Origin of the sequence: Terasakiella pusilla DSM 6293 (assembly GCF_000688235.1) — a bacterium.
GTDB lineage: Bacteria > Pseudomonadota > Alphaproteobacteria > Rhodospirillales > Terasakiellaceae > Terasakiella > Terasakiella pusilla.
Genome location: NZ_JHYO01000012.1, coordinates 55398 through 110940, shown reverse-complemented (window position 1 = coordinate 110940; position 55543 = coordinate 55398). Strand labels below are relative to the sequence as shown.

Sequence of the window (55543 nt, the reverse complement as noted above, 5' to 3'; positions counted from 1 at the left end):
TCCACCGCTGGAATGATGACGCGCAGATTGATGGGTAGGTTGGCAGCCATGATGGCTTTGGCAAGACCCAAGACGTGGGCTGCGCCCCCCATGTCCTTTTTCATTAACTTCATAAAGGCAGCGGGTTTGATATCCAGCCCCCCTGTGTCGAAACAAACGCCTTTGCCGACCAGTGTCACTTTTGGGGCTTTTTCCTCGCCCCAGACCATATCGATCAGGCACGGGCGTCGGCCTTCCGCAGCGCCCTTACCCACCGCATAGACGGCAGGGAAGTTGTGTTCCAGCAGGTCTTGATCTTCGATTACACAACATTGCCCGCCAAACTCAGCCGCAAGGTCACGCGCGGCTTGGGCCAGTTCAACCGGCCCCATGTCAGCAGCGGGGATGTTGATCAGGTCACGGGTCAGTTCAATCCCGCCAGCAAGGGCATCCAAGCGTGTCTCATCAACATTTTTGGGGAGAACAAGAGTGGCGAATTCTTTCGTGCTTTCTTTGTACCAATCAAAGCTATAGGTGCCCAATGACCAGCCGAGGCAGGCGGCGTCAGCCTCTTCATCTTTCAGGCGGCCTTTGATCTTATAAGTTCCTTCGGGCAAAGTTGCGGGCAGGGCTGCGTAATCCCACATGGTTCGGTCTTTAGAGATGCCAACCAGCACTTGGTCGATCTCGCCTTTCTTGGAGGGGAGTAAGAGGAAGCTGCCTGCGCGCGCGCTAAAAGCATTTGCACCCACCCAGTTTTGGATGTCTTTGTTTTGCTTTTTCAACCATTTATCGAATTCCTCTGGTGCAATAGGCACAAGGGGAATAGGGTCTAAATCACTCTTTTTAATGAGATATTCTGTTGCGGCCATAGACTTTACCCTTTTTTAAAGATATGTTTTTTACACAATAACGGAGGAAATCATGTCACGCTACACTCTCGTCATGGGGAATAAAAATTATTCGTCCTGGAGCCTGCGTCCTTGGTTGGTGATGAAGCATCTTGGGCTGGAGTTTGATGAAATTGTCATTGCGTTGATGCAGGACGGTTTTAAGGATAAAATCCTTACCCATTCACCGGCGGGCAAGGTTCCTGTCTTGAAAGTGGATGATTTTTGTATCTGGGATTCGTTGGCGATTTGTGAGTATCTCAACGACAGCAATCCCGGTGCGGGGCTGTGGCCTGTTGATGTTCAGGAACGTGCACTTGCCCGTTCTGTTGCCGCGGAAATGCATTCCGGCTTTTTTACCATCCGCAATGAAATGCCGATGAATATTCGTCGCGTTGTGGACGATTTCTCCGTCACGCCGGAATGTCAGCTTGAGATCGAACGGGTCAAAGACAGTTGGCAAAACTGTCTGGCACGCAAGACGCAAGCAGGCCCGTTCCTGTTTGGTGGCTTTACCATTGCGGATGCTATGTACGCCCCGATTGTTTGGCGCTTTAACAGCTATGGCGTTGCGCTTGAAGGACCGTTGCAAGAGTATAGCGAGGCGATCCGGGATTTTGCGCCCATGCAACAGTGGGTCGAGGCTGCACAGGACGAAGCATGGGTCATTGACGAAGCGGAAGTCTAGTGCGGCTCAAAATCTCCCCCCTCTTGCTGGAACGCAAAATCCGTCAAATGTTGCTGGCGAACTTTTGTGCGTCTGCCGCGGTCGGGATCGCGTCCATCCTGATCCCGTGGCTATTTATTAAAGAATCCAGCAGCAATACCTTTACCATTCTTGCGACGATCACGATCTTTTTGATTATGTATATCATGCCGATGATCGGGCGGATTATTGATCGCGGGCAACGCACGACCGTGTTGATGACCACCTCGACCTGTGGCTGTCTTCTTTTCTGCGCCTTGGCCTTTTTGCCCATTGGCGGGATGATCTATCTGACGTCCTTGTTGGTCGCTTATGTCTTGATGCAGGTCTATTTTAATTTTTATTACACCGCACGCGGGGCCTTGGCCCAATCCCTTACGGTGCGGGAAAATTATGGCAAGCTAAACGGTTGGCTGGAAGTGGAAAACCAGATTGCGGCCTTTAGTGCGGGGACAATCGCGGTGTTGTTGCTGGATATCCTGCCGATGGAAGCGATTTTTATTGTCTGCGCCTTAAGTCTTGCCCTATCGGCCTTTTTGTTTGGGCGGATTGACGAGCCGGTGCGCCCGCTGCAGGCCAAGAAGATCACGGCCGCAAGCGATGATCTGAATTTTAACAAAGCTTTGATCTATCTGGTGACGGCGGGGAATATTCCGTTCATCTGTGTGATGCTGTTGAATATAATCAAGCCGGTTTTTGTCGCCGACGTGTTAAAGAGTGACGCGCAGTCGTTAGCGTTGGTCACCTTGTCCTACACGGTGGGCGCGATTTTAACGGGGGCTTTTTCCGGCATGTTGCTGACACGGATTGACCCTTATGTCAGCCTTGTCACCGCCGTATGTGGATTTGTGTTGGTGACAGCCTTTTTGATTTTTGAGGATGGGATCGTCAGCCTTTGTGTTGTCTCTGTCGGGTGGGGGGTATTTAACAGCCTATCACGGATTTCGCGCCAGACCATTGCGATGGAGTTGGTGTCAAACGACGTCATCGGGCGGTTTATAGCGTACACGCAACGGATCAATCTGTTTATCCGTGGAGTCGTGATTATCAGCTATACGACACTGTTCTTGTATGTAGACTATGCCTATTCTTTCTGGTTCCTGACGGTGTTTGCCGCCTTTGGTCCGATGCTTTTGCTCTATCAACAGCAAAAGCATCCGTTGGATAGAACCCCTGAGGGGCAGGCCTAGAAGTTCTTTCGCGCGTCCTGATCTGCACCGGATGGCAGGTCTTTTGCGGGGGTGTTGATCCAGCTGACGACATCTTTCCAAATGGTCGGGCCGTTGTGATCGCGTGAGAGCCAATGCCAGCCGTCGGGGTAATACGCGACCTTGACGTTGGCAGGTAGTTTTTTGACAAACTGTGCGGTGGGTTTATGGGGGATCACTTCGTCATTGGCCCCATACAGCATCAAGGTCGGGACGTCCAAATCAGGCGCGGCGTTGAGCGCATCTTCCATCAACCAGCTGACGCCCCACATGGCATCTACGCGGGTGTTGCGGATGACGAGGGGATCAAGGCTCCAGTTTTTCCAATTTTCCAGATGGTCTGTCGGCTGGACAATGCCACCACCCGACAGGGTCAGCCAAGGCATGGTGTAGCTCATGGCGTAGAGGGTGGCTTTTTGATACCACGGCCAAGAACTTGGCCCCCAGACCGCAGGGGCCGACAGGATCGCGCCTTCAATGGGCAAGGGTTTCACCTGCGTCAGGGTATTGACGACAACCGCCCCGCCCATACTTTCCCCCATCACATAAAGGGGGAGGTGTTCATAGCGGCTGTGAACCAGATGAATGATATTTGCCAGATCATTGACCAAGGCTTCTTTACCGGGCCAGAAACCACGTGTGGCAGACTTACCAAACCCGCGTTGATCATAGGTGATCAGCTTGATGGCATTGTCCTGCAGAAAGGTTTCCATCCCCGGCGTGAGAAAGTTGCCATAATCGTTAAAGCCATGGACCCCGATAAGGACGGCTTTTGCAGGTTCTTTTGGTTCCCAAATGCGCAAGGGCAGACGAACCCCGTCTTGGGCGACATAAAACGTGTCGCCGTCAAGATCAGGGACCTGTGTGCGTTTGCCCAATCCCTCAATATGAGGGGTGCAGGCCGTCAGGGTGAGGAGAACGAGTAAGGCTTTAAGCGTGTTCAGCATTATCTTGGCGTGTGAGCCTGAGGAAGAGGTCCTCAAGATCGCTTTCTTCGGTTGTGAGATCCGTAATGGTGAGCTTTGCTTCATGCACCAGTTCGAAAATCTTTGCAATCTCTACTTTACTTGGACTGTACTGGAACGACAAACGGTTGCCCGGTTGCAAAGTGACGTTATAGCCAAAGCCACGTAAAGAGGCGGGCACGTCCGTTAGTTCCTCGCTAATGGAGACGATCAGTTCTTTCGCATCCATTTTGGACAGGAGCGTGCTTGTTTCGTCGCACGCAACCAAGCGACCATGGTTGATGATGGCAACTTTGTCGCACAGTTCCTCGGCTTCTTCCAGATAGTGGGTGGTCAGAAGGACGGTTGTGCCCATGCGGTTAAGCTCGCGTACATAATCCCAAAGCTGGATGCGCAGTTCGATATCCACCCCGGCGGTTGGCTCATCCAGCACCAGAATGTGCGGGGAATGGACCATGGCCTTGGCGACCAGCAAGCGCCGGCGCATCCCGCCGGATAGGGTGCGGGCATAGGATTTGGCTTTATCACTCAGGCCCACCGCTTCTAAAATTTCGTCGGTGCGGCGCAGATGTTGTGGCACACCATAAAGACCGGCTTGGACTTCCAGCAATTCACGTGGGGTGAAAAACGGGTCGAGGTTAAGTTCCTGCGGGACAATCCCGATGGAGCGACGCGCGGCACGCATTTGATCTTCGATGTCGTAGCCCCAGATTTGGGCGTCCCCGGATGTTTTTGTCACAAGGCCCGCCAAGATGTTGATGAAGGTTGACTTGCCAGCCCCGTTTGGCCCCAACAGTGCAAAAAACGATCCGCGCGGGATTGTAAGTGAGACATCCTTCAACGCATGCTTTTCGGGCTGTCCATAAGACCCCTTGTAAATCTTGGAGAGATTTTTCACCTCAATCGCTGCATCAGGTTGAGGATTTGGGGTGCCATCGGTGTTTTTTTGCGCTATAGAAGCTGTCACGAAATTTGCTCCGGTTGTAAATTTAGTCGGCAATCGGTATCATTCAGTTAAATTTATTACAATGTTTTTAGGGGGCAATAATGAAGCCTGAAGAAATCATCGAGGTTGAAACTGCATCCGTTGCATGTGATGGGGAAGGCGGCGCAGCTGGCCACCCGCGGGTATTCCTAAGCCTGAAGCCGGAAGACGGATATAAAGTCGTCTGTCCTTATTGCTCCAAGACTTATAAATTGAAAGAAGGCGCGACCTTGCACGGGCATTAGGTCACAGCTTTCTAACAGGATTTAGTTTACGAAGGTTTCCGCGTCAAGTCATGCGGGAACCTTCTTTTTTTAAGCCTTCTACTTTCTTTCTTGTGCTTGATTAAAGCTTCGCTATAGTCAGCTTTATGACTGATACATCAAACACACCGACCAAGCCGGAACACGTTTATCTGATTGACGGGTCCAGCTTTATTTTCCGTGCGTATTTTGCCAATATGCGCAATCGTATGACCCGTAAAGACGGCACACCTGTGGGCGCGCTTTATGGATTCTGCTCCATGCTGATGAAGTTGTTGAGCGACACGGACGCGGATCATATTGCCGTGGTGTTTGATACGGCGCGAAAGACGTTCCGTAATGATATCTATCCAGAATATAAAGCCCATCGTCCGCCACCGCCGGAAGACCTGATCCCGCAGTTTGATCTGGTGCGCCAAGCCGTGGAGGCGTTTAACGTCGCGCGCGTTGAAATGGCGGGCTATGAGGCAGACGACCTGATTGCGACCTATGCCAAGCAAGCCTCCCGCATGGGGGCGCAGGTCACGATTGTGTCGATTGATAAAGACTTGATGCAGCTGGTGGATGAAAATATCTCCATGCTGGATACCATGAAAAATAAAGTCATCACCTATGACGAGGTGGTGGAAAAGTTTGGCGTGGGACCGGACCGAGTTATCGATGTGCAGGCGCTCAGCGGGGATAAATCTGATAACGTGCCGGGCGTTGAAGGTATTGGCCCGAAAACAGCCGCACAATTGATCACAGAATATGGCGATCTGGAAACGCTGCTCGAACGCGCTGGCGAGATTAAGCAGACAAAACGCCGCGAACGTTTGATCGAACAGGCAGAACAGGCACGTGTGTCTAAAGAGTTGGTGACCCTGTGTCAGGATGTGCCGGTAGAGGTGCCGCTGGAGTCTTTTGCCAATCAGCAGTTTGACGCGGAAAAACTGATTAATTTCTTTGAAGAACAATCCTTTAAATCCCTCATTCCGCGCATCGCCGCAAAATTTGGGGTGGAAGTTGAATGCAAAGAACAACATCAGGCCCGCAGTGACGGCGATGTGGCAATCCCATCGGTGGCGCAGCTGTGCCCGAGTGAGAAAAAATATGAGCTGGTCCAGACAGCGGCTGACCTGCAACGCTGGGTGGATGCGGCAATGGTTGCGGGCGTGGTTGCCGTGGATACGGAAACGGATAGCCTAAACGCCACGCGTGCGCGCTTGGTCGGTGTGTCTTTATCCTATGCAGTGGGGTCGGCCTGTTATATTCCGTTGCGCCATGTGTCGGGACAGCCGGAACAGTCATCTTTGTTTGGCGATGGGGAAGCAGAAGTCAGCGCCCCGGAACAAGTACCCTTTGATCAGGCGATCGAGATTCTAAAACCTTTGTTGGAAGCTCAGACGGTTTTGAAAGTGGGACAGAACATCAAGTATGATCTGTTGGTGCTGGCAAACCCGGATAATGGTGGCATTAAGGTCAGCCCGATTGATGACACCATGGTGCTGTCTTACATCAATGATGGCGCCATGCATAAGCATGGGATGGACGAGCTGTCGGAGCTGCATTTTGATATTACACCGATCCCGTTTAAGGATGTGTGTGGCACAGGTAAAAAACAGATTACCTTTGATCAGGTAGAACTGGATAAGGCGCTGGAGTATGCCGCGGAAGATGCGGACATCACGCTTCGCCTACATAAACTGTTAAAACCCACATTGGCGGCAGAAAAGAACGTGACGCTCTATGAAACCATGGAACGTCCGTTGATCCCGATTTTGGCTTTGATGGAAACCAATGGCATTAAGGTGGATGTGCAGGAGCTGCGCGCCATCAGTGAAGAATTTGCCACCCGCTTGGCAGAGCTGGAAGGCGAAATTCACACGCTTGCGGGTAAAGAATTTAACATCGGATCGCCCAAGCAGTTGGGGGAAGTCCTGTTTGATGATCTGGGCCTGCCCGGTGGTAAAAAGGGCAAGACAGGGGCGTATCAAACCAGTGTCACGATCCTTGAAAAATTGGCAGCTGAGGGGCACGAAATCCCGACCAAGATGATTGAATGGCGTCAGCTGTCCAAGCTGAAGAGCACCTATGCCGATGCCTTGATCGCGCAAGTCAACCCCAAGACAGGGCGGGTGCATACGTCGTTCCAGCAGGCGGTGACCTCGACCGGGCGCTTAAGTTCCAGTGATCCAAACTTGCAGAATATTCCGATCCGCAGCGAAGCAGGGCGTCGGATCCGCCATGCCTTTATTGCGGAAGAAGGCAAGATTTTGATGGCGGCTGACTATTCGCAGATTGAATTACGTCTGCTTGCCCATGTGGCGGAAATTGGCGCCTTGAAACAGGCCTTTACCGATGGGGTGGATATCCACGCCATGACCGCGTCTCAAGTGTTTGGGGTGCCGGTGGAAGGGATGGACCCGATGGTGCGCCGTAATGCCAAGGCGATCAACTTCGGGATTATTTACGGGCAATCGCAATATGGTCTGGCAAAACAGTTGGGGATCACCAATGACGAAGCCAAAGATTATATCACGGCTTACTTTGAAAAATATCCCGGTATCCGCGACTTTATGGACAATGCCAAGGAAGAGGCCAAGGAATTTGGCTATGTAAAAACCTTGTTTGGTCGCAAATGCTTTATCCCCGGTATTGATGATAAAAACGGCGCCATCCGCGCGATGGCGGAACGCGCGGCGATCAACGCCCCCATTCAGGGCGGGGCTGCTGATATTATTAAGCGCGCGATGGTGCGTCTGCCGGATGCGTTGATAGCAGCTGGTCTGTCGACAAAACTGTTGTTGCAGGTGCATGATGAATTGGTTCTGGAAGTTCTGCCTGAAGAAGAACAAAAGACCCGCGAGATTCTGAAAGACGTCATGGAAAGTGCTGCGCAGTTGAGTGTGCCGCTGGTTGTTGATATCGGCACAGGCAAAAATTGGCAGGAGGCCCATTAGGAGTCGTGGGACAGGAGGGACAGGAAAGATGGCGCAGGAAATAAGAAAGCTGGAATTTAGTCTGCCTGAAGTGGAAAACGCCTTACGGGTATTTTGTGCCAAGACAGGGCAGGGGATTCCGCAAAGCGTCCTGATCCGTATGGTGAGTGATCCGAACTCTTCCAGCCGGTTCAGTGCTTTCTTTCAAGGGGATCAGGAAATTCAATATCCTTTGCGTGATAAAGATATTCTGACAGCTTTACTGGTTTTTTGTCAGCAAAGCGAAATTCCGGTTCCCAAGAGTGGGCAAAAAATCGTAAAGGCGGAAGGTGAAAAGGTTATCCTCTATATCCGTCATGGTTAGGGTGCCTCTTAACTTTAAGTTTTAAAAGTTATATAGAGAGTAATTTCTATTTGAAATTGCTCTCTTTTTTTGTCTTTTTCTCCTCTAAATAGGGGAGGATACTTATTATCGATTTAGGGCATAACTATATCTAGATCTCCTTTATGAGAGGCATGTTATGCCAAAAGAAGTTAGACGAATAGAATATTCAGAAATTGAGCTGCGTCATGCCTTGTCGCTCTATCACTCCCGAACCACTGGGGGGGAGGCGACGGACAGTCGTGTCAGCGGCATACGGGTTATGGGCGGTGAGGATTTTAGTGTGGTTGCCAAAGTCTCCTGTCCCATGAAGGACGAGATTACCCGCCTGGTCTTTGATCATGCAACAACTGTCGCCATTATGGTTCTGTTTTCAAAACAGATCGGTATCCCGTTACCTAAAGCAGGACACAAGATGCTGTCTCCGACCAAATTCGGCGGGTTGGCAATGACGGTTAAATACCATCATAATGTCTTGAAGGGTAAAATGCCGGGCGTGACCATGGCGTTAACCGATACGGCTACGGCTGGGACGGGCGTGGTCGAGCGTACATAAACCCATAGGCGGCAAGGAAAAGCCAGCCCAGGATAAAGGACGTTCCCCCCAAGGGGGCTGAATTGCCAAACAGGCGTGTTTCAGCAAATCCAAGACTATATAAGCTTCCGCAGAAGAGCAAAATGCCAAGAGTGAACAAAGCTTGCGCCACCAACAGCAACTTGGACTTTTCTACACCGAAAGCAGCGGTCGCGACGATCGCGAGTGTATGGATAAACTGATAGAGAACGCCTTTGTCAACGAGGGTGCGCCCATACTCAGACAGGTCGGCATGGGCAGATACAGCCCCGATGGCAACGGCGCTGGCGCCAAAAAGGCCTGCAAGGATCAGGGAAAGTCTCATGCGTTTTGCATCCCCGGGCAACCGGTATTGCCGCACATGGGGGCGGAGGCACAGGCTGGTGCGCTTTGGCTGGCAGCGGCGGCGACATTGGGGGCCATGATGGTTTTTGCGACATCGTGAGATCCGCATTCAGGGCAGGTAAGTTCCCCAGCATCGCGCATGGTATCAAACGTGCCGGAGCTTTGAAACCAGTCTGTGAAAACGTGACCTTCGCCGCAGCGTAAGCTATATTTGATCATTCCCTCGTCCTTTCACTAATAATGAGGCGGCAGGTAGGGCGCATCGTCGATCTCAGCCTGAGTAAAGGTTCTGAGCCGTTGTTTCAAAGCTTCGATTTCCTTGCCTTGACGTTCGATGGTTTGCCACTGTTCAAACACGGTTTTATTGAGATCGTCAATGGTGTCCTCCTGATGGGTCAGGCGGATTTCCAGATCGGTGATCCTCTCTTCAATACTCATGTCTGCTCACGAAAAAGTTATCAAATGTTGGGGGCGCGAGATTGTTTACCATATTACAGTAGGAAGCAGCTAACCTTTTTAAAAGTGAGAGAACCTATGTTGATTAGAAATAGCATCGCCAGTGACCCGAAGTCGTTTGAGATCACCTCAAAATCAACGTACCTGAACCGACGTTCCTTCTTGCAAGGTGGTGCGGCCTTGGCGGGGGCGGCCTTGTTTCCATGGTCCGTGTCGGCGGCGATGCCCAAGAAGTTTAAAAATTTAATCAAAAGCCCGTTCAGCACCGATGAGCCTGTTAACAAATATGACGAAGTGACGGGCTATAATAATTTTTATGAATTCGGGACCGGAAAAACGGATCCGATGGATAATTCCGCGACTTTCGAGTCCCGGCCTTGGTCGGTGACTGTGGATGGGTTGTGCGACAAGCCCGGTCAGTTGGATATTGAAGACCTGCTGAGTAAGTTCCAGCAGGAAGAGCGCATCTATCGCCTGCGCTGTGTGGAAGCATGGTCCATGGTGGTGCCGTGGGTGGGGGTGCAGCTTTCCAGTATCCTTGAGAAGTTTGAGCCAAATTCAAAGGCGAAATATGTCGAATTCACGACGTTAGTGGATAAAAAACGTTTTCCGGGGCAGAACTATCCCATTGTTCCGTGGCCTTATACAGAAGGTCTGCGTATGGATGAAGCCATGCACCCGCTGACGCTGATGGCAACGGGCGTTTTTGGGGAGGAATTGCCGCCGCAGAACGGTGCGCCGTTGCGTTTGGTCGTGCCGTGGAAATATGGCTTTAAAAGCATCAAATCTATTGTCCGTATTCGTTTTACCGACCAGCAACCGACCTCCACATGGATGCAGCAAGCCCCCAATGAATATGGCTTTTACGCCAACGTGAACCCGGCGGTGGATCATCCGCGTTGGAGTCAGGCAAAAGAACGCCGCATCGGTCAATTCTTCCGTCAGCCGACCCTGCCGTTCAACGGATATGCGGATGAGGTGGCGTCCCTGTATAAAGGGATGGATTTGAAGGCGAACTTTTAATGGCCCGTCAAAAGAAGTTCCCGATTAAACCGTTCGTGTTTCTCGCCTGTCTGGGGCCAGCCTTATGGTTGGTCTATGGCACGCTGAACGGTTTGTTGGGGGCGAACCCGATTGAAACGATTTTACGCGATCTGGGAGATTGGGCCTTGCGGTTTTTACTGCTTGGCCTCGCCATCAGTCCGGCGCGTCGTGTGTTTGGCTGGGCGTGGGGGATGCGCTATCGCCGGATGATCGGTCTGTTTGCGTTCTTCTACGCGTTTCTCCATCTGTCCATCTATGTGGGGGTGGATCACTTCTTTGACTGGAATACCATCTGGAAAGATATCGTCAAACGACCCTATATCACCATTGGCATGGGGGCCTTGCTGACCTTGATTCCGCTGGCTGTCACATCCCCCAAAATTATGGTGCGCAAGCTGGGCGGGGCGCGGTGGAAAAAGCTTCATAAACTGGTTTACCCCATTGCGATTGCGGCGGTGGTTCATTTCTTCTTGTTGGTGAAGGCGGATGTGCGCGAACCACTCATTTATGCGGTGATTTTAGGAATTCTGCTCGCAGAACGGGCCTATCGCGCTTTACCACAGGCTATGTTGCGGGGCAGCGGTTCCTCCTCTTCCGGCTAGGGGGATAATATTTATTGCAAGTAGTTATTAATTGCGTTATTTAATCTTCAACCTAACAGGAGAGAATGATGCAGTTTGGAGCGCAACAGCCTTATATTGACCTTGATGAGACACTAGCACTGAGGATTTTACGATCTTGCCCGAAAGCCTTGAAGGGCAGTGGTTTGGACGATATCCATATCGCCAAACTGATGCGCCTGAAGAAAATGCTGTCCCATTGTGCCCGCAAGGCGGTGGCGCTTCATTCTCTCAATTATCCGACGATGACGCAGGATGAACGGTGTTTATTAAATATGCTGGCGGCGGCACAATTGGGCCAGTATCAGCTAATGACGCAGTTTTTGCAGTGGTTGATGCCCGCATGGGCCGCCAAGATGCTGCAGGAAGATGTGATTGAAATTGCAAATATCCTGATGCTGTCTGATATCACACTGTATGTCAGTTATGCCAAACCGCCCATCCGACGCGAACAGGCGGGGCTCTACGCGGTCATCGGGTTTGAAAAGCAGATGCTGTCAGCCGGATAAAAAAAGGGGGAACCAGATGGCTCCCCTTTTTTTTGACTTGGTCAGTGACTTAACCGTTACGAACCTGCTGGAGGAATTCGTCAACTTGCGTGCGCAGATTGCCCGCTTGGGACGATAGCGCCTCTGCCGCATGCAACACATCATTCGCCGCTTGCCCATTTTGTTCGGCACTTTGGACAACTTCAGACATGTCGCTTGACGCATCACGGGTGCTGTGTGCAGCCGATTCAACGTTGGTCGCAATCTCTTGTGTTGCGGCACCTTGTTGTTCAACCGCTGCGGCGATCGCAGAGGATACCTCGTTCATATGGTTGATCATGTTGGACACTTCATCAATGGCATCCACGGCATTGTTTGTGGTGGATTGAATGGTGTTGATCTGTGAAGAGATTTCATCGGTGGCTTTGGCCGTTTGGTTGGCAAGGTTTTTCACTTCACTTGCGACAACCGCAAAGCCTTTACCTGCTTCACCGGCACGTGCGGCCTCGATGGTGGCGTTAAGCGCCAGCAGGTTGGTCTGTTCTGCAATATCGGTAATCAGATTGATGACCTGACCGATCTTGTTGGCGGCTTCTGCCAGTTCGCGCATGGTGACATTGGTGTTTGTCGCCTGTTCCACGGCTTGGGCTGCCATGCTGGACGATTCCGCCACTTGACGAGAAATCTCGTTGATGGAATTGCTCAGCTCTTCCGCTGCGGAGGCAACGGTGTTGACGTTGGTGGTTGCCTGTGTTGCAGCTTCTGTTGCGTTGCTCGCGCGTTGTTGGTTGGTTGCTGCAATGTCGTTCATGCCTTTTGCGGTGGACTGCAATTGGTTTGAGGCACTGGCTACGGTGTTGACGATTTCCCCAACCTTGCTTTCAAAACCATCGGCCAGTTCGTTGCGCTGGGCTTGTTGTTCAGCGGCGAGCCGTTCACGTTCCTGTGCACGTTCTTCACTCACGCGGCGGGTTTCAATCAGGTTGCCTTTAAAGACTTCAAGGGCTTTTGCCATGGACCCGATTTCATCTTTCTGTTTTTGCGGAATATCCACATCCACATCCCCTTCACTCAAACGACCCATGGCATTGACCATGTTGATGAGTGGATTGGAGATTTTACGGTTGGCAAAAACGACACTGATCAGGACCAGAACCACGCAGACCGTACCTAGAATGATAAAATTCAGGGTAGAGGTTTCATTCAACTCGCCCAGGACTTTGTCTTTAAAGCTGGTACGTTTGTCGTTTGCGCTAAGGCGGATATCGTTAAGCAGGTTATCCAGAACGGAGGCCGTATGGTCCAGTGTATCCTGAATGACTTTTTGACGGCTGGCTTCTTCATAGATGAAGTTGTTTGCCGCACTATCTGCACGTCGTTTGCCTAAAAATTCAAGGCTACGTTCGTTAGATTCCAGATAGAGTTGAAACATGTTGGGCAGGGTCTTTGCGGTACGTTCCAGATATCTTAATCGCTTTTCGATCATTTTCTGGGTTTCGCTGCCGCCTTGCATCATCTCTGTTTGGTTGATGGTTTGTTTTAAGTATTCAATGGAAAAGGCGAGATCATTAAATGTATTTTCTGTCGCATCGCGTAAAGCGCGGGTTTCTTTGACCGCACGGTTATCACGTTGCAGGATGCTTTTTTGATGGAAATTGTTGAGCGTTGAAAAATGGTCGCGCACCACAACCAGTCTTTTACTGACGTCGTTGCTGGCACCAAGCAGTCGGTCGGTGTTATCCGCATTATTGTTCAACGTCATCAGGGTAGTGTCAAACAGGGTATCTGTTTTATAGCTGACCCCAAGGTTTAACACCGCCATCAACAGGACGGGGACGACGACGAGCAAGATGATCTTTGTACCCAGACCGCCTTTACTTTTGTTTTGTTGTTCTGACATGACTGGCCTCCCTTACCACTGCATTGACTGGATTTGACGATTGACCAGCCCCAAGGTGTCAAACACGGTGGAAGGGGTCTGTCCGGCGGTGGGCGGTGGGAGAACTAACGGGTCTTTTGCCCCCGCAGCCACCTTCATGGAGGAAAGTTCGGCAAGGCAATAGAGCAGGACCTGTTGGACGTCACGCGATGAAATGTCTTTTTTCAAACGTTCTGGCAGGATGACTTCGCCCGGAATTTGATATTCCGGCTTTTTGGTCAGCCCTTTGATACCTTTAAGCGCATAAAACGCCATGGAATAGGAATCTGCGGGTTGTTTGCCGATGGAAGGTGAAGGCGGATCCACGGGTTCTGTCTTGCCGCGGACTTTGCGTAAAATTTCAATTTCCTGGGTGACGGCAAGGGCGGTGTTAAACACATCGTTGGGCACCACTTCGGGAATGCCAAGCTGAATGATCATGCTTTCGGCACGCAGCAGGTTTTTATAAACGTCTGTCGGCGTTTTACCTTCTTTCAGTCTTGCCCCCGCTTTGAACGGTTCCAACCCGTAGGCGGCGTCCAGTGAGACAAGATCAGCCAGAATGTCTTTTACAACGCTGATCACATCGGCAGGCGTCACTTCACGCACCGGTGGGACAGGCAGTGTTTTTGTTTCTATGCCGTTGATCCGTTTCAGAACCTGAATTTTACCCCTTAAGTTCAGGGCTTGTTGAATCACATGCCGGGGCAGACGTTCAGGAATATCAAGTCGTGTGTTGGAAAAATCGGCAAAGGACAGGTTCGCGTCGTGCAGGCGATCCAGTTGCCATAAAATATCTTCAGTCACTTGAAACACCTGACTGGGGGTGATGGTTTCTTCTGCTCGGCTCGTATGTGTCGTGGTCAGGCTAAAACCTAGAATACCTGTAACCAGAACGAGCGATTTCACAAGAGTGCTTTTCCGCATTCTAATTCTCCGCTGTGTCATGCTCTCCCATGGCTTCTTTTGTCATTTTGACTTTTAGTTTCTAGAAGCCGGGTGAATAGACTACGCAGAATTCCGTAGTAAGGAAAGTTTCAAAGTCAGAAAATATCCTATTTTTTGCAATAAAAATAAAAATATTGCGTTCAATGCACTCTAGCAGTTGAATGTATAATGATTTTAAGAAGTATTTGGATGAAAAGGACCCGACGCGAAAATCAGGCTGTTGGCTATGTCTGGTTTGCTTCCAGAACTTCCCGGCGAATCTTGCGGGTACGGCTAAACAGTTCTTCCAGTTTGTCGCCTTCGCCCCAGCGGATGGCGCGTTGCAGGAAGGTCAGGTCTTCGCTGAAACGTTGCAGGATTTCCAGAACGGCTTCTTTGTTATTGAGGAAAACATCGCGCCACATGATCGGATCGGACGCGGCAATCCGGGTGAAATCGCGAAAACCAGAAGCTGAAAATTTGATGACTTCACGTTTCATATGTTCGCCAAGATCATCGGCGGTGCCGACGATTGTATAGGCGATGAGGTGCGGCAGGTGAGACGTGATCGCAAGCACCATATCATGATGTTTCGCGTCCATAATCTCGATTTTGGAACCGGCGCGTTCCCACATTTCCTGTACTTTGGCGATGGCGGTCTCATCGGTGCCTGCGGGCGGGGTAATGATTAACCAGCGACCGTCAAACAGTTCCGCAAAACCGGCTTCGGGGCCGGAATGTTCGGTGCCTGCAATCGGGTGGGCGGGGACAAAATGCACCCCGTTGGGTAAATGTTGGGTGACATCATGAATGATGGTCTGTTTGACAGATCCCACATCAGACACTATCGCGCCTTCTTTTAAGCCGGGGGCAAAAGCCGCAGCGGCATCTCCACATGATCCCGGTGGGGTGCAGATGATTACCAGATCTGCGTCTTTAACCGCCTCGATGTAATCCCCTGTTGCTGCATCGGCGAGGCCGAGTTCCAGAGCCTTGTCACGATGGGCTTTATTAATGTCGCATACGGTGATGTGGCGCGCCGAGTTGGTTTGGCGCACCGAACGGGCTAAAGACGAGCCGATAAGCCCGATCCCGATAAAGGTGATACGATCAAAAATAAAGCCATCGTTGGACATGATTATTGTTCCATAAATTCTTTGAGGGCAGCCATTAGGGTGGTCATTTCTTCTTCCGTGCCAATGGAAATGCGCAGGCAATCCCCCAGACCATAAGAAGCCATGGCGCGTACGATAATGCCCTTGTTGCGCAAAAAGGCATCTGCATTGGTCGAAGAATGTTTGGTGTCGTGCGGGAAACGCACAAGCGCAAAGTTTGCGTGACTGGTCGTTGTCTCCAGCCCCAGTTTGCGGCATTCTTCTTCTGTCCAACGCAGCCATTTTGTGTTGTGCGCGCGGGTCATGGCGACAAACGCGTCATCATCCAGTGCCGCTTCGCCTGCCGCTAACGCCAAGGAGGTGACGTTAAACGGGTTACGCGCCCGGTTGAGCACGTCTGCAATTTCCGCACAGCTATAGGACCAGCCCAAACGGACACCGCCCAGACCATACATTTTGGAGAAGGTGCGGGTCATGACCGTGTTGTTGGTGCTGCCTGCCAGCTCAAAGCCAGCGTCATAGTCGTCTTGGGTCATGAATTCAGCATAAGCCGCATCAATGACCAGCAGGATATCGTCGCGCAACCCATCGCGCAGACGCTTCATTTCCGTGCGCGAAATATAGGTGCCTGTCGGGTTGTTCGGGTTTGCAACGAAGACGATTTTTGTTTTATCCGTCGTGGCGGCAAGCAGGGCATCCACGTCTGTGGTCAGGTCTTTTTCCATCGCCGTAACGGGGGTTGCGCCAACGGATTTGGCGGCGATCGGATACATCAAAAAGCCGTGATCAGAATAAAGTACTTCATCGCCCGGACCGGCATAGGCGCGACATAACAAGCCCAAAAGCTCGTCAGAGCCTGCGCCACAAACGATCTGGTCGGCATCGACATTGTGTTTTTCCGCCAGTTTTTTGCGCAAGCGTGTCGCCCCCCCATCAGGGTAGCGATGCTGGATTTCGGATGTTTTCTTCATCACCTCAACAGCACGCGGGCTGGGGCCGAACGGACCTTCGTTCGAGGAAAGTTTGATAATACGATCAACGCCTTTAAGGGCAGATTCACCGCCTTTGTACGGGGTGATATCCATAATGCCGGGGCGGGGTGTCAATTGTCCCATTTTATATATTCCTGTGTAGGGGGCCGGATCAGGCCAATTCTTCAACCGTGAAGGGCAGGGCGTATGCGCCGAGTTTTTTCATCCCTTTGACGGAAACATCATTTCGTTCCAGAAGCTTTTTCATATCTGGCAGGTCGATATGCAAAACATCGTCCGCCTCTGCTAAAAAGAGCCACTGATCGCGCAGGCTTTCATCATAATACGCCCCCTGAATGGTGATGTTCAGGGCGGAGTCTTTAAAGCTTTCCGCAAGGATGCGGGTGCTGATTTCGCGATCAAATTCCAAAACGGTGTAATAGCGTTCTTCATCCGTATGGTCATCTGAAGGCAAACCGATGATCAGGGCTTCTTCAAAGCTGCCACGGACCTTTTCTGTTTGGGCCACGGGCAGACGCGAGAGAATTTGCGGTGTGTTTTCTGCGTTGGAGTATAGATGTCGCCACCAAGGGTCCGATTCGGACGGCATGGGGATCGGCAATACACCAATGGCGGCTTCCCCGCTTTGAACGGCACCAATGACGCCGCGAACGGAGGCATGAGCTGTCATCGGGGTTTGTGAGCCATATTGATCACGCGCCAAATCCCAGTAGGCCGCGCCCGGTTCCGGCATATAAACTGCCATGGCAAGGTGGCCTTGCAGTTTTAGATACGCGGACATGACTTCACGCCAAATACGCACCAAAGCGCCTTTCGGGAAAGGGCCTGAATGTCGGGCGATTAATCTGCGCAGAACTTCGGCTTCGCGCCCCGGGCGCAGCTTAATACCTTCGGCGCCTTTGGCGGCGCGTACATGTTCAACAACTTCGGCGCGCTCCATCAGCAGGTCGTGAATGGCGTTATCGATCCGGTCGATATCGTTGCGAAGTGTAGCGAGATCTTTTTTGGACATGATGATTATCTGTTTTAAAAGGTTATATCGGCCCTTAGGAATAATCCGAAAGTGCATTAAAGGCAAAGAAAACATTGACTCAATATGCCATGAAAGCATAGCTAACAGTCTTTATAGTAACGATATGCTAAAAATGCCGCCATGAGCACAGATCAGACAGTACATATAAATCCTTATTCAGACGACTTTCCCACCAAGCGCGCGATCCTTGGGAAAGACATGCCCATGCGTCTGGATTGCGGGGTGGAATTGTCGAGTTTTCCGATCGCGTATCAGACCTATGGCACGTTAAATGAAGATAAATCCAACGCGATTTTGATCACCCATGCCTTAACAGGGGATCAGTTTGCCGCCGATACCAACCCGGTGACGGGCAAGCCCGGCTGGTGGACGACCATGATCGGCCCCGGTAAGCCGATTGATACGGATCGCTATTTCATCATCGCCTCCAATGTGTTGGGCGGCTGTATGGGCTCTGCGGGTCCGGCGGCGATCAACCCTGAAACCGGCAAGGTCTGGGGACTGGATTTCCCCGTGATCACGATTTCGGACATGGTGCGCGCCCAAGCCTTATTGATGGACGAGCTGGGGATCGAGAAACTGTTTAGCGTCATCGGTGGCTCCATGGGTGGGATGCAGGCTCTGGAATGGGCGGCAGCTTATCCGGAACGCGTCTTTTCCTGTTGTCCGATTGCGTCTTCATCTTATCACCGCGCACAGAACATCGCCTTCTATGAAGTGGGGCGCCAAGCGATTATGGCAGACCCCGACTGGTGCATGGGGCGCTATCACGAAGAAGGCAAGCGCCCGCGTTCCGGCCTTGGGGTGGCACGGATGGCGGCGCATATTACTTATATGTCCGAAGCGGCTTTGACCCAAAAGTTCGGGCGGCGTTTGCAGGATCGCGAGGCGGTGACCTTTGGTTTTGAAGCTGATTTCCAGATCGAAAGCTATTTGCGCTATCAAGGTAGCACGTTTGTGGAACGGTTTGACGCGAACTCATATTTGTATGTCACCCGCGCGATGGATTACTTTGATTTGGCGAAGACCCACGGTAACGGCAAACTTGCAAAAGCCTTTCAGGGTACAGATATCCGCTTTTGCGTGGTGTCTTTTTCATCCGATTGGCACTATTTACCGGAAGACAGCCGCGAGATCGTGCGCGGCTTGACCGGGGCGGCGGCCGATGTGTCCTATGTGGATGTGGTGTCGGATAAAGGCCATGACGCCTTTTTGTTGGAAGAGCCGGAATTTACCAATGTTCTGGGCGGCTTTTTAGAAGGTAGTGCGCGTAGAAGAGGGTTGATCAGCCAATGAATACGAATAAATCCATCCGCGTAGACTTACAGGTCATTGCCGATTTGATCGAACCGGGCAGCCGTGTTTTGGACGTTGGTTGTGGCGATGGACAACTGCTGGAATATCTGGTGGAAGAAAAAAATGTGCATGGTCGCGGCCTTGAGATCAGTCAGGAAGGGGTGAACCAATGTGTCGCCAAAGGACTGTCTGTGGTGCAGGGCGATGCGGAAGAAGATTTGGGCTATTACCCCGATGATGCGTTTGACTTTGTAATCCTGAGCCAGACTTTGCAAGCGACCCATCACCCGAACCAGATCGTACAAGACCTGTTGCGCTTGGGTAAACGCGCGATTGTGTCGTTTCCCAACTTTGGGCATTGGCGGGTGCGCAGTTATCTGTTTTTCAACGGTCGTATGCCGGTAAACAAAACGTTGCCGTATCAGTGGTACAATTCACCCAACATGCATTTTTGTACCATTAAGGACTTCATCCATATGTGTGATGAGATGAATGTGACCATTGAACGTTCCATCGCGCTGGATGCGTCAGGGCAGGCTCATCGTGTGCGCACCAACCTGTTTTTTGCCAACCTGTTGGGCGAGCAGGCGGTCTTTTTGATCCATAAAAACTAGGTGCTATTGGGTGAAACCACCCATCTCGCCTTTGGCGAAATAGGCATCGTTGATAAGGCCGTGATGAAAAAGCACATCGCGCTTAATGCTTTCATAGGTGCCGTCTTGCTTGAGCTCTCTAATGGATTGGGCAAGGCGATCAACCAGATGGGCTTTGGAGTGATGCAGGTACATATACATCGGTTTGATCGCAAAAACCGGTTTGACCGGATAGACATGGATGTCGTTTTTCGCTGCGATATAGGTTCCCTTGTCCAGCGTGTGCATGGCAATATCGATGCGCCCATGTTCCACCATTTTAAACAAGGGCACCCCTGAGTTCCCCATATGGTGGGAATTATCTTCCCCAAACGCTTGGGCGTAGAGTGTCCATCCCCGCGGGTAGGAAATTTGCAAATCCCCCGTCTGGCGCCAGTCTTTGATCACCATGTCAGGGGTGGCGGCAAAGCCGACAAATTGGTCGATTACTACAGGTTCGGGGACGCGGATCAAGTTGGGATAGAGCTTCTCCAGTCCTTCAACGCGATGGAGTTCGCCTTGCGTTGTCCCTGAATCGGACGCTACAAGGCTGCGCACGGCAGGCATATGACGAAAGGAAATTTTGACGTCGATCCGCTTACCCGCTTCAACGATAATATTTTTCAGATATCCCGGTTCTGGATAGGTGCCGGACACCGGCGGGATAGCGGGGCTGGAGATTACGAGTGTTTCTATCTTATCAGCCGTTGCAGGATGAATAAAGCCGATCAGGCCGATGATGATGGTGAAAAAAGCGTGTTTCATCCTGGATTTTCCCTCCCCCAAAAGAAAAACAGGGGGCAGCATAGCCGGAAAAAACCCAAAGGTCATCTTTTTGATGATTTTTGGCGATGATTAGTGGTCCAACTCTGTCGTTGAGGCAGCGCAACCAGATTTCGGTGTTTGGATTTTACCGTCGCTTCGGGGTTGGCGGCATAAATCTGTTTGGTTGCTTCAACCAGCCACACACCCGCAAAACCGGGGAAGAAACGATGGCCGATCTTTTCCCATGCAGGGGCAGATCCCATGATCATACGTGATTTTGAGGGCGGCACAAACAGTGCCTGATCGACGTGCAAGGGGGTAAACATATTGTCTCGCAGCAGGGAATTAAGCTGGCGTGGGGAATAGGGGCGCCCCATGCCAAAGGGCGTGCGTTCCATGCGTGCCCACACGCCGCTGCGGTTGGGAACAACAATCAAGACACGCCCACTACCACTGAGAACACGCCAGACCTCGCGCAGCATATTGCGCAACTGTTCGGCACATTCCACCGCATGGACAATTAAAACACGATCGACCGATAAATCAGGTAACGGCAGGTCTGTTTCATCAACCAAGGTGGTGAGGGACCGGCTTTCATTGGGCCAATGCAACACCCCTTGGGGCGATGGCATAAAGGCAAGCGTGCGTTCCGCATCCGATTTAAAAAGGCCGAGATAGGGTGTGGCATAGCCAAGTCCCAATACCTTCATGCCCTTACAGTCAGGCCAAAGGGTGCGGATACGCCGCCGGATCATGCGCCGCGCCATGCCGCCTAACGGGGTGCTATAAAAGTCACGTAAATCTACAACGTCCATCCACATAGGGGCAGTGTACTTCCATTTTTAAACTGTGTCAGTTTTTCATTTTGCTGGTATAGTCTTTAAAAAACGACACCATCAGGGAAGAAATATGACGGCCTTACGAATTGAACAAGTACCTGTTTTATCTGATAATTACGTTTACTTGATTTTTGATCCTGACACCAACTGCTGCGCCTGTGTGGATCCTGCGGTTTCTGCACCGATCAAGACCCGTCTTGACGAGCTAGGCTGGCGTCTGACCCATATTTTCAACACTCATCACCATAATGACCATATCGGCGGCAACCTGCAACTCAAGCAAGCCTATGAGTGTGAGATCGTCGGCGCGCAGATCGATGCCGCGCGCATTGCCGGGATCGATACGCGGGTGCGTGACGGGCAGACCTTTACCTTTGGCAGCAAGACCTGTCGCGTCTTTGAGGTGCCGGGCCATACCAGTGGACATATTGCCTTTTGGTTTGAAGAGGATCAGGCGCTGTTTTGCGGGGATACGCTGTTTTCACTAGGGTGTGGGCGTTTGTTTGAAGGTACACCCGCACAAATGTGGGACAGTCTTAAAAAGTTCAAACAATTACCTGACGAGACGCGGGTCTATTGCGCACACGAGTATACGCAAGCCAATGCGGACTTTGCGATTACGGTTGATCCGGAAAACGCGGACTTACAGGCTCGCCAAAAAGAGATCGCCCTCTTGCGCCAGCAGGGATTGCCGACAATTCCATCCTATATTGGTCTTGAAAAGAAAACCAATCCGTTTTTGCGCGCCGATGATCCGGGGGTGCAAAAAGCTGTCGGCCTAAGCGGTGCGGATACGGTTGCGGTTTTTGCTGAAGTAAGACGCCTTAAAGATAATTTTTAACCTGAAGGTTTGGTTTTATGAAATTAAGATACTCCCCCACCTCCCCGTACGTGCGTAAAGTCATGGTTAGCCTGTTGGAACTGGGCTTGCGTGACCGTGTGGAATTGCAGGCGACAAATGTGTGGGACCCTGAAACGGATATTGGCCTGTCCAACCCATTGGGTAAAGTGCCTGCCTTGATCTTGGATAACGGACAAGTGCTGTTTGACTCCCCCGTGATTTGTGAATATCTCGATGCGCAAATTCCACAGGTCGTGCTGTTCCCTGCCGTGGGAGAGGCGCGTTGGAAAGCCTTGCGTTTTCAGGCGTTGGGTGATGGCTTGATGGATGCAGGCGTCTTGCGTTTGCTGGAGGGGCGTCGCGACCCGGCACTGCAGTCCGAAGGGTGGAAAGATCGTCAATTGGCGGCAATCAACCGCGGTCTGGATGCGCTGGAAGCCGGCGTCAATGACCTGTCAGGCGGGCCGTTGACCATCGGTCAAATCAGTGTGGCTTGTGCGCTCGGCTGGATCGAGTTCCGTTTAGGGGATCATAATCTGTTGAGCACCCGCCCGTTGTTGAAAAGCTGGTATGAAGGCTTTAAAGCGCGCGCTTCCATGCAGGCGACAGAGCCAAAGGAATGAGTAGTGCAGAGGAACTCATCAAAACGTTAGGTCTGCAGCCGCATCCGGAAGGGGGCTATTACGCAGAAACCTTTCGTGATGACGATGGCACAGGTGCGCGTGGATCCTGCACGGCGATTTATTACTTGCTAAAAGCGAGGGAGAAATCCCATTGGCATAAGGTGGATGCGGTTGAAATCTGGCATTGGTATGCTGGTGCGCCGCTCAACCTGTTTTTGAGTGAAGATGGTAAAACGCAGGAGACGGTCTTGTTGGGCAACGACATTGCTCAAGGTCAACGCCCGCAAGGGATTGTCCCCAAAGATGTCTGGCAGGCTGCGCAATCTTGCGGCGACTGGACCTTGGTGGGTTGTACGGTTTCCCCCGCGTTTGAATTTGACGGCTTTGTGATGGCCGAGCCGGGATGGGAGCCTAAATAGGATGTTGCGACCGGGGATAACAAGGGAACGTTTGGCAGGCTTGTGCGTGCTGGGGGCTGTCTTGTTTTCACCGGCGTTTATCAGTTTGTTTGATCGCGGGGCCGATGTGACGCTGTTTGGTGTGCCGGTCCTGTTGATTTATATTTTCGGCATTTGGGCAGGGCTGATTGCCATTGCGGCTGTGCTTGTTATCCGTCGTCAGATGGATTTAAAAGATGATCATGACACGAGGGAGGAGTAGCTCCCATGTTGTCCAACACGACGATCTTTGTGGCCTCCGCCGCTTATCTTGCGCTGTTGTTTGCGATTGCCTATTGGGGGGATCGCCGTGCCGAACAAGGTAAAAGCCTGCTTAAAAACCCGACGATTTATGCTTTGTCCATTGCGGTCTATTGTACCTCATGGACCTTTTATGGCAGCGTCGGTCGGGCGGCGACAACAGGGGTCGGTTTTTTACCCATCTATATCGGGCCGACTCTGATCTTTTTGTTAGGCTGGTTTGTGATTGGTAAGATCATGCGCATCAGCCGCAAGCACCGGATTACCTCTATTGCGGATTTTGTCGCTTCGCGTTATGGCAAAAGCCACGTGTTGGGCGGGCTGGTGACAGTGATCGCGGTGGTCGGGATCATGCCCTATATCTCCATTCAGCTCAAGGCGGTCTGGACCAGTTATAACGTTTTGGTGGACACACCGCAGGTCGCCCCCGAAGGATTGTGGGATGATAAAGCGCTGTATGTGGCGCTGTTGATGGCGGCCTTTACTATTGTCTTTGGCACCCGTCATATTGATGTGACCGAAAAGCACGAAGGCATGGTGACGGCCATTGCCTTTGAAGCGGTGATCAAATTGCTGGCCTTTTTAGCGGTCGGCTTTTTTGTCACTTACGGCATGTATGACGGGTTGGGAGATATCTTTGCCCGTGCCGCCAAACATCCTGACCTTGCCCCGCTTGTCACCATGTCACGGGTGGAAGGCAGCTGGGTCAGTATTTCCATCTTGGCGATGGTGGTGGCTATTTTTCTGCCCCGTCAGTTTCAGGTCATTGTGGTCGAGGCAACGGACGAGCGACATTTGAATAACGCGATCTGGATGTTTCCGCTTTATCTGTTATTGATTAACCTGTTTGTGTTGCCTATTGCGCTGGGGGGCTTGCTGTATTTTAGCAATGGCGGGGTGGATGCGGATACGTTTGTCCTCGCCCTGCCGCTGTCGGAAGGCCATCCGTGGCTGGCGCTGTTTGTTTTTATCGGCGGTTTGTCGGCGGCAACGGGGATGGTGATTGTGGCGGCAATCGGTCTGTCCACCATGATTTGTAATGATCTGGTGATGCCCATCCTGCTGCGATACTTTAAGGACCGTTTAGAAAAACGTCAGGATATGAGCTTATTGCTGCTGTTTATCCGGCGTATGGCCATCCTGATGATCCTGCTGCTTGGCTTTCTGTACTATCGCACGATCGGGGAATCGTATGCGCTGGTGACGATCGGGCTGGTGTCATTTGTCGCGGCAGCCCAGTTTGCCCCCATCATTCTTGGTGGGATATACTGGAAAGGGGGCACACAGCGTGGTGCGGTTGCGGGGCTTGTCGCGGGCTTTCTGGTCTGGGCCTATACGTTGGTCCTGCCATCTTTTGCCTTGTCAGATTGGATCCCCATTTCGTTTGTGAACCATGGTCCCTTTGGCATTACGCTGTTAAAACCTTACGCCTTGTTTGGATTGATGGAGCCGGACCACATTACCCATTCCATGTTCTGGTCCATGGTGGCGAATGTGGGGATGTATTGTCTGGTGTCTCTGTTTGATCGCCCCAGTGCGATTGAACGTATTCAGGCTACTTTGTTTGTTGAGGTGGATCGCCAAAATGCGATTAATCCATCCGTGGGTTTTTGGGGCGCGCAAGTGTCGGTGAAGGAACTGCGCGATCTGTGCGCGCGCTATATTGGGACCAACGCGACCCTGACTGCTTTTAACGAACATGCCAAACGGCGCAATCAAGACCCGGAACATTGGGATATGGCGGAACCCTATACCGTGCGCTTTTGTGAACGACTGCTGGCGGGGGCCATCGGGTCGGCCTCTGCGCGGGTTCTGGTGGCAAGCGTGGTAAAAGGCAAGGGGGCAAGTCTTGACGAAATGTTGGAGGTGCTGGACGAAGCCTCCCACGTGATTGAATATTCCTATCAGTTGGAGCAAAAATCCAATGCCTTGGAAGAGGCAACGGCGGAACTAAAAGAAGCAAACGCTCGTTTGCGACAGTTGGATCGCTTGAAAGACGAGTTTTTGTCTCACGTTGCTCATGAATTACGCACGCCTTTGACCTCTATTCGCGGCTTTACCGAAATTTTGCACGATAACCCGGATCTTGAGCTGGGTCGCCGCCAACAGTTTTTAGGGGTGATGGTGGAGGAATGTCAGCGCCTGACCCGCTTGATCAATCAGGTCCTGGACCTTGCCCGCATCGAGTCGGGACGCGAAACCTGGGATATCGGCGAAGTGGAGATGCGCGATGTGATCCAGCATGGGGTCGAAACCCTGAGCAAAGAATGTGAGAAAGAGGGCGTGCAGCTAAATGTGGAGGTGCCGAAGTATCTGTCTTTGGTGCTGGGGGATAAGGATAAGTTGACACAGGTAATCATCAACCTCGTGTCCAATGCGCAAAAAATTTACAAAGGCCAAGGTGGTGCGGTGAATATTACCTTGAAAGATCAAGGTGATCACGTCTTGGTTGGCGTACAGGACTTTGGCCCCGGCCTTCATGCGGATGAACTGGACCTTGTCTTTGAAAAATTCTACCAATCCAAGCAGGTGGGCACGGGCAACCCGACCGGGTCTGGTTTGGGGTTAGCCATCTGTCGCCGGATCATCGACCATTTTGGGGGGCGCATCTGGGTGGAAAGTGAATTTGAAAAAGGCGCGACCTTTTATTTTACGGTGCCGTTTTCAGATCGCGCCAAACATTAAATGCTAAATGGGAAAGATAAGAGTTTAGAAAGAGACGATTTTTTCACGCACGCGGCCGTCACGGGCGGCCTGTTCTTCACGTTGTTCAATCATTTTCCAGTTTGCAAAATCAACACTGTGGACGCCGCGGTCGCTCAACAGTTTATCTAGTCCTTTGGGTCCGATTTTATCGCTGGCACCGGCAAAATCATCCATAGCGCGTTTTGCCATTTCCATTGATTCTTTACGGTTTGTGGGGATGGTCCCTTGCGGGCCGTGTTTTGCCCAGCCGGATACATAGACCCCGCTTTCGACGACACCGTCGTTGTTTTTGACGATGCCTGCGTTCATGGGCAGGCCGTCAAAGGGTCGGGTTTCATAGCCAATGGCGGAAATTACGCAAGATACCGCAATATCAAACGTCTCCCCCGTGCCGACAACGCGGCCCTGATCCAGTTTTGTGCGCTCTAAGCGCAAGCCGGTGACGGCTGTGTCGCCCAGGATAGCAACCGGTTTGGCCCAAAACTGCATATGAAGGGTCTTGGCTTTATCGGCGCGGTCCTGATCCTTTAGTCCGCGCAGAATTTCCAGATTTTTTTCTTTATTTTTAAGGGATTTGGGATCGTCATCCGTCGGGGCTTCGCTCAGGTCATCATTTAAAATAACCGGATGGCAGTCCTGCAGGTGGCCCAGCTCATTGGCTTCGGATGGGGTGAAGGCGGCGTGGGCGGCACCGCGTCGTCCGATCATGTAAAAATCACTCACATTGGCGCGCCGGATACGTTCTTCCGCATGGACACACAGGTCGGAGCCTTCCATTTCATCGGCATTTTTTGCAAGGACGCGCACAATGTCGATGGCAACATTGCCGTTGCCGATAATCGCAACCCCGTGGGGACCGAGTTTGGGGGCGAGGTCCACAAAGTCGGGGTGGCCGTTGTACCACCCCACAAAGGCGGCAGAGCCATACACCCCGTCCAGATCTTCCCCCGCAATACCCAGCTTACGATCAGTTGCCGCACCGATGGCGAGAAAGACAATATCGTACAGGTCTTTAAGTTCGTCATATGAGATATCGCGACCGATTTCCACATTCCCGATAAAGCGCACCGCGTCATTTTGCATGGTGCGTTCAAACTGTCGGGTGATGTTTTTGGTGCCTTGATGGTCTGGCGCAACCCCGGCGCGGACAAGGCCGAACGGGGTGTGCAGACGATCAATAATGTCGATTTTGCAATCGGGCATTTTTTTGGCGAAGGTGTCCGCAGCATAAAAGCCGCTGGGACCGGAACCGATAATCGCGATTTTTGCGCTCATAGAGTGAGTATCTCCTCGGTGTGGGGGCTGTCGGCAATCCCTTCCAGTCCCCCGAAACGATTGTAAAAGTAGGGGCTGGCATCGGGCAGTGGGCCTTCAGCCGTTTCCAGCATATTTTCAAGATGTTTTTCTGCACTTGAGGTGCAGAGACGGTAAAGGTTGGCACAGAGCGATGCGGCGGTTGAGCCGGGCCAGTCCGTGTGCAGCAACTCATCTGGCAGCATCGGGTCGCGCAGCATGATCCGGCGAAACTCGTGGATCAGCAGGGTGCGTACCATAAAGGCGTTTTGCGGATCGATTCTGTCTTCGCTGTTGAGCGCGTGATAGAGGGGACGAAACGCGTTTAAAAAATTATTGTAATCATGGGACAGTTGTTCCAAGTCCCAGCTGCTGTGCACCATGTTGCGATGGGGAATGGTGCCGGAATGACGATCGGCGCGCGCTGCCATGGTGACCACATCATCTTCCACATTCAGTTCCTGGATGATTTGGCGTACCGCACCTAGGTCCGCTGCCGGGTGGGCAAAGACGTTGGGGGCAATGGTGCCAAAGCCGAGCCACTGAAATTCCCGACGTAACTGATCGCGGATTTCTTGTGTCAGATTGGCCTTGTTGACAATCACCATCAGCCATTCCCCGTTCCATGATTTTTGCGGGGAGGCATAAATGCGCCGATGGGCCGTTTCAAAGCGGCGCCGACCAACTTCGGTGAGTTTGTAATAGCTGCGTCGTCCAATTTGGGTAGAGGTCAGCCAGTCATCTTTGGAGAGGCGAAAGACTGCGGTACGCACCATACGTTCGGACAGGCCGAACGGTTCGACAAGGTTAATCAGGCTGCCCAACCAGACCGAGTCACCATGGGGCAGGATGGCATCCCCATAGACGGTGACAAGCAATGACTTCGCCCGCAGGGTCGTCTTGTCCCGCAGGTCGATAATGGAGTCATATATCTTTTTATTTTTGCTCATGGTTGAGGGCCTTTGTGAACTTGAATGGAGATGTAAAATCACTGGCCCCTGTCATAGCACAGGATGAAAGTGATTTCAGCGTTTACTCCATGCAATAATATTAGTTACTGTTTTTTAATATGTCATCATAAAAAGTGTACCATATTAAAAAATGTATCATCTGAAATTAATGTGCACTGCGGTATGATGTTGTAAAATATGGCAGTTTAATTGGGTTATAAGCGGTTGTGGCCGGGAGGGTATAAAAAGGGTTTGACAGAAATTAATATGATACATTATTCTCATAAAAGAATCATTAAGTGTGTCATATAATATTTTCAAGCGCTCTGACGATCTTGAAATAACAGCTGGAGGAAACAGATGGCTAATTGGAAGACGTACGATAAAGGGGATGAGTTGCCAGAAGAGTATAAAAAGCTCTTACTTAATCTGATGAGCTTTCAAGCGGATTCAGAATATGCCGGTGCGCAACGTGTGGCGGAAAATATGCGTTTTGCGCCCCGTCCGGAGGAAGCCTATCGTTTGTCGAAAAAGGTAATGGAAGAAATGGGCCATGGCTATTATGTCTGGAACCTGATGTCCGACCTTGGGGTGGATGTAAACGCGCGTCTGCGTGAACTGGTGACAAATCCAAACAATCCTGACCCTCAAAAAGTAACAGTGATCAACGGTTTTCGTAAAGAAAACTGGTCGAAATTGTTTGAATGCTGGGAAGATGTGGCGTTGTTCTCCACAGTCGTAACCCCGGCTGCGGTGGCGTTTTTGGGTCAGTACCGCGAATGTTCGTATCTGCCATGGGCGCGTGTGAATGTGCGTATCCATAAAGAAGAATACGGCCATTTGGCTTTTGGTGTTTGGGCATCCAAACGCTGTATCGAATTTGGCGGGGAAGAAACCCGTGAATTTATGCAAAAGCGCATCGAAAAGTTCATGAAAGTCGGTCTTGGGTTCTACGGTCGTCCGTCCAAGCCGGGGGATAAGCAATCTGCCATGTTCGACAAATACTACGAATACGGCATCAAGGTTAAAAAGCCGGAAGAGCTGCAGGAAGAATATCTGGAACTCTTGGAATCTCGCTTGAAAGAAGTTGGTCTGGACATGCCGCAAGGCGTGGAAGCTGATTATGACATGCGTGTCGGTTACGAAGCCGCCGATCTGGATATTCAAGTGTCCAAAGCGGCTGTGTAAAACAATAAAGACAAGGAGGCGTTTCGCATGATCCCGGAACTACCAAACAAACTATTTTCTAACGGTCGCAGTGTGTTGTCCAAGTTCGGTTATGCCCATTTTGAAGATGGCCAGACCCGCGACGACTGGGCAGAAATGTGGGAGCACTTGCGCGGTGATTTTCCTTTGCCGCAAGCGCAGGTGCCGTCTTATGACGCCCTGAGTGAAGAGCTTCGCACGGCGGCGTGTGACTATATGAAAATCAGATTGTTGGCAGATCATTACCTGGATGAATGCGAACGCCTTCATGTCAGCATCTTTAACGGCGCGATTGAAACCGATCTGGTGGAAAAATACGCTGTTGCCCGTGACCGCTACGAACACAGCGTTGAAGACTTTGGTGACGCACGCGAAAAAGTGCAAGCCATGTTGATGTCACGTGCGGCCTAACACAGGGGGCGCAACCTGTATTATCCCCAACTCATGTTTTTTGGTTGACGGATAATGCAGGTTTAATTAGTTTCAATTGAAACAAATAAAAAGAGCAAAAGCTCGAACTAAAAAATGTTCAACAAAATTGTCTTTGGGAGGCAAACAATTATGACTTCACGTCAAAAAGGACTAAAAAAATCACTCGTTGCACTGGGGATGGTTGCCGGTGCTTTGGCGGTGTCTGCATCCAATGCAGAAGCGGCAGACCCGATCAAGATCGGCACATTTTTATCTGTAACGGGTCCGGCTTCTTTTCTGGGGGATCCGGAACTGAAAACACTGGAACTTTACATCGAGGAGTTGAACAAGGGCGGCGGCGTTTTAGGGCGTCAGTTGGAGCTTGTCCAATATGATGTTGGTGTAGATTCCAAAAAAGCCATTACGGCGGTTAAGCGTCTGGTCAGTCAGGATGAAGTCGATGTGATCATCGGCGGCTCTACGTCCGGTGCGACCATGGCAGTGGTGCCGATTGTTGAAAAAGCCGAAGTGCCCTTTATCTCGCTTGCCGGTGCGGTTGCGATTGTTGAGCCTGTCAAAAAGTGGGTCTTCAAAACACCTCATACAGATAAAATGGCCTGTGGTAAAATCTTTGAAGATTTGCAATCCCGCGGCCTGACGACCATTGCCTTGATCTCCGGTACAGGGGGGTTTGGTAAGTCGATGCAGGGGCAATGTACAAAACTGGCACCTGCCTATAAGATCAATATTGCAGCGTCTGAATCTTATGGTCCAAAAGATACAGACATGACCGCGCAGCTGACAAAAATCAAAGGCGTGGACGGTATTCAGGCGGTTGTCAATACAGGCTTTGGTCAAGGTCCGGCGATTGTAACGAAAAACTACCGTCAGCTTGGCATGACAGCGCCGCTCTATCAGTCCCATGGCGTGGCTTCTAAGAAGTTTATTGAATTGGCAGGCGATGCGGCAGAGGGCGTGCGCCTTCCGGCGGCAGCTTTGCTGGTTGCCGATATGTTGCCGGATAGCGATCCGCAAAAGCCGGTGGTTCAAGGCTATTCCGCTGCCTATTCTGACGCCTACGGCGGGTCTGTTTCCACCTTTGGCGGTCATGCGTATGACGGGCTGCAAATCGCGGTTGCTGCGATGGTTCGTGCAGGTTCTACCGATAAAGAAGCGGTGCGCAACGAGATTGAAAAGACAAGCGGCTACATCGGAACGGGTGGTGTCGTAAATATGTCTGAAAAAGATCACCTTGGTCTTGATTTGTCAGCCTTCAAAATGCTGGAAATCAAAGACGGTGACTGGTCAATCGTAAGATAACCAGATGCGGGGGTGCAGTTTGATCTGCGCTCCCGCTCTTTTTACCGCCTTCTTTAAAATACCGATGGTCTTTTTGCCGGTTGCAAAGGGATGATGGGTAAACTGTATCTGCAAGAAAGTTTGTCAGACATGAGCGCAGAGTTTCTACAATTTCTGTTCTCCGGTGTAACATTGGGAGCCACCTATGCCCTTGTCGGGCTTGGCTTTTCCATTATTTACAACGCTTCTCACGTGATCAATTTTGCCCAAGGGGAATTTGTCATGATGGGGGGGATGGGAACCGTCTTTTTCTTGGGTCTTGGCTTGCCAATGCCGGTTGCGATTTTGGCTGCAATCGCGCTGACGACCCTGTTCGGCTTCGGGCTGGAACGATTTGCCATTGCACCGGCGCGCGGCGCGTCCGTTGTCACCCTGATCATTATCACCATTGGCGCGTCCATTGTTATGCGCGGCCTTGTGCAAGTGGTCTGGGGAAAAGAATTTCATGCCATTCCTGCCTTTAGTGGGGATGAGCCGATTACCATCGCAGGCGCGACCATCCTGCCACAAAGTCTTTGGGTTTTGGGTGTGACGGTTTTGTTGGTCTTGGCACTGCGTTTCTTCTTTGAAAAAACCATTATGGGTAAGGCGATTATCGCAACGTCGCTTAATCGCGATGCCGCCCTGTTGATGGGGATCAATGTGCGCTTTGTGCTGTTTATCAGCTTTGGCCTATCTGCAGCCCTTGGCGCGGCAGCGGGTATTCTGGTCGCCCCGATCACGCTGACGAACTTTGAAGCCGGGATCATGTTGGGGCTAAAGGGCTTCTGTGCTGCCATCCTTGGGGGATTGGGCAATGGTATGGGGGCGGTTGCGGGCGGTATGATCGTCGGCATCGCCGAAGCCATGGGCGCAGGGTATCTGATTTCGGAATATAAGGACGCGATTGCGTTTGTGCTGATCCTGCTGGTGTTGTTCTTTAAACCCAGCGGCTTGTTTGGCAAAACCGGAACGGAGCGTGTGTGATGGATAAACTCAAATCACCCAGAACCGGCGGTTTATTGATTTTAATGGCGATTATTGCGGTACTGCCTGCCTTTCTGGATAACGCCTTTCAGGTGGAAATCGCGATCCTGATTTTCTTTAACGCGATTGTCTGTATCGGGCTTAATCTGCTGATCGGGTACGCTGGGCAGATTAGTTTGGGACATGGGGCGTTTGTCGGACTTGGTGCTTATGGCAGTGCGATTTTAACCGCCCATCAAGGCTGGGACCCGCTGTTGTCCATGGTGGCGGCGGCGACCTTTACCGGCGTTTTATGTTTTGTCATTGCGCGCCCGATCCTTAAGCTCAAGGGCCATTATCTGGCGATGGCGACTTTGGGGATGGGGATTATCATTTCCATCGTCATCAATACAGAAGATCAACTGACAGGCGGGCCGGATGGCATGTATGTGGATGGGCTGTCCTTTATGACCTCGCAAATCCACTGGTACTGGCTGATCGGGGCGGTGTTGGTCTTTAGTGTCTGGGCATCGCTTAACCTTATCCATTCCCCCATCGGGCGGGCGTTGCGCGCGGTCCATGGATCGGAAGTTGCCGCCGAAGTCGTCGGCGTGGACACCACCCAATATAAGGTGCTGATCTTTGTTGTCTCCGGTGTGTTTGCCAGTGTGGTGGGCAGCTTGGGTGTTTATTATTCCAATTTCGTCACCCCTGATATTGCAGGCTTCTTCCATTCCATCGAACTGGTGGTGATGGTGGTGTTTGGCGGGATGGCGTCTACATTTGGCGCGGTCGTTGGGGCGGCGATCCTGACGATCCTGCCGCAAGTCCTGACCTTCCTGCATGATTTTGAACATCTGGTCTTTGGTCTGATTTTGATGCTGACCATGATTTTCCTGCCCAAAGGTCTGGTGCCGACCTTGGCGGACCTGTTCAAGAAGGGGGATAAGTCATGAGCTTGTTAAAAGTCGATAACCTGTCCATCGTGTTTGGTGGGGTAAAGGCGATTGATGATTTGTCCTTTACGATCGAGCCGGGGAAGATCCATTCCATCATCGGGCCGAACGGGGCGGGTAAGACAACCCTGTTTAACCTGATCACCGGAGTTTACACGCCGACAACGGGGACGGTCCTTTATGAAAATGAAGGGGTGACAGGGTTTAAATCTTATGAATTGGCCGCCCGTGGCATGAGCCGCACGTTCCAGAACCTGCAAATTTTCTTCAATATGACGGCGATTGAAAATGTCATGGTCGGGGCGCATTTGCATTTGAACCGTGGCTTCTTTGCCTCTTTCTTTGGTCTGCCGACCATTAAGGAGGGGGATCGTCATTGTCGGGAAACCTGCCTTGAGTTGCTGGATTTTGTGGGCTTGCGTCACTATGCCGATACGGATACGGACTCGATGCCGTATGGGGCGCTTAAGCGGTTGGAAATTGCCCGCGCGCTGGCCTCTAAACCGAAAATCCTGTTGCTGGATGAACCCGCAGCGGGTTTGAACCCGGCTGAAAGTCGCGAGATTGATGAGGTGATCAAAAAGGTTGCCGAGCGCGGGATCACCGTTGTTTTGGTTGAACATGACATGAAGATGGTGATGGAAATTTCCGATCATATTCTGGTGCTGGATTATGGACGTAAATTAACCGAAGGCACCGCACAGGAAGTACGCAACAATCCCGATGTGATTGCAGCGTATCTGGGGGGCTAAGGGATGTTGAAAATTGAAAATCTGACCAGTCATTACGGTCGTATTCAGGCGTTGCACGGCGTCAGTCTGGAAGTGAATGAAGGCGAGCTTGTCGCCCTTGTTGGCGGCAACGGGGCGGGGAAAACCACGCTGTTGCGCACGATTTCCGGTCTGCAAGCCGCAAGCGGGGGATCGGTGTCCTTTGAAGGCAAAAACATCACCGGTCTGGCGGCGGAAAAACGTGTCGGGCTGGAGATCGCTCAGGTGCCGGAAGGTCGGCAGGTCTTCACCGCCTTAAGTGTGGAAGACAATATCCGCCTTGGCGCCTTTACCAAGTCTGATAAAGCCGCCATCGCTGAGGATATGGAAAAAATGTACGCCCGCTTCCCCATCTTAAAGGAAAAGCGCAAGCAAGCAGCAGGCACGTTGTCTGGTGGTCAGCAGCAGATGCTGGCGATGGCGCGGGCCTTGATGTCGCGCCCGCGATTATTGTTGCTGGATGAGCCTTCTATGGGGTTGTCGCCCGTTCTGGTGATGGAAATTTTCTCCATCGTTGAAGAGTTAAAAGAGCAGGGCGTGACCATCTTTTTGGTGGAGCAAAATGCAACCGCCGCCTTGCGGGTCGCAGATCGTGGCTACGTGATGGAAACCGGCAAAATCTCCCTGACAGGCACAGGTGATAACCTGCTGAACGATGACACCGTGAAAGCGGCCTATTTGGGGATTTAAGAAAATGACATGTCAATTTGACAGACTGGCGAAAAGGTAAAGATCATGCCCAGAGCATTAGAGATCATGAAGCGGGAACATTTGAGCCTGAATTCAGTATTACATGTCCTGAACCAGTTGGTTCTGGACCTTGAATCGGGGCGTTTACGCTCAGATGATGTAGATTATGACCTGTTTGAAAAGATCATGACCTATATTGAGGAATTTTCCGATACCATGCATCACCCGAAAGAGGATAAATACCTGTTTCCGGCGCTGTTGAAAAAGACCTCAGAAGCCAACGAGGTGATTTTGGAACTGGAAGAACAGCACCGCAGGGGCATCGCGAACCGTAAAAAACTGGAAGTCCACATTCAGGCCATGAAAGACCGTCACCCCGGTCAGGTGGAAAAAGTGATTGATGCCATGAAAGATTATTTACAGGCCCACCGCGAACATATGAAGCTGGAAGATCACGTGATCATGCCCTTGGCAGAACGGGTCTTGAGCGAAGAAGATTGGGCCCCGATTGACGCGGCCTTTAATCAAAACGAAGACCCGCTGTTTGGCGATGTGCCGAAAAGCAAGTTTCGTAAACTCCTGTCTGACATCACATTTTTAGCACCAGCCCCGATCGGGCTAGGCGGCGGGCGTAACCGATAATTTTTTCCTAGTGCTGTCGAGAGCTAAGCCTTCCATGGCAGCATACCTTGGCCGGACCCTTGTCAAAACAGGGCGTCCGGCTTTTTTTGTGGCAATAGATGTTCTGGTTTGTTAAAGCTGAACTGTGTTTCATTTTGAACTGATGTCGGTATGTCCAAGAAAGCAGTCAAATAAGCCGTAACGATTTTTGTTAATTGTTGCGGCGTTCATTCACTTACTCACTCACATGACCGTTTTTGAACGTCCTAAATTCTTACTTATTTAGGAGACGATAGCGTGCGTCCAAAAACTGACGGTTGGCATTATTCGCTTGGTGCCACTTTGCTTTTATTCACCCCTTTTGATTTACTTGCCTCCCTTGGGATGGATATGTATCTGCCCGTTGTCCCTTTAATGCCCGTGGCACTGTCGACGACACATTCGGTTGTTCAGATGACCTTGACGCTGTATTTGGTGTTGATTGGGGGAGGGCAACTTTTGTTTGGGCCACTTTCAGACAGGTTTGGGCGGCGGCCTATCTTGTTGATCGGCGGCGTGATTTATGGCGTCTCGGCATTAGGGCTGGCGTTGACGTCATCCATTGAGGTCTTTTTGGGGGTGCGTCTTTTGCAGGCTTGCGGGGCATCGGCTTGCCTTGTCGCTTTGTTTGCGACGGTGCGTGATGTGTATGCAACCCGAGCGGAAAGTCAGATCATTTATGGGTTGTTAGGGTCCATGTTAGCAATGGTCCCTGCCGTGGGGCCGTTGCTGGGGGCGTTGATTGATGTGTATTTTGGCTGGCGAGCGATCTTTTTCAGTTTGGGGGCTTCGATGGTCCTTGCTTGTCTTGCCGCCTTTTTCTTGTGGCCTGAGACGTGCTCGAAATCGTCAACAGGCTTTAGATTTGCTCATCTGGTCGGTCCACTAAGGAGCAAGCGATTTTGGCTTTATAGCTTGTGCTATAGCGCGGGCATGGGGAGCTTCTTTGTGTTTTTCTCGGTTGCGCCGGGTCTAATGATGGAGCGCCAAGGGCTGGATCAAGTGCAGTTTAGCGTCTTGTTTGCAAGTGTGGCTGTGTCCATGATGGTGTCTTCGCGCTTTTTGGTAGGGAGGTTGCGCTATTGGGAGCGACGAAAGACGCTGCAATTGGGCATGGTTTGTTTGATGGGCGGGGCCATTCTGTTGGCTTTTGGGGAAATTTATATGCCGCAAAGTCCGGTGGGGTTTATTGTGCCGATGTGGGGGATCGGTATAGGGATTTCGATCTGTATGTCCGTTGCCCCAAATGGTGCGCTGGCGGGATTTGACCATATCGCCGGATCAGTGACAGCGCTTTATTTTTGCCTTGGCGGTGTTTTGTTGGGGGGAGTGGGTACCGTTATGTTAATCCTGCTGCCATTGCAAACAGCATGGCCTGTTGTTGGCTATTGCGCTCTGATGAGCATAGCTGTGTGGGTTCTTTCGACAAGACGTTAGGGCAAAAAAATCCCTTCCGTCTGTGTGTGCAAACGGAAGGGCAGGAGAGTGAATAGAGGTATTGCTATTCTTTGGGTCGGTTGTCGGTGACGCGCACCGCTTTGCCTTGCGAGCGTGGGATGGCGCCGGGTTCCAAGACTTCGATCTTGGTGGAAATCCCGATGAAGGACTTGATGTGATGGGCGAGGTTTTTCTTAATTTCCTCGTCCTTGGCTTGTCCGGCTTCGCGGCGTTCCACTTGGACGGCCAGCTTATCCAGATGGCCTTCGCGCGACAGGATCAGGTGGTAATGCGGGCTGAGACGTTCATCGCGCAGCACCTGTTCTTCGATCTGGCTGGGGAAGACGTTGACCCCGCGAATGATCATCATGTCATCGCTACGCCCGGTGATTTTGTCAAATCGGCGCATGGTACGCGCGGTGCCCGGCAGCAAGCGGGTTAAATCTTTGGTGCGATATCGAAAGACCGGCATGGCTTCTTTAGTCAGCGATGTAAAGACCAGCTCGCCCATTTCGCCGTCCGCGATGGGGTTGAGTTCTGTGTCCACGATCTCGGGGTAAAAGTGATCTTCCCAGATGGTCGGGCCATCTTTGGTTTCCAGACATTCTTGGGCAACACCGGGGCCGATCACTTCCGAGAGGCCGTAAATATCCAGACAGTCAATCCCTAGACGGGCTTCCATTTCGTCGCGCATTTTATTGGTCCAGGGTTCCGCCCCAAAGATACCGCAGCGTAGTTTGATCTCGCGCGGGTCTAGGCCTTGGGCTTCCATTTCATCGGCAAGCACCAGCATGTAAGATGGGGTTACCATGATGACATCCGGGTCAAAGTCGCGGATCAGCTGGACCTGCTTTTCCGTCTGACCACCGGACATGGGGATAACGGTACAGCCCAATTCTTCTGCGCCATAATGTGCGCCCAGACCCCCGGTAAACAGGCCGTAGCCATAAGACACATGGACACGGTCATGGTGATTGACGCCTGCTGCGCGAAGGGAGCGTGCCACCACACGTGCCCAGACCTTCAGGTCTTGTTTGGTGTAGCCCACAACAGTTGGCTTGCCCGTGGTGCCGCTGGAGGCATGGACGCGCACGACTTCTTCCATCGGGACGGCAAAACTGTCAAAGGGGTAGGCTTTGCGCAAATCTTCTTTTGTGGTGAAGGGGAACTTGGACAGGTCATCGAGATGTTGCAGATCGTCGGGGTGGACCATCGCATCCTGACATTTGGCACGATAATAGGAGACATTTTGATAGGCATGTTCCAGCGACCATTTCATCCGCTTCAGTTGCAAGCTGCGCAATTCATCGATGCTTGCTGTTTCGATCGGTTCCAGCTCCCCGCGCAAGGGGATATCGGTATGTTGCATTTTTTGGTGTCCTCCCAGACTTCCCTGTTTTCTCTTTTAGAGTTTGTTTTATATTTTAAATTCTTTCAATAATTGTTGCGATGCCTTGTCCGACGCCAATGCACATGGTGCACAGCGCATAGCGCTTTTGCTGGTGTTCCAGTTCATAAAGCGCTGTCGTGATCAGGCGGGCGCCACTCATGCCCAAGGGGTGGCCAAGGGCAATGGCCCCGCCGTTGGGGTTGACGCGCGGATCATCATCGTCCAATCCCAGCTCGCGCAAGACCGCAAGCCCTTGGGAGGCAAAGGCCTCATTGAGTTCAATCACATCCATATCCGCGAGGCTGAGACCTGCTTTGGCGAGCACTTTTTGTGTGGCAGGCGCAGGACCAATACCCATGATGCGCGGTTCCACCCCGGCGGTTGCCATGGCGACCACACGGGCACGCGGCTTTAATCCGGTTGCGCTGGAGGCGAGCAATAAGGCGCAAGCCCCGTCATTGACGCCAGACGCATTGCCCGCTGTCACACTGCCGCCGTCACGAAACGGGGCGCGTAGGCCGGACAGAGTTTCAAGGGTCGTATCGGCGCGTGGATGTTCATCAGCCGCGATGATCTTGGGCTCCCCTTTGCGTTGAGGGATGGTGACGGGCACGATCTCTTGAGCAAGGCGACCATTTTCCTGCGCGGCCTTGGTTTTTTGTTGGGAACGTAGCGCAAAGGCATCTTGATCCGCCCGCGAAACGTTATAGTCTTCGGCAACATTTTCTGCCGTTTCGGGCATTGAATCGATACCGAATTGTTTTTCCATCAGTTTGTTGACGAAGCGCCAGCCAATGGTCGTGTCATAGACCGCATTGCTGCGCGAAAAGGCGCTGTCGGCTTTGGGCATGACAAAGGGGGCGCGCGACATGCTTTCCACGCCACCTGCAATTATCAGATCGCAGTCCCCCGCTTTGAGGGAACGTGCCGCCAAACCCACCGCATCCATGCCGGAGCCGCACAGGCGGTTGATGGTGGTGCCGGGGACGGTGATCGGCAGGCCCGCCAGCAGGGAAGACATGCGTGCCACATTGCGGTTATCTTCGCCGGCTTGGTTAGCGCAGCCATAGATCACGTCATCGACCGTCTCCCAGGTGACATCTGGATTGCGCTTCATTAGCTCTTTAATCGGGATTGCCCCCAGATCGTCAGCACGGACGCTGGACAGACCGCCTGCGTAACGACCGATAGGTGTGCGGATGGCATCAATAATATAAGCCTCAGTCATGTTTTATCACTTCCCCTGAAATGGTGCGGGAGCGACCACGGAACAGGGCGACAACCTGTCCGTCCTGACGGGTAACGGTGACGTCATAAATGCCGGATCGTCCCATGAGAATGGTTTCTTTCGCCACGGCTGTCAGCACATCGCCTTCTTTGGACGGGGCTGAAAAGGTAATGTCGCAGCCCGAAGCCACCGTGACTTTGTTATGTGTGTTGCAGGCATAGGCAAAGGCGGTGTCTGCAAGGCTGAACGTGCTGCCGCCGTGGGTCATGCCATGACCGTTTAACATGGGTTTTGTCACGGTCATGGTTGCCTTGGCGTAGCCGGGCGCGATTTCGGTGATCTGGATGCCCATGTCATGCAGCTTGAAATCATTTTCATACATGGCATCGCGGGTGCCTTCTGCCATCTTTTGGGGGCTGAGATCATTCATGGAAGTACATCCTCGCGCTAATTTTACGGCGCAGCAGCGGGGAGACACGATAGCGATCTTCCCCATAGGTGCGCCCGAGATTTTCTATTACAGCCGAGATATAATCCGGCCCGATTTCATCAGCCCAAGTCAGCGGGCCTTTGGGGTAGTTGACGCCATTTTGCATGGCAAGGTCCACATCCTTGACGGTGCAGACCTGTTTGTTGACCGTGTCTGCCGCTTCATTGACGATCATGGCGATGGTGCGCGCATTGATCAGGCCGGGGATATCATCAAGGACGCAGACATCCATGCCAATGGCCTGAAAGACACCGCAGGCTTCGCTGATATGTTCTTCATCGGCCGTGTCACTGGGGGCAATCGCGATCAGGTTTGTGTTGGCATAATCAATGGACAGGTCAAACAGGACCAAGGCTTCATTCTCTTCCTCAAACGGCAGGCTTGCTTCCAGCTCGCTTGCCAACCCGCCGGGGGTGAGCATCAGGTGGGTGTGCCCGACAGTGATGCGATCAAGGACGCTGTCGTCTTCGTCCAATCTCACCACGTCCAGACCCGCATCAATCATGCGATCCACCAAGGCTTCGGCTGGGCCCATATGACCTTCCACAATGATCTTGGCAGGGGGGAACCCCTGCGCGGCAATGGTCGGGCCGGGAAGGTCCGCGTCAATGCTATAGTCATAAAAACCGCGTCCGGACTTTCGGCCCAACAGCCCGCCATCGACCCGTTCTTTTTGCACCAAAGACGGCAGGAAGCGGGGATCATGGTAAAAGGCGGACCAGACAGAGGTGGTGACGGCATAATTGACGTCATGTCCGATCAGGTCCATCAGTTCAAACGGTCCCATTTTAAAGCCGCCGGATCGTTTAATCACTGCATCAATGCTGGCACAATCCGCACCGCCTTCTTCAAGGATGCGCAGCGCCTCGGCGTAAAAGGGACGCGCAACGCGGTTGACGATAAAGCCCGGTGTGGATTTGGCATGGACCGGTTTTTTGCCCCACGCCAAAGATGTTTCGTAAACGCAACGTGCAACTTCATTTGAAGTTGTTAGGCCGGAGATGACCTCGACCAACTTCATCACAGGGGCGGGGTTGAAAAAGTGCATGCCGACTAAACGACTGGAATCTTTAAGTTTTGCCCCAATTTGCGTTAATGAGATGGACGATGTATTAGAAGCAAGAATGGTATCTCCGGCGCAAATATCTTCCAGTTGGGCAAAGACGGATTGCTTAATTTCGAGATTTTCCACGATGGCTTCGACAACCAGCTTGGCGGGGGCGAGGTCTGACAGATCCTTGACAATCTGGATACGCGCCATCAGGTCGTCTTTGTCTTGTTGGCTGATCTTTCCCTTTGCAACCAGACGATCCAGCCCTTTGGCGGTGGCGTCCCATCCTTTTTGGGCCGCACCGTCTTGGGCATCAAACAACAGGACCGGATGGCCCGCATTTGCGGCGACCTGTGCGATCCCTGCCCCCATAGTGCCTGCGCCGATGACTGCGATTGTTTCTGATGTGGAAAGAGCTGACATTTATTTACCTGTGAAGTTTGGTTTACGTTTTTCAAGGAAGGCAGATACCCCCTCTTTGTAATCCTCACTAAACCCTGCCAGCTTCTGTAAGTCACGTTCTAAATCAAGCTGTTGATCCAACGTGTTGGTCGGCGCGGCGTTCATGGCCCGTTTGATCAGGCCCAGACCAAAGGTGGCTTGTTGGGCGAGTTGGGCACAAAGTGTTTCAGTTTGCGTGACCAAAGCGTCATCATCGACACACTTCCAGATCATGCCCCAATCGGCGGCCTGTTCCGCGCTGATTTTATCGCCCAGTATGGCAAGGGCTTTGGCACGCGCCATGCCGACGAGGTTAGGGAGCGCCCATGTGCCGCCACTGTCCGGGATTAGCCCGATCTTGCAAAAGGCTTGAATGAAGCTAGCGGATTTTGCGGCATAAACAATGTCACAGGCCAAGGCGATGTTGGCCCCGGCCCCTGCGGCGACACCGTTGACGGCGCAGATTACGGGCTTGTCGATGGCTTGGATCTGGCGGACCAGCGGGTTATAGAATTTCTCGATGGTTTGGGACAGGTCGCGCGGACCTTCGCCGCCTTGCACGGCGCGATCCCCAAGGTCTTGGCCCGCACAAAAACCACGGCCTGAGGCTGCCAGCAAAATCGCGCGCACCTGATCGTCTTTTTGACAGCCGTTTAGGGCGTCACGTAGTTCAAGGTGCATCTCTTCATTAAAGCTGTTGAGCACGTCTGGACGGTTGAGGGTGATTTTGGCGTAGCCGTCTTTTTTCTCAAACAAGATGGTGTTGAATGTCATGTTTAATGTCCCTTGACTGTGGGGTTACGTATTTTTCAAAAAGGGGCTGAGGCTTGCGTTGCCTTGCCAATCGGCAAAACGGGTGAGCTAACGATCAGTCTAACCTTTAAAGTGATACAGAAAATTAATAGTATCTTTTGAAAGTGATAAGTTATGCGGTGCGTGCTTCCAACCCAATGCGGGCGAGTTGCTCGGCGATGCGGGTTTCCCACTTTGCCAACAGGTCGGCATTGGGTGTTTTGCGCAATCCATAGGCTTTGGCTTGATCAAAACGTTGCGAATCGCTGCTGCCAAATGTGGCGGCGACGCGGGGGTACCAGTAATCGACGCTGGCTTGGGCAGCTTCAAGGCTGTAGCCGTTTTCAAGCGCCTTGGTCAGGCCTTTGCGCCCCAGTTCCGCATGTTCGCCTTCGCGTGCAGAAATTTGCCCCATGACGGACGAGAGCGGCGTGTAGGAACAGTGCGACAGTTCTTCTAACTGAATGGAAGAGGCAAGGCCCATCAGCATGTTCATGACCACGCTATCGAGCCATCCTTCATAAGGGTAGTGCAGGACATTTAAGCGTTTGTCCCCGCCAATGCGACGGTTGCCCAGATCCAGTGTGCGTGACAGGCGCGCATCCCAAGGGTGGGACTGGACATAAAGGTCGGTGTTGACGCCAAACTCTTCCAGCAGGCTCAGGACCTGTTGGGCGTGATCGAACTTTTCCGAGACGATTCGCGCCGCTGTGCAGCGTTCGCGCATGCCCGGTGCTTTGTTGATGGTGTCTACGAAACCTGCGGCCCCGGCAAGCTCACTATCCACAAAGGCCACCATCAAACGGCGCAATTCCCCACGATATCCGGGGCTTAGATCGTCAGCAGCGGTCAGTTTTTCTTTATTTGCAATGCGTGCCAACAAGGCATCTTCGTTCTTCGCCATGGTTTCCTCACTGTCAAAGGCATCTTTTTTATAGGTCTTTTAAGGTTTGTATTTTTAATACGATACAAAACTAGACAACTTTCTATAAATTTAGTATCAAAAAAATTAGAAATGTTCAAACAATAATGTTAAAAGAAATAAACAGGGTTCTCATTCAGGCTAACGTTGCACGGTCGGTCGGTTTGGGGAAACACAGGTTAAAAACGAAAAAGAACGAGTAAAACCATGACCGACATCGTCATTTTTGTAGGTACTGAATCCGGCAACGCCCAAATGGTTGGGGAAGCGTTGAATGATGAACTGAGCCGTCTTGATCATGATGTAGAGATTATCGAAGAGTTTGATGACGGCCTTGCCGTCCTGGACGGGCACGAAACCGTGATTATCAGCTGTTCCACCCACGGACTGGGGGAGTTGCCAGACAATATCATCCCGCTGTTTGAGGCGATGGAGCAGGAAAAACCCGATCTGTCACATATGAAGTATGGCGTCATTGCGCTGGGGGATCAGACCTATTCTGACACGTTCTGCAAGGCGGGTAAGGATATGGACGATATTTTTGCGGCCTGCGGGGCAAAACGTGTTGGCGATCGTCTGGAAGTGGATGCCTGCACGCAACCGCTGCCTGATGAAGAAGCCATCGACTGGGTAAAAGAATGGCTGACGCTTTTATAAGCGCGCACCAAAAACGATATACTATAAAACAGGGAAGAACAGATTATGAGCCACGATTTATTTGAACGCCACCGCGAAAAGCTGGAACAGGCCGTTGCGGCAGCAGGGACGCGCGGCTATTGGTCCGGCTATAAAGAAATGCCGAGCCCGCGCACCTATGGGGAAACGGCGCAGGACGATGGCATTAAGGCGTTTCAGTCCCATTTGGGGAAGAACTTTGAGATCGATCAGCCGACAAGCGGGGCGTGGATCGGCGCAGAAGATGGCCCCTTTGGCGTGGCGCTTAACGTTAAATATCCCGCCCCTGATGTGGACGCGATGATGACGGCAGCAAAAGCAGCGATGCCTGCCTGGCGCAAGCTCGGCCCCCAAGGACGTGCAGGCGTCTGTATGGAAGTGCTGGAGCGTTTGAACGCCATGAGCTTTGAGATCGCTTTTTCCGTCATGCACACGACAGGGCAGGCGTTCATGATGGCGTTTCAGGCCGGTGGGGCGCACGCCCAGGACCGTGGCCTTGAAGCGGTGGCCTACGGTTATAGTGAACAGATGCGTCACCCTGAAACAGTGGACTGGATCAAGCCACAAGGCAAGCATGATCCGCTGGAGATGAAAAAGAAATTTACCGCTGTTGGCCGCGGTGTGGCCTTGATGGTGGGATGTGCGACCTTCCCGACATGGAATGGCTATCCGGGGCTGTTTGCCTCCCTCGTCACCGGCAATGCGGTGATCGTCAAGCCGCACCCGCGCGCGGTCTTGCCGTTGGCGCTTACGGTGCGGGTCATCCGCGAGGTCTTGAGCGAAGTCGGGATTGATCCGAACCTTGTCTGCTTGGCTGTCGATACGCTAGAGGCACCGATCACCAAAGAATTTGCCTTGCATGAAGACACCAAGATCATTGACTTTACGGGTTCCAGCGAATTTGGCAACTGGCTGGAAGACAACGCCAAGCAAGCCGAAGTCTATACGGAAAAAGCAGGCGTGAACGCCGTCATTATTGATGATTTTGACGACATTAAGGGCATTGCGCGCAATTTGTCTTTCACCTTCTCGCTTTATTCCGGTCAGATGTGCACGACCCCGCAGAACATCTTTATCCCGAAGGGGGGAATTGATGTAAATGGCGAGAATATGAGCTTTGATGATGTCGCCAAAGCCATTGCGACAGGCGTTGAAAAGTTCCTGAGCGTGCCGGAGCGTGCGGTCGAGGTTTTGGGCGCGATCCAGAACAAAGCGATCTTGGATCGTATGGAAGAGGCGAAGAAGCTGGGCGACGTGGTGCTGGACACCACAGAGATTGATCACCCGATGTTTAAAGGGATCAAATGTCATACGCCTGTGTTGATCAAGGTGGATGGTAAAGAGGTCGATAAATATCGTGAAGAACTGTTCGGCCCCATTGTCTTTTTGATTGCAACAGAAGATACCAATGACAGTATCGCCAAAATGACCCAGACGATCCGTGAAAATGGCGCGATCACGCTGGGGATGTATTCCAAACATGAAGACGTGATTGAAGCGGTGGAAGAAGCCGCGTTGGACGCTGGCGTTAATCTGTCGATCAACCTGACGGGCGGCGTGTTCGTTAATCAGTCGGCGGCATTTTCTGACTTCCATGCAACGGGGGCAAACCCTGCGGCAAACGCGGCATTGACCGATGGGCATTTTGTGTCCGGTCGCTTCCGTGTGATGCAGAGCCGTCGTTAACAATTGTTTACTTCTTTTAAACGGCAAGCTCCTGCATAAAGTAGGGGCTTGCTTTTTTATATAAAGGTGAAATTTGATGTCCATGTCCCCCAAAGTGTATGAGATTGACGGTATTGTCCCCGTTATCGATAAAACGGCTTTTGTTCATCCCGATGCGATTTTGATCGGGGATGTTATTGTCGGCCCCGGTGTTTATGTGGGGCCTGCCTGTTGTTTGCGCGGGGACTTTGGACGGTTGGTTCTGGAAGAAGGATCCAACATTCAGGATACTTGCGTCATGCACGGTTTTCCGGGCACCGATACGGTGGTGGAGAAAAACGGGCATATCGGCCATGGCGCGGTCTTGCACGGCTGCGTGATTGGGGAAGATGCGCTGGTTGGGATGAATGCGGTCATTATGGATGGGGCGGTCATTGGGCCGGAATGTATTGTTGCGGCCTCCGCCTTTGTGCGCGCCGGGATGAAATTTGATCGTCGGACCTTGATTGGGGGGATGCCTGCCAAGGTCATGCGCCAACTGTCTGATGAGGAATTCGCATGGAAGCAGGCAGGCACGAAAGAATATCAGGATTTGACCATTCGCTCGTTAAAAAGCATGAAACCGGCAGTCGCCTTAAGTGAGGTGGAGGAAAATCGCGCCCGTGTTCCTCAAGGCGGCGTAAAGCCGTTATTTGAAACCAAAACCTGAGCCTCAATAACCATACGCCCCCTACTTGCCATCCTTAGTGGACAAAGGCTATAAATACAGACCGTGTGTTTATTTGGGGAAGAACGATGTTATTGCGTGACGAGGAAGATGATGTCAAACGGGACCTTATCCTCGATCAGTATGTGCCTTACCGGATGGCGGTCCTTGCTCATATGATGAGCGAAGGATTTGCGAAACGCTATTCGCAGGAATTTGATATGACCATCGGCGAATGGCGGGTCATGGCGAACCTTGGGCATCAGGAACCCCAAAGTGCACACGAAATCGGCTCCCATTCCCATTTGGACAAAGTACAGGTGTCGCGTGCGGTTGCACGATTGGAGAAAAAGGACTGGATACAGCGGGAAGGCGATAAGGTGGATCGTCGTCGCAGCTTGCTCACCTTAACACCGTCGGGGCGCACGGTTTTTAATAAAATCGGGGAACTGGCGACAGATTATGAAGACGATGTCTGCGCGTCTTTATCTACAGAAGAATATGCCGCGCTGGACAGAATCTTGCGGAAACTGTCCAAGCGTGCACAAGCCCTGATTTAGGATGCTGATTTTTTTGCCTCTTTTTTAGGGCAGGTCATATCGCAAATATGCATGGCAGACAGGCCAATTGCCGCCAGTAAAATCGCAAGAAACAAAGGAAGCCCGACCAGTGTGCTGCCATAAATCATAGGCAGCATGACGAGCCAAGGGAGTAAAAGCTGGAAAGGCATAGCCGAATCTCCGTCTTGGGGTGGTGTGTAAGGCTGGATTGTGCGGCGCTTGGGGGCGATGATCAAGTGTTTTTCTGTATGAATTGTCTGGCTGATGCCGGTTTAATGTGCGTTTGAGTTGAACTGCTTTTTCAGACTTTTACGGTTGGGGCGCAACTTCGGTATATACGGAAGTTCGCTTGAATGTTTTGCGCTTTTGTGACTATTTTTGTGGTCTAATAAAAAAATGCGCTTGAGAAATATAAACAGAAGCTGGTTATGGCGATAACACATAATGATGCCTCCATCCTTGTTGTGGATGATGATCCTATCGTATTGAAATTGGTCACCCATTTCCTTGAACTGAAGAAGTACAAGGTGGTGGGTTGCATCAACGCGCTTGAAGCGTACGACGTCTTGCAAAAAAATGTCTTCGATCTGGTGATTTTGGATCATTATATGTCGCCGGGAATTTCTGGTCTGGAGATGTTGAAGCGGATGCGTGATGAAGGCAATGATGTTGCCGTGGTCATGCTAACCGGTTCTAACGATCAGGAACTTGTCATTGAAGCCATGCAGTCCGGTGCCCTTGATTTTATAAAAAAAAGCAAAGGGAAAAAGTTTTTTGACAAGCTGGAACAGGCGGTTTTGCGTGCCCTCCACGTTAGCCGCCTTGAGAGAAAGATGGTTGCTGCGCATGATGCGTTGCAGGAAAGCGAGGAGCGGTATCGCCAGCTTTTTATCGGGTGTCGGGCCGTCTTTTTGATCATTAACCCCGAAACCGGCTTTATTGTGGATGCGAATGATGCGGCGTGCCGCTTTTATGGCTATTCACTGGAAGAACTGACGAAAAAGAAGATCAGCGACATCAATATGCTGACGCCTGAAGAAGTGCAGGCGGAAATGGATCGTGCCCGCGAAGAAAAACGCACGCATTTTTATTTTCGTCATCAATTGGCAGATTTGTCAGTGCGTCATGTCGAAGTTCATTCCGGCCCGATTAAGTTTAACGAACAGACCCATCTTTATTCGATTGTACATGATATTACGGATCGTCATCGGGTTGAAAGTTTTGTGGCTGGTCAACACCACACACTTGAAAAATTGGCAAAACAATATCCGTTGGAACAGGTCTTAGACGAATTGACGTATATGCTGGAGGAACTGAATCAGGGGACCTCTTTTGCCATTTTCACTGTTCATGAAGAAGGGCGCTATCATCTGGAAAGTGCGCCCCACATGCCAAAAGAATTTGTGGAACAGGCGCGACAGCACGGAATAGATGAGGCCTGTCATTTAGCAAGGGGGCAATGTGGCCTAACCGAGTTTGAAGATGTCCTTGCCGCCTGTGGTACCTGTCCGGCGCGGCAGTGGATGGAGAGCTTTGGCATTTACAGTGCGGTGGTCGAGCCGATTTATTCATCACATAAAGTCATGATCGGCTTTTTCTGCGCCTTTTTCCCTGAAACGATTAGTCCTGACAGCAAGGCCGTGAGCCTTGAGTATATGAAGAAAAATGCGCCGCTTGCCGGGGTTGCGATTGAGCATTTCAAGCAGGTTGAAGCGATTAATCATCATGCGGAATTTTTGCAAACGGTCATCGATGCGGTGCCCGCGCCGATTTATTACAAAGAACGCGACGGGCGCTATGCCGGCCTGAACGCGGCGATGTGTGACTTTTTTGAACGTCCGGCAAGCCAGATCATCGATCACACGATGAAGGAACTTTATCCCGCCACCAGCGAGCAGTTTACCGAAGTGGACAGGATCTTGTTGGAACAAGGTGGCAATCAGGTCATTGAAGGCGCGTTGGAGCGATCGGACGGCTTGCATCATGTGATGGTCCATAAAGCGCGCTTTATCAAGCCTGATGGCACGGCGGGGATTGTCGGCGCTGTCATGGATGTGACGCAAAGCAAGAAGACGGAAAAAGAATTACGTCTTGCACAGACCGTGTTCGACACCACGTCTGAAGCCATTGTGGTGACGGATTTGCAAAACCGCATTCAGGCGGTGAACCCATCCTTTACCCATGTGACAGGGTACACGGAAAAAGAGGTGCTGGGCAAAGATCCGGGTTTCCTGAGTTCAGGCCGTCACGATAAACACTTCTATAACCTGATGTGGCAGCAATTGTCTGAAAGCGGGCGCTGGCAGGGGGAGATTTGGAATCGCCGTAAAAATGGTGACATTTATGCGGAATGGTTGTCGATTTCGGCGGTCTATGATCAAGACCAAACTGTCACCCAATATGTGGCGGTCTTTAGTGATATTACAAAACGTAAAAAAGATGAGGAGCTGATCCGTCATCAGGCGAACTACGATGCGTTGACCAATCTGCCGAACCGCAATCTGTTTACGGATCGTTTAAGCCGTTCCATGGTGCGGGCAAAACGTCAGAAGTCACAGGTGGCGCTGATGTTTCTTGATTTGGATCGCTTTAAATGGGTCAACGATACCTTGGGGCATAATATCGGGGATATGCTGTTGCAGGAAGCCGGCAGCCGGATCCTGAATTGTGTGCGCGAAAGTGATACGGTATCGCGGCTGGGCGGGGATGAATTTACCATTGTGCTGCCCGATTTGCAGAATACCCATGATGTGGAAAAAGTCGCGCGCAAAGTGCTGGAAACATTAGCGGAGCCGTTCAATATTTCTGGTCATGAAATCTTTGTGTCGGGCAGTGTTGGCATTACGATTTATCCCGATGATGGCAAGGAACTGGAATTGTTGCTGCGTAACGCGGATACGGCAATGTACCGCGCCAAAGAAGCTGGTCGAAACGACTTCCGTTTCTTCACTGCGGAAATGAATGCTGAAGCCCATCAGCAAATGATCCTTGAACGCGATATGCGCCGTGGTATCGAGCGTGGGGAATTTCTTGTGCATTATCAGCCGGTTGTCGATATCGGTAAAAAGAAAGTGGTAGCGTGTGAGGCGCTGGTCCGTTGGCAACACCCCAGACGGGGCATGATTGCACCGGGGGCCTTTATTACGATTGCGGAAGAAACCGGCCTGATTAATCATCTGGGGGAGATTGTCTTGCGTCAGGTCTGTGAACAGATCAAGGCGTGGGAAAAAGATCCGGTCATGTGCGATGTGCGCGTGGCGGTTAATCTGTCACCGCGACAGTTGCAGAATGATAATCTGTTGAATGACCTGGTCGCCATTGTGGAAGAGGTCGGCGTATCCCCTTATTCCCTGACGCTGGAGATCACAGAAACATTGGTGATGCAGGACCCGGAAGCCGCCGCGAAGTTGCTGGAGGAAATTCGGGCCGTGGGCTTTAAAGTGGCGTTGGATGATTTTGGCACCGGATATTCATCTTTGAACTATCTAAAACGGTTCTCGTTTGATGTGTTGAAGATTGATCGCACCTTTATCAAGGATATTGAATATGATGAAGGCGATGCGGCATTGGTTGAAGCCATCATTGTTATGGCTCATAAGCTGGGCATCAATGTTGTGGCGGAAGGCGTGGAAACGGACCCGCAACACGACTTTGTTGCGGGACAAAAATGTGACTATATCCAAGGCTATTATTACAGCAAGCCCATTGCGCCGGATGCCTTTAGTGCGTTTTGCGAGAAGCTGAATACTTGACCGTTTCAAATAGGGCTTTATAAATCTACGAACGAAATTTAAGGAACGCACTTTCCATGCTGACGCCTCCCACCTTTGACAAAGCCTTTCAGGATCGATTGGATGAATTGTTCAAATGGCGTCGTGATGTGCGCCATTTTAAAACCGATCCATTGCCAGACGGGATGATGGATCAGTTGCTGGAAACCGCAACCTTGGCCCCGTCTGTGGGGAATAGCCAGCCGTGGCGTTTTATCAAAGTGATTAGCCCACAACGGCGTAAGGCCATCCGTGATAATTTTGAAGCCTGCAATAAAGTGGCCTTGGCAGATTATGACGGTGATCAGGCAACCGCCTATGCGTCCTTGAAATTGTCCGGACTGGATCGCGCGCCGGCTCATTTGGCGGTTTTTTGCGATACAAAGACGCAGGTCGGTATGGGCTTGGGCCAAAAGACCATGCCGGAGACATTAAAATATTCGGTGGTGTCCAGCATTCAGACTTTGTGGCTGAGTGCACGTGCCCAAGGTGTTGGCCTTGGCTGGGTGTCGATCATTGAACCGGAAGAAGTCAAACACATACTGGATATTGATGAACCAAGCTGGGAACTGGTCGCCTATCTGTGCATTGGGTATCCTGAAGAAGAACATATTGTGCCGGAACTGGTTCGCACCGGTTGGCAGGAACGTCTCCCTTTTAGTCAAACGGTGTTAGAGCGATGAGCGATATTTATAAAACCAAGACGTTTTGGCGCCGTGCCGCGGCAATTTTTGCGATGGTATGGATTGCATTTGTCGTGGTCTTTACCCAAGGCGATGCGGAACATTGGCTCAATCACACCATGTTTTTGGTGCCGATTGCGGTCTGGGTCGTGGTTTTGGTGGTTTTTCGAAAAGAGAAAAATCAGTAATACATATGATCTTCTGGCGGGTCATCGCGTTCTTGGGCGAGGCTGAAAATGCCCCAGCCCATGCTGATGCTGCCAAAGGTGATGCACAAGCCTGTATAAAGCATGACCACGACCAACCAGCCATCTGAGGTGGAAGAGATCATGGACCAGAGTTTGCTGACATCATAATATAGAAGAAGCGTGGCAAAGAAACATCCACCCAGAACCCCGGCCAGCAAATGCTTAAACAGGAAGATGAGGGTTGTTTGCGCAGTCCAGTGCATATTGCTCAGGGGCTTTTTCATGAAGAGAAGATAAGCTTTCCACCTAACTTTTCAATCATTTCTTTTACTGTAGTTTGGCAGGATTCTACACGCATTTGATCCACGCTACGCAGGACCAGACTAACGCCAAACTGGCCTTCCTTAAAGTAAGGATAGCTGCCGATCTCCACATCATCAAACTGATCCTGTATCAGGCCCAGTTCCTTTGCAATCACCCCTTCGGTCAAATCTGTGGTGACGGTGGCAGACAGGACGGTTGCGCCCCCCGTCAGGCGTCCTTTCAGGTTTTCAAACATCGCTTGCGCGATTTTTGGCACACCGGCGAGGACAAATACATTTTCCACCTGAAAACCGGGTGCTTTGCTGATCGGGTTTTCAATCAGGATCGCACCTTTAGGCGTTTTGGCCATCCGCAGGCGGGCTTCGTTTAAATCTTCCGGTTTATAATGGCTTTGCAGCATAGCCACTGCTTCGGGGTTATGCCCGAATTCAAGACTAAAGGCTTTGGCAATAGAGGCGGCAGTGATGTCATCATGGGTCGGGCCGATGCCGCCGGTTGTGAAGACATAGTCAAAGTTTTGGCGCGCGAAATTGACCGTGTCGATAATAACAGTTTCATCGTCGGGGATCACACGGGCTTCGCGCACTTGAATACCGAGGGTATTGAGTTCGCCAGCGAGGTAGGACAGGTTGGCATCTTTGGTTCGACCGGACAGAACTTCATTCCCGATGACGAGAATACAGGCAGAAACAGATGTGCTCACGCTGGATTACCCTTTTTTCATTTTTTCATACATGCCGCTGTAGGCTGTTATGAATTTGCCAATAGTATGTTGGATCATATCACGGGTATTGCGTGATGTATCTTCGCCGGTTTCACGCGCTTGTTGACGGGCAAAAATGACGCGGTCGATCAAGCCAAGGATTCCGTCCATAACCCCTTGTAGCGGTTTGGGCAGGTTTGCTTTCTCACCTTCAAGACATTGTGCTGCCTTTGTGAAATCTTTTTCGTACTTGATCAGGTGTAGAACCAAAATGGCTTCGAAGAAGTAATCAAGGCAGTTCTGCAGGACACGGGGTTCCGCGCGTTCTTTCAACAGTTTGTTGATTTGACGTGCATAGGTCATGGGACGACGGCCCATTTCTGGGACGGACAGGGGCAAGCGCCCTTCGTCCAGTTTTTGCCCCATGCAGGCGCCTTGTACTTCATCCAGACCAATGGAGTTTTTGGTATAGAGCAAGTTAAGGATCAACATCTCAAAGAAGTGCTGATCGTTGTTTTTAAAGCTTTGTTCCAGGGCACGGGCAACCGCCCCTTTACTGTTGGAATCCTGCTTGGCCTGATCTGCGATCTGAATGATGCGTTCGGCCTCTGCTTTAAACAGGTTTTCGCGCATGGAGGACAGGTAAGACAGAATGGAGAAATTGAAGGTTTTGGGGAAGAAAATTTCGCCACGCGCTTCCGATGCCTTGAAAATCTCGATAACCTCTTCCCAAGCTTCTTTTTCTTTTTGAGCTGTGCGTCTAGGGGCGGGGGCGGCTTTCTTCTCTTTCCCCAACAGTTTGGAGAACAAGCCACCTTTTTTCGCCGGTTTTGCAGCCGCTGCGGCACCGGATTTTTTCGGGCCAGCCTTATCACCTAATCTTGCGCGTTTTTCGGCATCCTTTTGGGCGGCACCCCATCCGTTAAAGCCGGACTCGACCACTTCTAAGAGGGCACGCTGCTTGTTGCGCAGGACTGCGCGGATTTGTTCTTCGTCTGCTGTCGGGTCTGTTTCATTGTAGATGCGCCGCGTCATCAACTCCCGACTATCCACGATCAGGGCTTTGATCGCATCTTCGATCAGGACGCTGAATTCCAGAGAATAGAGGAACAGGGGCGGGATACCGATGTCATTGATGGAATGACGGCCATAAAGATGGACGCTGCGCAAGACATCCAGCTTGGAATCGAAATGGCGCACCATCGTTTGAATGCAGATCTTCTCAGCCAGTTCGTATTCAAATTTCGGCTCGGTAGGTTCTTCTTCAACAGGGGCAGCGGCGGCGGCCTCTTTTTGTGCAGCGGCTGCTTTTTTCTTTTTGGCTTCTTCGGCGCTGCGCTTTTGTTGTTCTTTGAGCTGTTGGGATCGTTTGGGGAGATTTTCCAACCCGGTCATAATCTCTTCAGCGCGTTGTCGTACAAGACGGGTAAACTGGGCGTCACGGAAGTCTTTGCATTGTTCCATCACGGTCATGACGAAACGGATTTGTGTCAGATAGGTCCCTTTTTGCAGGGCATCAGGATTGCCGCTGGCCAACACTTTAAGCACGCGTTGGGCTGCACCGTCGACCTGAGTCATCATTGCCGCCTTACCTTCTTCCGGTTTCAGGGAAGAAAGTTCCGTCATGGCGGCGGTCAGTTCAACTTTTTCAAAATCGGCAGGTTTGGTATCAGACACGTTTAAGACCATAAGTTCGTTTCGAGTGACTTATTATTTAAGGCAAATGTACGGACATCCCGCTTAAAAAGCAACGTTTTGCGCATACAGTTGTCCCATCACCTTTATAGTATAGAACAAAGGTTAATAAAATGGATATGGCCTTAATCTGAAATTATAAGGATTTATGCTATAGCGTGCTTACATTTGGGGGTCGGGTGCACTAGTTTTCCATCGACAAGGGACAGGTAGCGTTCGGTGACTTTGCGCCGAAAGTGCGAATCATGGGAAATGATTACCAGGGCTTGCGGGATGGTGTTTAAAATTTCCAGTAGCCGGTCCTGCGTTGCTTCATCTAGGGCGTTTGTGGGCTCGTCCAGCAACAGCACGTCCGGTTCCATCGCAAGCACACAGGCAAGGGTGACAAGGCGTTTCTCCCCGCCGGACAGATTGTGGGTTGCACGGCTGCGCAAGTGCGTCAGGCGCATGTTGGTCAGGGTTTCTTCAACGATCTGGCGCACTTCCTCAGCAGATTTCCCCAGATTAAACAAGCCAAAGGCTAGGTCTTCTTCGACGGTTGGGCAGAACAGTTGATCATCGGGGTCCTGAAAGACCAGACCAATGCGACGGCGCACTTCTTTAAAGTCAGCTTCCTTGATGCGTTGCTGCCCAAAGGCATGGACTTCGCCACTTGTGGGTCGATTCAGGCCGACGATGATATGAAACAGGGTGCTTTTGCCTGCCCCGTTCGGACCATTGATGGCGATGCGTTCACCTGCCTTGAGGCTAAAATCCACACCATTGAGCGTGGCAGGATGGGCAGGGTAGGCAAAATGGATATTTTTAAGGTCGATGAGATTATCCATAAAAGTAGTCCGATGCGAGGAGGAGAAGGAGGAGGCACAGCCAAATTAAACTAAAGATACGGTCGCGTTTTTGAAAATGGAAATTAGAAATCAGATAGAATTTGCCATTAAACCCCCGACACTTCATGGCGGCAAGGATGCGCTCTGATCTCTCAAGGGAGCGCACAAGCATCATGCCTAGCAGATATCCAATGGAGCGATAGGTATGTAGGTTATTGCCGGGTTTAAAGCAGCGCGCGCGCATGGCATTTCTCAGGCGGAAATATTCCACCTTCAGCACATCAATATAGCGCACGCTAAACAGCATGAGATGCACCAGATTTTCCGGCACCCGCAGGCGGTTGAGCGCATGGCCGAGCGTGATGGCATCAATGGTCCCGACAAGAGCCAGCATCGCCATGACAACGGCGTTGGCAATCAAGGCAATTTCAACGGCTTTCAAGACGCCTTCTTTGGTGGCTTCCCAGGACCCGACATGGAACCACACTTCCCCCGGTGTGGTGAAAGGGAGCATGAGCAGCATAAAGATGATGAAGCTGTCCATG

59 protein-coding genes (2 of these 59 only partly in view) are annotated in these 55543 nt (G+C 51.5%); 32 read left to right on the top strand and 27 right to left on the bottom strand.

What is annotated here, in order from left to right; all coding sequences use genetic code 11:
* Nucleotides 1-851: the 5' portion of a leucyl aminopeptidase family protein gene (locus tag Q397_RS0110025; RefSeq protein ID WP_028879309.1), read on the bottom strand. 535 nt of this gene lie to the left of the window's left edge; the window shows 851 of its 1386 coding nt (coding positions 1-851); the start codon lies at nucleotides 849-851; its stop codon lies off the left edge, out of view.
* A gap of 52 nt (nucleotides 852-903) precedes the next feature.
* Between Q397_RS0110025 and Q397_RS0110020 the strand changes: the two genes are divergently transcribed.
* Nucleotides 904-1557 carry a glutathione S-transferase family protein gene (locus Q397_RS0110020; protein ID WP_028879308.1) on the top strand — a complete coding sequence of 218 codons (654 nt, stop codon included), beginning with the start codon at nucleotides 904-906 and terminating at the stop codon, nucleotides 1555-1557.
* A complete protein-coding gene (locus Q397_RS0110015) occupies nucleotides 1557-2765 on the top strand; it encodes an MFS transporter (protein ID WP_028879307.1) in 1209 nt (402 codons plus the stop codon). The genes Q397_RS0110020 and Q397_RS0110015 overlap by 1 nt, the downstream gene beginning before the upstream one ends.
* Here Q397_RS0110015 and Q397_RS0110010 read toward each other — a convergent pair.
* Together Q397_RS0110010 and Q397_RS0110005 are read right to left on the bottom strand one after the other, a co-directional pair.
* Nucleotides 2762-3730: an alpha/beta fold hydrolase gene (locus Q397_RS0110010; RefSeq protein ID WP_038013415.1), complete on the bottom strand. Its 969-nt coding sequence runs from the start codon at nucleotides 3728-3730 to the stop codon at nucleotides 2762-2764. The two genes, Q397_RS0110015 and Q397_RS0110010, sit on opposite strands and share 4 nt — an antisense overlap.
* Nucleotides 3714-4715: an ABC transporter ATP-binding protein gene (locus Q397_RS0110005; protein ID WP_240475052.1), complete on the bottom strand. Its 1002-nt coding sequence runs from the start codon at nucleotides 4713-4715 to the stop codon at nucleotides 3714-3716. The genes Q397_RS0110010 and Q397_RS0110005 overlap by 17 nt, the downstream gene beginning before the upstream one ends.
* A gap of 80 nt (nucleotides 4716-4795) precedes the next feature.
* Here Q397_RS0110005 and Q397_RS0110000 point away from each other — a divergent pair, with 80 nt between their 5' ends.
* The 4 genes from Q397_RS0110000 (at nucleotide 4796) to Q397_RS0109985 (ending at nucleotide 8855) form a co-directional block, all read left to right on the top strand.
* On the top strand, nucleotides 4796-4978 hold the full coding sequence (locus Q397_RS0110000; RefSeq protein WP_028879304.1) for a zinc-finger domain-containing protein: 183 nt from the start codon (nucleotides 4796-4798) through the stop codon (nucleotides 4976-4978).
* A gap of 125 nt (nucleotides 4979-5103) precedes the next feature.
* Nucleotides 5104-7938, top strand: a complete 2835-nt coding sequence (gene polA, locus Q397_RS0109995) for a DNA polymerase I (RefSeq protein WP_028879303.1) — start codon at nucleotides 5104-5106, stop codon at nucleotides 7936-7938.
* Between the two features lie 28 nt (nucleotides 7939-7966).
* Entirely contained in the window at nucleotides 7967-8281 is a 315-nt protein-coding gene (locus tag Q397_RS0109990) for a hypothetical protein (RefSeq protein WP_028879302.1), read from the top strand.
* 157 nt (nucleotides 8282-8438) lie between these two features.
* Nucleotides 8439-8855: a hypothetical protein gene (locus Q397_RS0109985; RefSeq protein WP_156950681.1), complete on the top strand. Its 417-nt coding sequence runs from the start codon at nucleotides 8439-8441 to the stop codon at nucleotides 8853-8855.
* On the opposite strand, the gene Q397_RS0109980 is transcribed toward Q397_RS0109985, so the two are convergent.
* The 3 genes from Q397_RS0109980 to Q397_RS0109970 are packed head-to-tail and all read right to left on the bottom strand — an operon-like array spanning nucleotide 8821 to nucleotide 9656.
* On the bottom strand, nucleotides 8821-9198 hold the full coding sequence (locus tag Q397_RS0109980) for a DUF423 domain-containing protein (RefSeq protein ID WP_028879300.1): 378 nt from the start codon (nucleotides 9196-9198) through the stop codon (nucleotides 8821-8823). The genes Q397_RS0109985 and Q397_RS0109980 overlap by 35 nt on opposite strands.
* Nucleotides 9195-9437 (bottom strand): DUF1178 family protein, encoded by a 243-nt coding sequence (locus tag Q397_RS0109975; RefSeq protein ID WP_028879299.1) that lies wholly within the window; start codon nucleotides 9435-9437, stop codon nucleotides 9195-9197. Before Q397_RS0109975 ends, Q397_RS0109980 begins: the two co-directional genes overlap by 4 nt.
* Nucleotides 9438-9452: 15 nt before the next feature.
* Nucleotides 9453-9656 (bottom strand): SlyX family protein, encoded by a 204-nt coding sequence (locus Q397_RS0109970; RefSeq protein WP_038013411.1) that lies wholly within the window; start codon nucleotides 9654-9656, stop codon nucleotides 9453-9455.
* A 96-nt stretch (nucleotides 9657-9752) separates the two neighbouring features.
* On the opposite strand from Q397_RS0109970, the gene msrP reads away from it, so the two are divergent.
* The 3 genes from msrP to Q397_RS0109955 all read left to right on the top strand — a co-directional run bounded on the left by msrP (nucleotide 9753) and on the right by Q397_RS0109955 (nucleotide 11847).
* The gene (gene msrP / locus Q397_RS0109965) at nucleotides 9753-10697 is read left to right on the top strand and encodes a protein-methionine-sulfoxide reductase catalytic subunit MsrP (RefSeq protein ID WP_028879297.1); all 945 of its coding nucleotides are present in this window, start codon (nucleotides 9753-9755) and stop codon (nucleotides 10695-10697) included.
* Nucleotides 10697-11320: a protein-methionine-sulfoxide reductase heme-binding subunit MsrQ gene (gene msrQ, locus Q397_RS21940; RefSeq protein WP_038013408.1), complete on the top strand. Its 624-nt coding sequence runs from the start codon at nucleotides 10697-10699 to the stop codon at nucleotides 11318-11320. The genes msrP and msrQ overlap by 1 nt, the downstream gene beginning before the upstream one ends.
* A 65-nt stretch (nucleotides 11321-11385) precedes the next feature.
* Nucleotides 11386-11847, top strand: coding sequence for a hypothetical protein (locus Q397_RS0109955; RefSeq protein ID WP_156950679.1), 462 nt, complete (start codon nucleotides 11386-11388; stop codon nucleotides 11845-11847).
* 49 nt (nucleotides 11848-11896) lie between these two features.
* On the opposite strand, the gene Q397_RS24085 is transcribed toward Q397_RS0109955, so the two are convergent.
* The 5 genes from Q397_RS24085 to pheA form a co-directional block, all read right to left on the bottom strand.
* Complete coding sequence (locus tag Q397_RS24085) at nucleotides 11897-13726, bottom strand: methyl-accepting chemotaxis protein (RefSeq protein ID WP_051609899.1); 1830 nt, start codon at nucleotides 13724-13726, stop codon at nucleotides 11897-11899.
* A gap of 12 nt (nucleotides 13727-13738) precedes the next feature.
* Nucleotides 13739-14671 carry a hypothetical protein gene (locus Q397_RS0109945; protein ID WP_028879295.1) on the bottom strand — a complete coding sequence of 311 codons (933 nt, stop codon included), beginning with the start codon at nucleotides 14669-14671 and terminating at the stop codon, nucleotides 13739-13741.
* A gap of 245 nt (nucleotides 14672-14916) precedes the next feature.
* Nucleotides 14917-15807 (bottom strand): prephenate/arogenate dehydrogenase family protein, encoded by an 891-nt coding sequence (locus tag Q397_RS0109940; RefSeq protein WP_028879294.1) that lies wholly within the window; start codon nucleotides 15805-15807, stop codon nucleotides 14917-14919.
* A gap of 2 nt (nucleotides 15808-15809) precedes the next feature.
* On the bottom strand, nucleotides 15810-16901 hold the full coding sequence (gene hisC / locus Q397_RS0109935; protein WP_028879293.1) for a histidinol-phosphate transaminase: 1092 nt from the start codon (nucleotides 16899-16901) through the stop codon (nucleotides 15810-15812).
* Between the two features lie 28 nt (nucleotides 16902-16929).
* Complete coding sequence (gene pheA, locus Q397_RS21930; protein WP_038013406.1) at nucleotides 16930-17790, bottom strand: chorismate mutase; 861 nt, start codon at nucleotides 17788-17790, stop codon at nucleotides 16930-16932.
* A 141-nt stretch (nucleotides 17791-17931) separates the two neighbouring features.
* On the opposite strand from pheA, the gene metX reads away from it, so the two are divergent.
* The gene (gene metX, locus Q397_RS0109925; RefSeq protein ID WP_028879292.1) at nucleotides 17932-19107 is read left to right on the top strand and encodes a homoserine O-acetyltransferase MetX; all 1176 of its coding nucleotides are present in this window, start codon (nucleotides 17932-17934) and stop codon (nucleotides 19105-19107) included.
* Nucleotides 19104-19721, top strand: coding sequence for a methionine biosynthesis protein MetW (metW, locus tag Q397_RS0109920; protein ID WP_028879291.1), 618 nt, complete (start codon nucleotides 19104-19106; stop codon nucleotides 19719-19721). The genes metX and metW overlap by 4 nt, the downstream gene beginning before the upstream one ends.
* A gap of 3 nt (nucleotides 19722-19724) precedes the next feature.
* Here metW and Q397_RS0109915 read toward each other — a convergent pair whose 3' ends face one another.
* Nucleotides 19725-20504, bottom strand: coding sequence for a type 2 periplasmic-binding domain-containing protein (locus tag Q397_RS0109915; RefSeq protein ID WP_156950678.1), 780 nt, complete (start codon nucleotides 20502-20504; stop codon nucleotides 19725-19727).
* Between the two features lie 62 nt (nucleotides 20505-20566).
* Nucleotides 20567-21325: a class I SAM-dependent methyltransferase gene (locus tag Q397_RS21925; RefSeq protein ID WP_038013404.1), complete on the bottom strand. Its 759-nt coding sequence runs from the start codon at nucleotides 21323-21325 to the stop codon at nucleotides 20567-20569.
* 88 nt (nucleotides 21326-21413) lie between these two features.
* On the opposite strand from Q397_RS21925, the gene gloB reads away from it, so the two are divergent.
* From gloB to Q397_RS0109885, 5 genes are read left to right on the top strand one after another with little or no spacing between them, the layout of a single operon-like run.
* Nucleotides 21414-22184, top strand: a complete 771-nt coding sequence (gloB, locus tag Q397_RS0109905) for a hydroxyacylglutathione hydrolase (RefSeq protein WP_028879289.1) — start codon at nucleotides 21414-21416, stop codon at nucleotides 22182-22184.
* Nucleotides 22185-22201: 17 nt separating this feature from the next.
* Complete coding sequence (locus Q397_RS0109900) at nucleotides 22202-22807, top strand: glutathione S-transferase N-terminal domain-containing protein (protein WP_028879288.1); 606 nt, start codon at nucleotides 22202-22204, stop codon at nucleotides 22805-22807.
* A complete protein-coding gene (locus tag Q397_RS0109895; protein ID WP_028879287.1) occupies nucleotides 22804-23226 on the top strand; it encodes a cupin domain-containing protein in 423 nt (140 codons plus the stop codon). The genes Q397_RS0109900 and Q397_RS0109895 overlap by 4 nt, the downstream gene beginning before the upstream one ends.
* Nucleotide 23227: 1 nt before the next feature.
* Entirely contained in the window at nucleotides 23228-23467 is a 240-nt protein-coding gene (locus Q397_RS21920) for a hypothetical protein (protein ID WP_038013401.1), read from the top strand.
* A gap of 5 nt (nucleotides 23468-23472) precedes the next feature.
* Nucleotides 23473-26190 (top strand): sensor histidine kinase, encoded by a 2718-nt coding sequence (locus Q397_RS0109885; protein ID WP_028879286.1) that lies wholly within the window; start codon nucleotides 23473-23475, stop codon nucleotides 26188-26190.
* A gap of 24 nt (nucleotides 26191-26214) precedes the next feature.
* Here Q397_RS0109885 and Q397_RS0109880 read toward each other — a convergent pair whose 3' ends face one another.
* Both Q397_RS0109880 and paaX read right to left on the bottom strand, forming a co-directional pair.
* Nucleotides 26215-27486: an FAD-dependent oxidoreductase gene (locus Q397_RS0109880; RefSeq protein WP_028879285.1), complete on the bottom strand. Its 1272-nt coding sequence runs from the start codon at nucleotides 27484-27486 to the stop codon at nucleotides 26215-26217.
* Complete coding sequence (paaX, locus tag Q397_RS21915) at nucleotides 27483-28454, bottom strand: phenylacetic acid degradation operon negative regulatory protein PaaX (RefSeq protein ID WP_038013398.1); 972 nt, start codon at nucleotides 28452-28454, stop codon at nucleotides 27483-27485. Before paaX ends, Q397_RS0109880 begins: the two co-directional genes overlap by 4 nt.
* A 360-nt stretch (nucleotides 28455-28814) precedes the next feature.
* On the opposite strand from paaX, the gene Q397_RS0109870 reads away from it, so the two are divergent.
* From Q397_RS0109870 to cml, 9 genes are all read left to right on the top strand, one after another.
* The gene (locus tag Q397_RS0109870) at nucleotides 28815-29642 is read left to right on the top strand and encodes a Phenylacetic acid catabolic protein (protein WP_028879284.1); all 828 of its coding nucleotides are present in this window, start codon (nucleotides 28815-28817) and stop codon (nucleotides 29640-29642) included.
* 27 nt (nucleotides 29643-29669) lie between these two features.
* Nucleotides 29670-30071 (top strand): hypothetical protein, encoded by a 402-nt coding sequence (locus tag Q397_RS0109865; RefSeq protein WP_240475051.1) that lies wholly within the window; start codon nucleotides 29670-29672, stop codon nucleotides 30069-30071.
* A 150-nt stretch (nucleotides 30072-30221) separates the two neighbouring features.
* Complete coding sequence (locus tag Q397_RS0109860; protein ID WP_028879282.1) at nucleotides 30222-31391, top strand: ABC transporter substrate-binding protein; 1170 nt, start codon at nucleotides 30222-30224, stop codon at nucleotides 31389-31391.
* A gap of 129 nt (nucleotides 31392-31520) precedes the next feature.
* Nucleotides 31521-32396 (top strand): branched-chain amino acid ABC transporter permease, encoded by an 876-nt coding sequence (locus tag Q397_RS0109855; RefSeq protein WP_028879281.1) that lies wholly within the window; start codon nucleotides 31521-31523, stop codon nucleotides 32394-32396.
* The gene (locus Q397_RS0109850) at nucleotides 32396-33331 is read left to right on the top strand and encodes a branched-chain amino acid ABC transporter permease (protein ID WP_028879280.1); all 936 of its coding nucleotides are present in this window, start codon (nucleotides 32396-32398) and stop codon (nucleotides 33329-33331) included. Before Q397_RS0109855 ends, Q397_RS0109850 begins: the two co-directional genes overlap by 1 nt.
* The gene (locus Q397_RS0109845) at nucleotides 33328-34083 is read left to right on the top strand and encodes an ABC transporter ATP-binding protein (RefSeq protein ID WP_028879279.1); all 756 of its coding nucleotides are present in this window, start codon (nucleotides 33328-33330) and stop codon (nucleotides 34081-34083) included. Before Q397_RS0109850 ends, Q397_RS0109845 begins: the two co-directional genes overlap by 4 nt.
* Nucleotides 34084-34086: 3 nt before the next feature.
* Nucleotides 34087-34791 (top strand): ABC transporter ATP-binding protein, encoded by a 705-nt coding sequence (locus Q397_RS0109840; protein WP_028879278.1) that lies wholly within the window; start codon nucleotides 34087-34089, stop codon nucleotides 34789-34791.
* Nucleotides 34792-34836: 45 nt separating this feature from the next.
* On the top strand, nucleotides 34837-35433 hold the full coding sequence (locus tag Q397_RS0109835) for a hemerythrin domain-containing protein (protein WP_038013394.1): 597 nt from the start codon (nucleotides 34837-34839) through the stop codon (nucleotides 35431-35433).
* A 276-nt stretch (nucleotides 35434-35709) separates the two neighbouring features.
* Entirely contained in the window at nucleotides 35710-36888 is a 1179-nt protein-coding gene (gene cml / locus Q397_RS0109830) for a CmlA/FloR family chloramphenicol efflux MFS transporter (protein WP_028879276.1), read from the top strand.
* Nucleotides 36889-36952: 64 nt separating this feature from the next.
* On the opposite strand, the gene paaK is transcribed toward cml, so the two are convergent.
* From paaK to Q397_RS0109800, 6 genes are all read right to left on the bottom strand, one after another.
* The gene (gene paaK, locus Q397_RS0109825; RefSeq protein WP_028879275.1) at nucleotides 36953-38257 is read right to left on the bottom strand and encodes a phenylacetate--CoA ligase PaaK; all 1305 of its coding nucleotides are present in this window, start codon (nucleotides 38255-38257) and stop codon (nucleotides 36953-36955) included.
* A 55-nt stretch (nucleotides 38258-38312) separates the two neighbouring features.
* A complete protein-coding gene (gene pcaF, locus Q397_RS0109820) occupies nucleotides 38313-39506 on the bottom strand; it encodes a 3-oxoadipyl-CoA thiolase (protein WP_028879274.1) in 1194 nt (397 codons plus the stop codon).
* Entirely contained in the window at nucleotides 39499-39936 is a 438-nt protein-coding gene (paaI, locus tag Q397_RS0109815) for a hydroxyphenylacetyl-CoA thioesterase PaaI (RefSeq protein WP_028879273.1), read from the bottom strand. Before paaI ends, pcaF begins: the two co-directional genes overlap by 8 nt.
* Nucleotides 39929-41470, bottom strand: coding sequence for a 3-hydroxyacyl-CoA dehydrogenase (locus Q397_RS0109810; RefSeq protein ID WP_028879272.1), 1542 nt, complete (start codon nucleotides 41468-41470; stop codon nucleotides 39929-39931). The genes paaI and Q397_RS0109810 overlap by 8 nt, the downstream gene beginning before the upstream one ends.
* Entirely contained in the window at nucleotides 41471-42262 is a 792-nt protein-coding gene (paaG, locus tag Q397_RS0109805; RefSeq protein ID WP_028879271.1) for a 2-(1,2-epoxy-1,2-dihydrophenyl)acetyl-CoA isomerase PaaG, read from the bottom strand. It lies immediately after the preceding gene.
* 151 nt (nucleotides 42263-42413) lie between these two features.
* Nucleotides 42414-43184: a Phenylacetic acid catabolic protein gene (locus tag Q397_RS0109800; protein WP_051609897.1), complete on the bottom strand. Its 771-nt coding sequence runs from the start codon at nucleotides 43182-43184 to the stop codon at nucleotides 42414-42416.
* A 225-nt stretch (nucleotides 43185-43409) separates the two neighbouring features.
* Between Q397_RS0109800 and Q397_RS0109795 the strand changes: the two genes are divergently transcribed.
* From Q397_RS0109795 to Q397_RS0109780, 4 genes are all read left to right on the top strand, one after another.
* Nucleotides 43410-43859: a flavodoxin domain-containing protein gene (locus Q397_RS0109795; protein ID WP_028879269.1), complete on the top strand. Its 450-nt coding sequence runs from the start codon at nucleotides 43410-43412 to the stop codon at nucleotides 43857-43859.
* Between the two features lie 45 nt (nucleotides 43860-43904).
* Nucleotides 43905-45563, top strand: a complete 1659-nt coding sequence (gene paaN / locus Q397_RS0109790; protein WP_028879268.1) for a phenylacetic acid degradation protein PaaN — start codon at nucleotides 43905-43907, stop codon at nucleotides 45561-45563.
* Between the two features lie 76 nt (nucleotides 45564-45639).
* Nucleotides 45640-46251: a phenylacetic acid degradation protein PaaY gene (locus Q397_RS0109785; RefSeq protein ID WP_038013392.1), complete on the top strand. Its 612-nt coding sequence runs from the start codon at nucleotides 45640-45642 to the stop codon at nucleotides 46249-46251.
* An 86-nt stretch (nucleotides 46252-46337) separates the two neighbouring features.
* A complete protein-coding gene (locus Q397_RS0109780) occupies nucleotides 46338-46808 on the top strand; it encodes a MarR family winged helix-turn-helix transcriptional regulator (protein WP_028879266.1) in 471 nt (156 codons plus the stop codon).
* Here the strand turns inward: Q397_RS0109780 and Q397_RS24970 are convergent.
* The gene (locus Q397_RS24970; protein WP_156950677.1) at nucleotides 46805-46978 is read right to left on the bottom strand and encodes a hypothetical protein; all 174 of its coding nucleotides are present in this window, start codon (nucleotides 46976-46978) and stop codon (nucleotides 46805-46807) included. The genes Q397_RS0109780 and Q397_RS24970 overlap by 4 nt on opposite strands.
* Before the next feature lie 258 nt (nucleotides 46979-47236).
* Here Q397_RS24970 and Q397_RS24080 point away from each other — a divergent pair, with 258 nt between their 5' ends.
* From Q397_RS24080 to Q397_RS0109760, 3 genes are read left to right on the top strand one after another with little or no spacing between them, the layout of a single operon-like run.
* Nucleotides 47237-50560 (top strand): EAL domain-containing protein, encoded by a 3324-nt coding sequence (locus tag Q397_RS24080; protein ID WP_051609896.1) that lies wholly within the window; start codon nucleotides 47237-47239, stop codon nucleotides 50558-50560.
* 56 nt (nucleotides 50561-50616) lie between these two features.
* Complete coding sequence (gene bluB / locus Q397_RS0109765; protein ID WP_028879265.1) at nucleotides 50617-51261, top strand: 5,6-dimethylbenzimidazole synthase; 645 nt, start codon at nucleotides 50617-50619, stop codon at nucleotides 51259-51261.
* The gene (locus Q397_RS0109760; protein ID WP_028879264.1) at nucleotides 51258-51449 is read left to right on the top strand and encodes a hypothetical protein; all 192 of its coding nucleotides are present in this window, start codon (nucleotides 51258-51260) and stop codon (nucleotides 51447-51449) included. The genes bluB and Q397_RS0109760 overlap by 4 nt, the downstream gene beginning before the upstream one ends.
* On the opposite strand, the gene Q397_RS21905 is transcribed toward Q397_RS0109760, so the two are convergent.
* From Q397_RS21905 to cbiQ, 5 genes are all read right to left on the bottom strand, one after another.
* On the bottom strand, nucleotides 51443-51733 hold the full coding sequence (locus tag Q397_RS21905) for a hypothetical protein (RefSeq protein ID WP_051609895.1): 291 nt from the start codon (nucleotides 51731-51733) through the stop codon (nucleotides 51443-51445). The two genes, Q397_RS0109760 and Q397_RS21905, sit on opposite strands and share 7 nt — an antisense overlap.
* Nucleotides 51730-52476, bottom strand: coding sequence for a competence/damage-inducible protein A (locus Q397_RS0109750; RefSeq protein WP_028879263.1), 747 nt, complete (start codon nucleotides 52474-52476; stop codon nucleotides 51730-51732). The genes Q397_RS21905 and Q397_RS0109750 overlap by 4 nt, the downstream gene beginning before the upstream one ends.
* A 6-nt stretch (nucleotides 52477-52482) precedes the next feature.
* Nucleotides 52483-54153, bottom strand: a complete 1671-nt coding sequence (locus Q397_RS0109745) for a hypothetical protein (RefSeq protein ID WP_156950676.1) — start codon at nucleotides 54151-54153, stop codon at nucleotides 52483-52485.
* A 164-nt stretch (nucleotides 54154-54317) separates the two neighbouring features.
* Nucleotides 54318-54998, bottom strand: a complete 681-nt coding sequence (locus Q397_RS0109740; protein ID WP_028879261.1) for an energy-coupling factor ABC transporter ATP-binding protein — start codon at nucleotides 54996-54998, stop codon at nucleotides 54318-54320.
* Nucleotides 54991-55543, bottom strand: the 3' portion of a protein-coding gene (gene cbiQ / locus Q397_RS0109735) for a cobalt ECF transporter T component CbiQ (RefSeq protein WP_084149016.1). It continues 236 nt past the right edge of the window; only the last 553 of its 789 coding nucleotides appear in the window; the start codon falls outside the window, past its right edge; it ends in the stop codon at nucleotides 54991-54993. The genes Q397_RS0109740 and cbiQ overlap by 8 nt, the downstream gene beginning before the upstream one ends.

Excerpts from the sequence above, each read along its gene's own strand:
- Q397_RS0110020 (WP_028879308.1), top strand. The coding sequence starts at position 904 with ATGTCACGCTACACTCTCGTCATGGGGAATAAAAATTATTCGTCCTGG.
- Q397_RS0110010 (WP_038013415.1), bottom strand. The coding sequence starts at position 3,730 with ATGCTGAACACGCTTAAAGCCTTACTCGTTCTCCTCACCCTGACGGCC.
- Q397_RS0110000 (WP_028879304.1), top strand. The coding sequence starts at position 4,796 with ATGAAGCCTGAAGAAATCATCGAGGTTGAAACTGCATCCGTTGCATGT.
- polA (WP_028879303.1), top strand. The coding sequence starts at position 5,104 with ATGACTGATACATCAAACACACCGACCAAGCCGGAACACGTTTATCTG.
- Q397_RS0109990 (WP_028879302.1), top strand. The coding sequence starts at position 7,967 with ATGGCGCAGGAAATAAGAAAGCTGGAATTTAGTCTGCCTGAAGTGGAA.
- Q397_RS0109985 (WP_156950681.1), top strand. The coding sequence starts at position 8,439 with ATGCCAAAAGAAGTTAGACGAATAGAATATTCAGAAATTGAGCTGCGT.
- Q397_RS0109980 (WP_028879300.1), bottom strand. The coding sequence starts at position 9,198 with ATGAGACTTTCCCTGATCCTTGCAGGCCTTTTTGGCGCCAGCGCCGTT.
- Q397_RS0109975 (WP_028879299.1), bottom strand. The coding sequence starts at position 9,437 with ATGATCAAATATAGCTTACGCTGCGGCGAAGGTCACGTTTTCACAGAC.
- Q397_RS0109970 (WP_038013411.1), bottom strand. The coding sequence starts at position 9,656 with ATGAGTATTGAAGAGAGGATCACCGATCTGGAAATCCGCCTGACCCAT.
- msrP (WP_028879297.1), top strand. The coding sequence starts at position 9,753 with ATGTTGATTAGAAATAGCATCGCCAGTGACCCGAAGTCGTTTGAGATC.
- msrQ (WP_038013408.1), top strand. The coding sequence starts at position 10,697 with ATGGCCCGTCAAAAGAAGTTCCCGATTAAACCGTTCGTGTTTCTCGCC.
- Q397_RS0109955 (WP_156950679.1), top strand. The coding sequence starts at position 11,386 with ATGATGCAGTTTGGAGCGCAACAGCCTTATATTGACCTTGATGAGACA.
- Q397_RS24085 (WP_051609899.1), bottom strand. The coding sequence starts at position 13,726 with ATGTCAGAACAACAAAACAAAAGTAAAGGCGGTCTGGGTACAAAGATC.
- Q397_RS0109945 (WP_028879295.1), bottom strand. The coding sequence starts at position 14,671 with ATGCGGAAAAGCACTCTTGTGAAATCGCTCGTTCTGGTTACAGGTATT.
- Q397_RS0109940 (WP_028879294.1), bottom strand. The coding sequence starts at position 15,807 with ATGTCCAACGATGGCTTTATTTTTGATCGTATCACCTTTATCGGGATC.
- hisC (WP_028879293.1), bottom strand. The coding sequence starts at position 16,901 with ATGGGACAATTGACACCCCGCCCCGGCATTATGGATATCACCCCGTAC.
- pheA (WP_038013406.1), bottom strand. The coding sequence starts at position 17,790 with ATGTCCAAAAAAGATCTCGCTACACTTCGCAACGATATCGACCGGATC.
- metX (WP_028879292.1), top strand. The coding sequence starts at position 17,932 with ATGAGCACAGATCAGACAGTACATATAAATCCTTATTCAGACGACTTT.
- metW (WP_028879291.1), top strand. The coding sequence starts at position 19,104 with ATGAATACGAATAAATCCATCCGCGTAGACTTACAGGTCATTGCCGAT.
- Q397_RS0109915 (WP_156950678.1), bottom strand. The coding sequence starts at position 20,504 with ATGAAACACGCTTTTTTCACCATCATCATCGGCCTGATCGGCTTTATT.
- Q397_RS21925 (WP_038013404.1), bottom strand. The coding sequence starts at position 21,325 with ATGTGGATGGACGTTGTAGATTTACGTGACTTTTATAGCACCCCGTTA.
- gloB (WP_028879289.1), top strand. The coding sequence starts at position 21,414 with ATGACGGCCTTACGAATTGAACAAGTACCTGTTTTATCTGATAATTAC.
- Q397_RS0109900 (WP_028879288.1), top strand. The coding sequence starts at position 22,202 with ATGAAATTAAGATACTCCCCCACCTCCCCGTACGTGCGTAAAGTCATG.
- Q397_RS0109895 (WP_028879287.1), top strand. The coding sequence starts at position 22,804 with ATGAGTAGTGCAGAGGAACTCATCAAAACGTTAGGTCTGCAGCCGCAT.
- Q397_RS21920 (WP_038013401.1), top strand. The coding sequence starts at position 23,228 with ATGTTGCGACCGGGGATAACAAGGGAACGTTTGGCAGGCTTGTGCGTG.
- Q397_RS0109885 (WP_028879286.1), top strand. The coding sequence starts at position 23,473 with ATGTTGTCCAACACGACGATCTTTGTGGCCTCCGCCGCTTATCTTGCG.
- Q397_RS0109880 (WP_028879285.1), bottom strand. The coding sequence starts at position 27,486 with ATGAGCGCAAAAATCGCGATTATCGGTTCCGGTCCCAGCGGCTTTTAT.
- paaX (WP_038013398.1), bottom strand. The coding sequence starts at position 28,454 with ATGAGCAAAAATAAAAAGATATATGACTCCATTATCGACCTGCGGGAC.
- Q397_RS0109870 (WP_028879284.1), top strand. The coding sequence starts at position 28,815 with ATGGCTAATTGGAAGACGTACGATAAAGGGGATGAGTTGCCAGAAGAG.
- Q397_RS0109865 (WP_240475051.1), top strand. The coding sequence starts at position 29,670 with ATGATCCCGGAACTACCAAACAAACTATTTTCTAACGGTCGCAGTGTG.
- Q397_RS0109860 (WP_028879282.1), top strand. The coding sequence starts at position 30,222 with ATGACTTCACGTCAAAAAGGACTAAAAAAATCACTCGTTGCACTGGGG.
- Q397_RS0109855 (WP_028879281.1), top strand. The coding sequence starts at position 31,521 with ATGAGCGCAGAGTTTCTACAATTTCTGTTCTCCGGTGTAACATTGGGA.
- Q397_RS0109850 (WP_028879280.1), top strand. The coding sequence starts at position 32,396 with ATGGATAAACTCAAATCACCCAGAACCGGCGGTTTATTGATTTTAATG.
- Q397_RS0109845 (WP_028879279.1), top strand. The coding sequence starts at position 33,328 with ATGAGCTTGTTAAAAGTCGATAACCTGTCCATCGTGTTTGGTGGGGTA.
- Q397_RS0109840 (WP_028879278.1), top strand. The coding sequence starts at position 34,087 with ATGTTGAAAATTGAAAATCTGACCAGTCATTACGGTCGTATTCAGGCG.
- Q397_RS0109835 (WP_038013394.1), top strand. The coding sequence starts at position 34,837 with ATGCCCAGAGCATTAGAGATCATGAAGCGGGAACATTTGAGCCTGAAT.
- paaK (WP_028879275.1), bottom strand. The coding sequence starts at position 38,257 with ATGCAACATACCGATATCCCCTTGCGCGGGGAGCTGGAACCGATCGAA.
- pcaF (WP_028879274.1), bottom strand. The coding sequence starts at position 39,506 with ATGACTGAGGCTTATATTATTGATGCCATCCGCACACCTATCGGTCGT.
- paaI (WP_028879273.1), bottom strand. The coding sequence starts at position 39,936 with ATGAATGATCTCAGCCCCCAAAAGATGGCAGAAGGCACCCGCGATGCC.
- Q397_RS0109810 (WP_028879272.1), bottom strand. The coding sequence starts at position 41,470 with ATGTCAGCTCTTTCCACATCAGAAACAATCGCAGTCATCGGCGCAGGC.
- paaG (WP_028879271.1), bottom strand. The coding sequence starts at position 42,262 with ATGACATTCAACACCATCTTGTTTGAGAAAAAAGACGGCTACGCCAAA.
- Q397_RS0109800 (WP_051609897.1), bottom strand. The coding sequence starts at position 43,184 with ATGGCGAAGAACGAAGATGCCTTGTTGGCACGCATTGCAAATAAAGAA.
- Q397_RS0109795 (WP_028879269.1), top strand. The coding sequence starts at position 43,410 with ATGACCGACATCGTCATTTTTGTAGGTACTGAATCCGGCAACGCCCAA.
- paaN (WP_028879268.1), top strand. The coding sequence starts at position 43,905 with ATGAGCCACGATTTATTTGAACGCCACCGCGAAAAGCTGGAACAGGCC.
- Q397_RS0109785 (WP_038013392.1), top strand. The coding sequence starts at position 45,640 with ATGTCCATGTCCCCCAAAGTGTATGAGATTGACGGTATTGTCCCCGTT.
- Q397_RS0109780 (WP_028879266.1), top strand. The coding sequence starts at position 46,338 with ATGTTATTGCGTGACGAGGAAGATGATGTCAAACGGGACCTTATCCTC.
- Q397_RS24970 (WP_156950677.1), bottom strand. The coding sequence starts at position 46,978 with ATGCCTTTCCAGCTTTTACTCCCTTGGCTCGTCATGCTGCCTATGATT.
- Q397_RS24080 (WP_051609896.1), top strand. The coding sequence starts at position 47,237 with ATGGCGATAACACATAATGATGCCTCCATCCTTGTTGTGGATGATGAT.
- bluB (WP_028879265.1), top strand. The coding sequence starts at position 50,617 with ATGCTGACGCCTCCCACCTTTGACAAAGCCTTTCAGGATCGATTGGAT.
- Q397_RS0109760 (WP_028879264.1), top strand. The coding sequence starts at position 51,258 with ATGAGCGATATTTATAAAACCAAGACGTTTTGGCGCCGTGCCGCGGCA.
- Q397_RS21905 (WP_051609895.1), bottom strand. The coding sequence starts at position 51,733 with ATGAAAAAGCCCCTGAGCAATATGCACTGGACTGCGCAAACAACCCTC.
- Q397_RS0109740 (WP_028879261.1), bottom strand. The coding sequence starts at position 54,998 with ATGGATAATCTCATCGACCTTAAAAATATCCATTTTGCCTACCCTGCC.